Source organism: Atlantibacter sp. (assembly GCF_032062175.1).
Taxonomy (GTDB): Bacteria; Pseudomonadota; Gammaproteobacteria; order Enterobacterales; family Enterobacteriaceae; genus Atlantibacter.
Window position 1 is genome coordinate 1 of sequence record NZ_DAMBQK010000001.1, and the last position, 55,448, is coordinate 55,448.

The window sequence follows — 55,448 nt, forward strand, 5'->3', positions numbered from 1 at the left end:
AACCGCCGACCCCCTCCGTGTAAAGGAGATGCTCTACCAACTGAGCTAATCACCCCCGCTGTGTGGAGTCGCATTATAGGGAGAGTTAAAAATGAGTCAACGCATTTTCTTAAGTTTTTAATCGCTCGTCTTAAATTTAGCCAATGCGATCGTTTCTTCCCCGTTGACGCTTGATTTGTCGTCAGTTTATCGCATTAACGCTTAACAACAGGGTTCAACATTGAGGAATCGGTTGACGGTGGTAGAATATTGCCCACTTAGCATTCCCAGGCATTTGCCGTTTTCCGGCACCTTTACAAACGTAAGGCCAATTAATGAAAATCAAAACCCGCTTCGCACCGAGCCCAACCGGCTATCTGCACGTTGGTGGCGCTCGTACTGCTCTCTATTCCTGGCTTTTTGCTCGCAATCTCGGCGGTGAATTTGTCCTGCGCATTGAAGATACCGATCTGGAGCGTTCAACGCCGGAAGCCATCGAAGCTATTATGGACGGCATGAACTGGCTGAGCCTGCAGTGGGACGAAGGTCCGTACTACCAAACCAAACGCTTCGATCGCTATAACGCGGTGATTGATGAGATGCTGGAAGCGGGCACGGCGTATAAATGCTACTGCTCCAAAGAGCGTCTCGAGGCGCTGCGCGAAGAACAGATGGCGAAAGGCGAAAAGCCGCGCTACGACGGGCGTTGCCGTCACGGCCATGAACATCACGCCGCCGATGAGCCGTGCGTGGTGCGTTTTGCCAACCCGCAGGACGGTTCAGTAATTTTTGACGACCAGATCCGCGGCCCGATCGAATTCAGCAACCAGGAGCTGGACGATCTGATCATCCGCCGTACCGACGGTTCCCCGACCTACAATTTCTGCGTTGTGGTTGATGACTGGGACATGGAAATTACCCATGTGATCCGTGGCGAAGATCATATCAACAACACCCCGCGCCAGATCAACATTCTGAAAGCGCTGAACGCGCCGGTGCCGCTGTATGCCCACGTGTCGATGATCAACGGCGATGACGGTAAAAAACTCTCCAAACGCCACGGCGCGGTCAGCGTGATGCAATATCGTGATGACGGCTATCTGCCGGAAGCGCTGCTGAACTATCTGGTGCGCCTGGGCTGGTCTCACGGCGATCAGGAGATTTTCAGCCGCGAAGAGATGATCAAGCTTTTTGATCTGCATGCGGTCAGCAAATCCGCCAGCGCCTTCAACACGGAAAAACTGCAATGGTTGAACCATCACTACATTAATACCTTAGCGCCGGAATATGTGGCGACCCATCTACAGTGGCATATCGAGCAGGAAAATATCGATACCCGCAACGGCCCGGAACTGGCGGCGCTGGTAAAACTGCTGGGCGAGCGCTGCAAGACGCTGAAAGAGATGGCTGCGACCTGCCGCTATTTCTATGAAGACTTCGCAGAATTTGACGCCGACGCGGCGAAAAAACACCTGCGTCCGGTAGCACGCCAACCGCTGGAAGTGGTGCGCGATAAATTAGCGGCTATCACCAACTGGACGGCGGAAAATGTCCACGAAGCCATTCAGGCCACGGCGGATGAGCTGGAAGTCGGTATGGGTAAAGTGGGGATGCCGCTGCGCGTGGCGGTTACCGGGGCAGGGCAGTCGCCAGGCCTGGATGTGACCGTGCATGCTATCGGCAAGAGCCGTTCGGTAGAACGTATCAATAAAGCGCTGGCGTTTATCGCCGAGCGTGAAAGCCAGCAGTAATATTGCGGTTGACAAATAAAGCCGGTGAATACCGGCTTTATTTTTGGTCGCTATTCATCTTTAATGCCGAGCCGCTTTAACAGCCCGCTGATGCCTTCACGTAGAATCAAGGCAGAAAGCTGCTGGCGCTCATGGGGCGTCATGGCCTGGGCGACCTGCCGTAATTGATTTTCCAGTTGCGCGGCATCGTCACCGTAAGCAATTACGGGTTCTGCGGCGTGGTAGCCTTCCGTTCTGGATTGCATTTTCCGCGTGCCGGAGACATATTCACGCACCCGGTCATCCACAATAATCAGATGCGCTTTTCCTCCCTTAACGCCTTTTAAAGGAACGGTTTGCCATTGCTGATCGGTTACCCAACGATTAATGGTTTGCGCTTTATAGCCCGTTAATTCGGCCAGTTCTGCCGGGGTCATCCTTGGTTTGAAAATCATCATAGGCTAGTCATCATGACGAATACTGAGTCGTTGCAACATCCCGGAAATACCTTCTCGCAGTAAAAGAGAGGTCATCTGTTTTTGTTCGGACGGGGTCATCTCTTTCAATGAATTAATCAGCAAATTTTCGAGCGGCGTTTCGGCTTGCGGGGCGACATAAGATGCGTGAGGTTCAGAGGCGCGCTGTGCGCTGCGAATAAAATGTCGAACTTGTTCATTCACGTGGATCAATCTGGCTTTACCGCCCTGCACGCCGGGCTTGGGTGAGGTTTCCCATCCCTCTTTGCGCACCCATTTATTAATCGTTTGCCGGCTGTAACCCGTTAGCAATGCCAATTCTTCAGGCGTCATTCGTTCCTTGAGCATGAGTACTCCAGTGATTTATAAGGTTATTAGCTGTTCATCTTATAGCACTATTTTACTGGAAACTGTGACGTGAATAACTAGCGAGTTCAGGAAAGTGCGAGACAGATGCCATGTTGCTGGCTTTTTCAGCGGTTGAATCCAATCGGTGAATTTCGCGTTGACAGTCCAGGGTGGAATTCATATTATTCGGGCCGTCAACACGACAACGATTTTGCGTCGGGGCTATAGCTCAGCTGGGAGAGCGCTTGCATGGCATGCAAGAGGTCAGCGGTTCGATCCCGCTTAGCTCCACCAAACTTCATCCCACAAGTTTGGTGCAAACAAAAAATCGTGGGGCTATAGCTCAGCTGGGAGAGCGCTTGCATGGCATGCAAGAGGTCAGCGGTTCGATCCCGCTTAGCTCCACCACCTTTCAAACCCTCGCTTCGGCGGGGGTTTTTCGTTTCTGCGTCCTGCCTCTTTATGATTTCCCCGGTCAATGATTTAATTTTATTTATGTCAATTTGTAGTATTTCGTTAACGCCTTGTTTATTGAGGGGAGATTAATCTGGTCATCACTTGCGTCGGGTAAACATTAACCATATTATTGGTGTCGCTTATTTCACGTGCCAAATTAACAAGTAAAATATATATATCCATGTTAAATAGAATTAACGTAAAAAGATTTTTTGTAGCATTGGTGTTGTGTTTTTTACTGGTGCCGGTGGCACGTTATATATCCCCCAAAGCGATTATTGATGGGCAGGCGCTTTATCTCGCTTATTTACCGCTGAGCGTCATGGTGGCGATGTTCCTGTTATTTGGCCGTCATGCCATCGCCCCGCTGATAATTGTCTTAGCGATTTCCTATTCACATCGTTATCCCCTGAGCGTGTTTCAGCTTGGCGCCTTTCTTTTTTGCTTTATGGCACCGTTTATTCTGTGCGGCGCGATTTGCCAGGCCTTTCTTGGCCGCCGCTGGCGCTATAACCTGACGGGGAGAGGAGTAGGGCATCGGATTTTATGGATAGGGTTCGCCGCACCGCTGCTCAGTAAGATGATGCGCTATGTCCTTGGGCACTTTATGACGTTCCCTGCCGCCGTCGAGCCCTTTTTCGGCCACAGTTCGACAATGTTTAATATCGTTGATGGTCAGAATACGGTGGCGGCGGCGCTGGTCTTTAGCGGGATGTTTTATTATCCGTTGCGAATGCTGTTAAGCCCGGCCTTTGCGCGCGCATTTTTCCGGCGCTGTATTGTTCCGGTGTTTTCCCGCAGACGGCGCATATTTACTTTCTGCTGGTTGATGGTGGTGGTTGCCGTACTGGTTATTTGCTGCGGCCCCTATGAAACCGACTGGATATCGGGATACATCGTGCCCGTTGTCTTTGTGCTATTCACCATTGGCGTTTTCAAAATCGGCCCGCGACTGATTAGCCTGTTATGGTCCCTATCCGCCTGGATGTTACTGAGCTGGAACGAAAGTTTTTTGTACGGCAATTCCGCGTATTCTCTGGCCTTCGTGTTATCGGTATTTATTGCTTTTACGGTATCCGTGCTGTTTATGACGGTAATATTTCAGCGCAATGAGAGAATGAAACGGCAATATTTCTCATTATCACAAACCGATCCGTTAACCCGGATGCCTAATTTACGCGCGCTGGAAAAAGTCATTGAAAGAGAACGCGCCGGTTCACTGTGCTGCCTGCGCCTCAATAATATGGATTTCCTGAGCCGCCATTACGGGCTAATGATGCGCGTTCACGTAAAACAATTGATTTCCAGCATGCTTAAGCCCTGGCTTCAACAGGGCGAGATGGTATTCCAGTTGCCTGGCAGCGATCTCTTAATTTTCCTGAAAGGCCCGGAACCGGAGGCGCGCCTGCGCCATATGGTCGATCTGTTAAACAGTAAGCGGCTTCCGTGGAATAACGTGCAGCTGGATATCGATTATGGTGCCACCTGGTCGGCGATAAATTATCACGAAGATGAGCTTTATCGGGTGATCAGCCAGCTAAGTTATCTGGCGGAACAGGTGACGGCGGACGAACCGGTATTGCCGCTTAATCAGAACAGTAAGGTCACTATCTCTGGCGAAACTACCGAGCGTATCATGCTGCTTAAACAGGTCAAACAGGTGCTGGAAGAAGAACACATTGAGCTGTACGCACAGCCTATTGTCGATGCGAACGGTAAGGGATATCACGAGATTCTGGCGCGCATGCGCTGTGATGATGTCTTTCTCACGCCGGATAAATTTATACCAGTCGTGGCCCATTTCAACCTCAGCGTACGCTTTGATATGCAGGTATTGACCGGCTTGCTGAAGTTTCTGCGCCAGCATCCGGTCACGAGCCAGTGCCCGCGTTTCTCGGTCAATTTAATGCCGTTAACCCTGATGCAAAAAGGTGTCGCCCGGCAGATTATTGCGTTGTTTGAAGAGTATGCCGTGCCGGTAAGCTGGGTGATTATCGAAGTTACGGAAGAACAGGCGTTTTCCGACTCGGAAACCACTACTCAAAATATCACGCTGTTACGTGAAAGCGGTTTTCGTATCGCGATTGATGATTTTGGCACCGGGTATGCGAATTTTGAACGCCTGAAGCGCCTGCAGGCGGATATCATCAAAATCGATGGCTGCTTTATCCAGGATATCCTGACCGACTCGCTGGATAACATGATTGTGAAATCGATCTGCGAACTGGCGAAGGCCAAATCCTTTTCAGTGGTGGCGGAGTACGTCGAAACCGAAGCACAACGCGAACTGCTGCTGGAGTTGGGAGTGAATTATCTCCAGGGTTATCTCACCGGCAGACCGGTGCCCCTGCGCACGCTGGTTCAGGCATAAAAAAACCCGCTTCGTGAAGCGGGTTTTTTAATTCTGGTAAACCTTACGGCAGCATCAGCGCCGCGATGGACGCCGACAGCACGCTCACCAGCGTGGAGCCGTATACCAGTTTCAAACCAAAGCGGGATACCACGTTGCCTTGCTCTTCGTTCAGGCCTTTGATCGCACCGGCGATAATACCGATAGACGAGAAGTTAGCGAACGATACCAGGAAGATAGACAGGATGCCTTCCGCACGCGCAGACAGCGGGGAAGCGGACTGGGCAATTTTCTGCAGATCCAGCATCGCTACGAATTCGTTGGAAACCAGTTTGGTCGCCATGATACTGCCCACCTGCAACGCTTCGCTTGCCGGTACGCCCATCACCCAGGCAATCGGGTAGAACACGTAACCCAGAATGCCCTGGAAGGAGATGCCCAGTACCGCAGCGAACAGCGCGTTGAGGCCCGCGATCAGTGCGATAAAGCCAATCAGCATCGCCGCAACGATCACCGCCACTTTAAAACCGGCCAGGATGTATTCACCCAGCATCTCGAAGAAGCTTTGGCCTTCATGCAGACTGGACATCTGCAGGTTTTCGTCTTCTTGTTCAACGCGGTACGGGTTAATCAGCGACAGCACGATAAAGGTACTGAACATGTTGAGCACCAGCGCCGCCACCACGTATTGTGGCTTCAGCATGGTCATGTACGCGCCAACGATGGACATCGATACCGTCGACATTGCCGTAGCCGCCATGGTGTACATGCGGTTGCGGGACATCTTGCCGAGGATATCTTTGTAAGCGATGAAGTTTTCCGACTGGCCGAGGATCAGCGAGCTGACGGCGTTAAAGGATTCCAGTTTACCCATACCGTTCACTTTGGAGAGCACGGTACCGATAGCGCGGATCACAATCGGCAGAACGCGAATGTGCTGCAAAATACCGATCAGCGCGGAAATGAAGACGATAGGGCACAGAACCTGCAGGAAGAAGAATGCCAGGCCTTGATCGTTCATGCCGCCAAAGACGAAGTTTGTCCCTTCGCGCGCAAAGCCGAGCAGTTTGTCGAACATGCCTGCGAACGCCTTCACAAATCCGAGACCAATCTCAGAGTTAAGGAAGAACCAGGCAAGAAGCACTTCTATAACTAATAATTGAACAACAAAGCGAATACGAATTTCTTTGCGGTTACGACTGATCAGCAAAGCAAGCAGCGCAACAACGGCGAGCGCCAGAACAAAGTGCAGAACGCGGGACATATGTGCTCCGAATATGAGGCAGGTTTAATTTTCCTGCACATTCTATGCAACGAGGCGTAATAAAACGAGATCTACCGCTCACTATAGTAAGGTCTTGTGACGAACCGCAAAAATAGTGATCCACCAGACATTTCTGATATGTTACGTAAAGAACTGAAAGGTTACGTTCTCCGGCTATACTTTTAACACTTCGCCACGCTCCGTTGATAAACACGGCGCTACGCACGCGGCTCTTCCAACATCGTTTTTAGCTATCAAAGTAATCGTACGCTCCCCTTGTGAATGAACTTGATAATCATTCTCATTTTGTTAGCATGAAACATAGCAAAGGCTATATCTTGAGGCAAAAAATGACCAGCAGTCGCGTTGATAACAGTAATGGCCGTACGGCGCGTAAACTCAGGCTGGCGTTGATGGGGCCCGCGTTTATCGCGGCGATTGGCTATATCGATCCCGGTAACTTCGCCACCAATATCCAGGCAGGGGCCAGCTTCGGCTACCAGTTGTTGTGGGTCGTGGTGTGGGCCAACCTGATGGCGATGCTGATTCAGGTGCTGTCCGCCAAACTGGGCATCGCCACCGGCAAAAATCTCGCCGAACAAATTCGCGACCACTATCCACGCCCGCTGGTGTGGTTTTACTGGGTCCAGGCGGAAATTATCGCCATGGCGACCGATCTCGCGGAATTTATCGGCGCGGCCATCGGCTTCAAGCTGATCCTCGGCGTGTCGCTGTTACAGGGGGCGATACTCACCGGCGTGGCGACATTCCTGATCCTGATGCTGCAAAGCCGTGGCCAGAAGCCGCTGGAAAGGGTGATCGGCGGACTGCTGTTGTTTGTGGCGGTGGCGTATATCGTCGAACTGATTTTTTCTCAGCCGGAGTTTGCAGAACTGGGCAAAGGGATGATTATCCCCAGCCTGCCGACCTCGGAAGCGGTGTTTCTCGCCGCAGGCGTGCTGGGCGCGACCATTATGCCGCACGTTATCTATCTGCACTCGTCACTGACCCAGAACCTGCATGAAGGCTCGCGGGCCGAACGCTATTCCGCCACCAAATGGGATGTGGCGATTGCCATGACCATCGCCGGTTTCGTGAACCTGGCGATGATGGCGACGGCGGCGGCGGCATTTCACTTTTCTGGTCATACCGGGGTCGCCGATCTCGACCAGGCTTACTTAACTCTCGAGCCGTTATTAAGCCATGCGGCGGCGACCATTTTTGGCCTGAGCCTGGTGGCGGCGGGCCTGTCATCCACCGTAGTCGGTACTTTGGCGGGGCAGGTGGTCATGCAGGGCTTCGTGCGTTTTCATATCCCGCTGTGGGTGCGCCGCAGTATCACTATGGCGCCGTCGTTTATTGTGATCCTGATGGGCCTCGATCCGACGCGCATTCTGGTGATGAGCCAGGTCCTGCTGAGCTTTGGTATCGCTCTGGCGTTAGTGCCGCTGCTGCGTTTTACCAGCGATGCCAAACTGATGGGGTCACTGGTCAATACCCCTCGGGTACGGATTATCGGCTGGGGGATTGTGGGGCTGGTAGTGGCGCTCAACCTGTGGCTGCTGATCGGCACGCTTTTCGACCTGTAAGCCAGACCGTGACAGGCCATCTGTCACGGTTTTCTCAATCATTACCCGCTAAACTGGGTTACCTTCTTTCAACGCCCGTTGGTCCGTATTTTCCATGAATGGATTTGATCTGGTTTTCGTGAAATATGTCCAGGAACACTGCCCGGTTGCCATTGGCGACGTGACCCAGCGTTTCGGCAAAACGCTCTCAACGTTAAAGCGCACCATGAAAGAAATTAATGCGCTGCTGCCTGAGCAATTTCATCTGCATATTGATAATCAGTTGATTACCACCACCATGGGCTACGGCGAATATATCGAGCTGCTGGAGAAAATTAAGTTCAACCGCTATATCACCAGCCCGGAAGAGCGCACCCGCGATTTATTTGTCGCGCTGTGCCTGAACGACGTGGTGAATAAAAGCGAGTATTACGCCCGGTTTTTCGTTAGCGCCAGCACGTTAAAAAACGATGCGCCGGTTTTAAGCCAGTTCTTGCAGGATAATCAATTAGCCCTACAAAGTATTCACCGCAAAGGCTCGGCGCTGTCTGGTGACGAAATCGCGCTGCGTATCGCGGTGTGCTTAACCATTCTAAAGACCGTCGAAATTGGCGAAGACCACCGGTTAATTACCCATAAAGCCAACGATCCGGTAAACCGCTCGGTGGCGGCGCGTTTTCTCAGCCAGTGCCATGAGGAGATCGCTGCCGCCGCGCGGCTGTACACGCAACGTATCGAACCGACATTGCGCCTCGGTTATAACGGTAAAAAGTATTTTCTGGTTTACCTGAGCCTTGCCATGCATCGCCTGAAGCGTGGCCACGAAATTAACGATACATCAACGCTGGATTTTATTGCCACAGTCCCGTTCGGGTTGTTTGAATCGCAAAATGAAAACCGCTTTCTGGATCTGCTGGTATCGTCATTGAGCACCACCTGGCGCGCCTTCACGCTTTACGATCGGCCATTAGTCGAGGCGGTAGGGCGGTTTATTGAACGTATCGAACCAGCGCTGGTCAGTATCCTTTATAATCGCCAGGCGTGTTTTGCCGAGGTATATCAGTTTATCTGTTCGGCGATTATTCAGAATAAATTTCACCTGTGGTTTGAAGATAAAAAATTACAGGGGGTACGCGCCAGCTATCCGCAGCTCTGGGAAAGCGTAAAGCAGGCGCTGGCGTCAATGGAACAGCATTACGCGATCCAGTTTTCCGGCGTCCATCTGGCGACACTGCTGCTGATACTCAAAAAATATGAACTGCAAAACCGGCTGGTCAGTGAACCCCGCAAGCGGATTATTATCGTGACCAACTCGTCAGAAAGTAAAATTGGCTATTTTAAAGAGGTACTTCACGCCTGGTTTCATATCGATATTGTTGCCTGCGTGAATATTAATGAACTGCACCAGCTGAAAACCATTCCCTTTGATTTACTGATCACCTTCACCAATAAAATATCCAGCTATTTGAAGTATTATCAGCTCGATTATATCAAGGTGAATTTTCATCTTACCCAGGACGATATTACTCTGCTGCGCCAGCAGGGATTGTCGCGGGCGAAGAAAAAAATCCCGGCAGCGCAGTTTGCTCAACAGGCCGCCGGGATGAATGAACAGCAACTGCGCGCGTTTGTAGCGCAACACTACCCAGGAATTTTTATTTAACGCAGCCGAGCGGCTGCTTAACGCCGCGACACCATACGGCGTTGAGATCCAACGCCTCGTCCAGCACCAGAAAATCGGCGTCTTTACCCGCTTCAAGGCTACCTTTGCGGTCGGCGACGCCCGCCAGCTGCGCCGGATTCAAACAGGCGATGTGCGCGGCGGAGACCAGACCGTTTTCCAGCCGGTCCACCACTGCTTTTATTGAATCGAGAAAACTCATCTCCAGTTGGCGCACGCCATGCCAGTCATCCGGTGCAATGCTGCGCGTCGCTCCGTCCTTGCCGCTGATCTGTAATTTCCCGGCGGAAATGCGGAATGTTTCCTGGCGCAGATAGTGATGAAATTCGTAGCCTTCCGGGAAATCCACGTAGCCGAGGCAATCGCTCATCATCACCAGACGGCGGTCACCCTTGATGCGATAAAGAATATCGAACACCTCCGGGCGCAGGGTAATGCCGGTCTGCTTCGCCACTTCAGCATACAGATTGCGGTAATACATCACCGCGCCCACTACGCCGGGCTCCCGGTGATGCAAACCGCGCATGGCGCTAAACGCGTGGGTCACGTGCGTGAGTCCCGCTTCGATGGCGGCGGTCATCTGATCGAAGGTGGCGTCGGTATGCCCTGCGGAGGCGGTGATCCCCTGGCTGTGCAGATAGCGGAGCAGCGCCAATGCGCCGTCCAGTTCCGGTGCCAGGGTCATCAGACGAATATGCCCATTCGCCAGCCGGTTAAAATGCTGGAACCCGGCGACGGACGGTGGTTGCAGACTGTCTTTGCGCTGCATCCCCAAATACTTTTCATTGATGTAGGGGCCTTCCATATGGATGCCCACCGCTTCTGCGCCGTCGCCCGGCGCGGCGGTTTCGATATACTCCGCCGCCGCTTGCAATGAGCGTTCAAGGAAATCCTGCGGCATAGTCGCGCTGGTGGCGAGATACGCGGTGACGCCCGCCTGAACCAGATCCCGGCTCATGGCCTGCACAGATTCACGGGTGCCTTTCCAGGCAAATGAACCGCGCCCCCAGCCGTGAACGTGAATGTCCACAAAGCCGGGCATTAAATAGTTATCGCCGCAGTCCGTCGCCTCGCCGCGATAGTCGTCAGCCACTGCGGTGATTTTGCCGTTTTCCACCACCAGTACACCGCTCCGTAACCCTTCAGGGGTCACAATCTGCGTCGAGCGAAACGCGTTAATCGTCATCGATTTCGCTCCTTACCCGCTGCGCCATTTCCTGGGCGATTTGCGCGCACAGCCCGGTGTAGCAGGCCGGGTCGAGCAGGGTTTCAATCTCATTGTCATCAAAACTGGCGCGGATCACCGGCTGTTCGCGCAGCACCTGCCCATATTCGATGCCTTCATGGGTACTGCGCATCGCCATCTCGTAAACCAGCTCATGGGCCGGATCTTTGCCCAGTCGCGCCACCAGCGCCATCATGATTTTTTCACTGTTAATCAGCCCGTGGGTAATGCCGACGTTCTGCTTCATCCGCTCAGGATTAATCACCAGCGTGCGGCTTAACTCTTCGGCGCGCATCACGATTTCCGCCATCAGCTCCATGCTCTCCTGCAAATTGGCGTCGAAAATGAAATAGGCGGAGCTGTCGGCCTCGAACGGGCGCGGGCACACGTAGAGTGACGATGTCAGCACCGAGTAAAGTTTTTGCGCGTTAGCGATAATCCCTTTCGCCAGCTTTGGGTTCACCTTTTGCGGCATGGTGCTGCTGCCGACAGTGCCTTTCTTGAAGGCTTCCGAGACTTCGCCATACTCTTCGCCGGAGGTGAGATACACCTCTTCGGCCATTTTTTGCAGCGTGGTTGCCAGTAAACACAGGTTGCTGATGAACTCGGTGCGATACACCTGGGCGCTGCGCGACGGCACCCGCATCGAATGCATCCCCAGATGCTGCGCCACGCTCTCCTGTACCTGGCGTCCGGTTTCGCCAGTGGCGTGGAACGCCCCCACCGCGCCGCCCATCATCACGGTAAACACGCGGCTTTCCGCCTGTTTCATGCGTTCACGGCTGTGCAACAGCTCATCAATCCACACCGCGACCTTATAGCCCCAGGTAATCGGCAGGGCGTGTTTGCCGTGGGTGCGTCCGGCCATCAGCGTGTTTTTATGCTGTTCCGCCATGCGCGCCAGGTTGCGCAGCGTGTCATCTACAAACCCGTTGATGATTTGCTGGCATTGCCAGGCCAGGTGCAACTGCGCGGTTTGCTGAATATTCTGAGTGGTCACGCCGTAATGCACGTATTTGCCGCTTTCCGGGGAGCAGGCTTTCACCAGCACTTTAATCATCGGTACAAAGCCGTGGCCGATTTCCCGCAGCAGACGGTCCATTTCGTTCAGGTCGATGCGCGACAGCAGGCAGTTTTCGGCAATGTTTTGCGCCGCCGCCTGCGGGATCATCCCGGCTTGCGCCTGAGCCAACGCCAGCGCAGCCTCCACATCCAGCCAGGACTGGATACGCGCTTCCTGGCTGAACAGCGCTTTCATGCCGCGATCGTTAATGGTTTTACTTTTTGAATCGTACAGGGCTCGCATCATGCTTCCTCTTAGTGGTGACCGGCTAAGGCGTCGTCAACGGCGTTACGGACAAACTCGACGTGTGGCCCGAACACAACATGGATATGGTTGCTGGAGGGGATAAACGTCCCCATTGATCCGGCATCTTTGAGAATGCCCATATCAAGCTTTTTCTGATCGTTTAAATCAATACGCAGGCGCGACACGCAGTTTTCCACGCGTTTGATATTGGTTTTACCGCCCAGCCCTTCAATCACCAGTTCGGCGACTTTGTCGTACTCTTTGTTATTCAGCAGCGTACTGTCGGCAATATCTGCTTCACGGCCCGGCGTTTTAATATCGAATTTGCCGATGGCGTAGCGGAACACGAAATAGAACACCACGAAGTTGGCAATGCCTAACAGGATCAGGTTCAGCCAGCGGGTGTGTTCGTACATCAGGCCGAAAATACCGAAGTCAAAAATTGTGCCGCGAATATAACCAACGGAAATATCCAGCAGCTGTAACGGAATCGCCATCAGGCCGCACAGCAGGGCATAAACGATAAACAGCTTCGGCGCAATAAACAGGAACGAGAACTCCAGCGGCTCGGTAATGTTCCCCAGCACCGCCGTCAGCACCACCGTCAGGATCATCCCTTTGGCGAACTTTTTATTTTTGAAATAGGCCATGTGATACATCGCCAGGCCAATTGCCGGAACGCGGAACAGGGTGGTCAGCATTTGGGTGGAGGCCAGATAGCTGGTCAGCGTCGGCATATACTGATCCCACGCCGGATGGTTCGGCCCCAGCTCGAACAGGATTTTATTGATGGCGGGTAAAATGCCGACGTAGGTTTGGCCGTCAATGAAATAGGTGCCGCCTGCTTCGGTAAAACGCACCGTCGAACTCAACACGTGATGCAGACCAAAGGGGATCAGTAACCGGTTGAGGGTCATATAAATCCCGGCCCCGATATTCGGTGCCATCAAAATGGTCGAAATACTTTTCATCCCGGCGGTAAACAGATCCCAGATAAACGGAATAATTAACCCGATGGGAATTGCAAAGGCGATGGCCAATATCGCCACCGATTTTTTACCGCTGAAAAAAGCAAACGCCAGCGGCAGTTGTAGCCGGTAATAGCGGTCGGTGACTTTGGCGGCAAGCAACCCGGCTATTATCCCGCCGACGGCCTCAATTTTTAAGGTCTGCACCCCGAGCACCATGCCCTGGCCGACCAGCGCTAAATCGCCTTTTGCCAGCTGTCCGGTTAATTTCAAATGCACGTGCATAGAAATCAACAGCGTTAAATAGGCGATGACCGAGGCAAATACCGCGATGCCTTTCTCTTTTTTCGACATCCCATACGCCACGCCCATGGCGAACAGCAGCGGGATATTCTGGAATACCACGCTGCTGATTAATCCCAGGGATGAAAGCACCGCTTTGAAACCGGCATTCCCCAGGAAAGGCAATTTTTCAATCATGTAATTTTGGCCCAGCGCGCTGCTGATGCCCATTACCATCCCAACCGGTGCTAATACGGCGATGGGTAATAATAACGAGCGGCCGAACGTCTGTATTTCGTTTTTAAAATTCGCGTTCATGACAATATCCCCGATAAGACATCGTATTATCAAACACGTTTGAGGAAGGGGAGCTCAAGGTCAAATAATGTCTGAAGCAGGGCGCAAAAATTGCCCGTAAGAAATTGTCGGGGCGATCACATAATGAGGTTGACGAAAATAAACCAGCGATCAAAAAAGGAGCCCGGAGGCTCCTTTTGCAAATTCATTAATGGCGGTGGTGATGTTTACCGCGCCCGCGATGGTCGTCCCGGTCGCGCCAGCCTTCACGGTAGCCGCGTTCATAGGCGTTGCGATCTTTATACCAGCCGCGATGGTAGCCATTGTCGTGTTTACGCCAGTAGCCGCCGCGACGCTCATAATGGTTGTGCCAGTAATCACGATCGCGCCAGCGACCGCCGTCCCAGTAGTTACCGTAATTATCACGATCGCCAATTTGTAATTTTATTGAGGGTAACAGGGTGATTTCGCCTGCACTTGCCATCATTGGCGCTCCCGCCAACAGAAAGGCTGCAAGCAACAGTGACCTGAACATAGTCTTCTCCTTCACGATCGGGGCCGTGGCCGGCCTGTTACAGCAATATTACGGGGTGGTAAAGCCCCGTATCTTCGCCACAACTCCGAATTCATTTTGGATAGCACAAAATGCTAAAAAGACCCGTTACCCGTTGATTTGCCGTCAGGACAGGATGGCGTCAATTGCCGCGCACTCTTCAGCGCTAAACTGCCGGTTCGCCAGCATCCCTACCGCGTCTTCAATCTGGCTGGTCTTACTGGCACCGATTAACACCGATGTCACTTTATCGTCACGTAATACCCAGGCCAGCGCCATTTGCGACAGCTTCTGTCCACGCTGCTGCGCCAGCGCGTTAAGCTTACGCACTTTAGCCAGTTTCTCCTCGGTAAGCTGATCCGGGTTGAGGAAGCGGCTGCCGCTGGCGGCGCGCGAATCAGACGGAATGCCGTTCAGGTAGCGGTCGGTTAACTGCCCGCCTGCCAGCGGTGAAAACGCGATGCTGCCAACGCCTTTTTCCTGCAACACGTCCAACAGTTCTGCTTCCACCCAGCGCTCAAACATGGAATATTTCGGCTGGTGGATTAAACATGGCGTACCGAGATCATTCAGGATATCAATCGCCTCGCGCGCCTGCGCGGCAGGGTAGTTCGACAGGCCCACGTACAGCGCTTTCCCCTGGCGCACAAGATGATCCAGCGCGCGCATAGTTTCCTGTAACGGGGTTTCCGGGTCCGGACGGTGATGATAGAAAATATCCACGTATTCCAGCCCCATGCGCTTCAGGCTCTGGTCCAGGCTGGCGATCAGATATTTACGCGAACCCCAGTCGCCGTAAGGGCCGTCCCACATGGTGTAACCGGCTTTGCTGGAGATAATCAGCTCATCGCGATAAGGCAGGAAGTCTTCTTTAAAAATCCGCCCGAAATTGTGCTCGGCGGAACCCGGCGGCGGCCCGTAGTTATTAGCGAGATCGAAATGGGTGATGCCAAGATCAAACGCCCGGCGCAGCAGTTGGCGGCTGTTATCCACCAGCGTGGCGTCGCCAAAGTTATGCCAAAGCCCCAGAGAAACGGCGGGAAGTTTTAGCCCGCTTCGTCCGCAGCGGCGAAATTCCATCGTTTGATAGCGTGCGGGATCTGCCTGATACACCATGCGTGTTGCCTCATCAGTAAGGAGATTTTAACCGTGTATACGTTTACACAACGTTAGCGTCTTTGCACACTACACCGCATCAGGCTGTAAATCTCGCGTGCCACGCACTTTTCGATCGGATACCTGGACAGGGATCGCAGTTCCTTAATACTTCAATCAGGCTCCTGATAAAAAGGAATGCTCCATGGCTCAGCGTTATTGTGTGGCGGATTATCTACTGGACCGGCTGGCGCAAAGTGGAATCACCCATCTTTTTGGCGTACCGGGCGACTATAACCTACAGTTTCTCGATAACGTGATCGCGCACCTGGAAGTGGCCTGGGTAGGCTGCGCCAACGAACTCAATGCGGCCTATGCCGCCGACGGCTACGCTCGCTGTAAAGGTGCGGGAGCCTTATTAACCACGTTTGGCGTGGGCGAACTCAGCGCCCTTAACGGCGTGGCGGGCAGCTATGCCGAACACGTTCCGGTGTTGCACATCGTCGGCGCGCCCGCGTCAGGCGCGCAGCAGCGCGGCGAACTGATGCATCACACCGTCGGCGATGGTGATTTTCGCCATTTTGTGCGTATTGCCAGCGAGTTATGCGCCGCTCATGCGGTACTCACGGCGGAAAACGCCTGCAAAGAAATCGACCGGGTGATCCACGAGATGCAGTCCGCTTCGCGTCCCGGTTACCTGATGCTGCCTGCGGATGTGGCAAAAAAGCCTGCCATCCGCCCTGAAAGCGCTCTCACAAAGGCGGTGCAAAGCGCCGATCCCGCCCTGCTGGAGGCGTTTCGTCACGCTGTTAAGCAGCGGCTTTCCGGCGTTAAGCATGTCGCTCTACTGGCGGATTATCTGGCGGAGCGTTTTGGCCTGCGGCGCGCCCTGCAACAGTGGGTAAAAGCCATCCCGCTGGCACACAGCTCTCTGCTGATGGGCAAAGGGATTTTTAACGAAGGCGGCGCAGGATTTACGGGTACGTATAGCGGTGCCGCCACTGCCCAGGCGCAGCGCCAGGCGATTGAACAGAGCGATGTGGTGATTTGCGTCGGCGTGAAATTTACCGATACCACCACCGCCGGATTTAGCCAACATCTTACCCGTGAACAAACCATTGAGGTAATGCCCGATGGCGTACGCATTGGCGAGCGTTGGTTTAGCGGCCTGCCGATGGCCGAGGCGTTAACTATTCTGCATCGCGAAGTACGCCAGATTCAGCATCAACTGTCGTTGCCGGATATCAAACCCGCGCCGCTGCCGGAAAGCGACGGCGGGCTGGATCAGCATGCTTTCTGGCTGGCGATTCAGGACTGGCTGCGGCCGGGGGATGTTGTGGTGGTGGATCAGGGCACCGCTGCGTTTGGCGCGGCAACCCTGACGCTGCCGGATGACGTGACCTTTATCGTCCAGCCGCTGTGGGGGTCGATAGGCTACGCGCTGGCGGCGGCGTTCGGCGCGCAAACCGCCTGCCCAGCGCGGCGGCTGGTGCTGATCACCGGCGACGGCGCGGCGCAGTTAACCATTCAGGAGCTGGGATCGATGCTGCGGGACGATTTGCGCCCGGTGGTTATCGTGCTGAATAACGACGGCTACACGGTGGAGCGGGCCATACATGGCGCGGAGCAGCGCTACAACGACATCGCCCCCTGGGACTGGACGGCGCTGCCCCATGCGCTGGATGTCCATCATAAAGCCGAATGCTGGCAGGTCAGCGAAACCGTGCAGCTTAAGGAAGTGCTGGCGCGGCTGGCGCATCCGGCGCGGCTGTCATTACTGGAAGTGATGTTGCCAAAGCAGGATCTTCCGGAACTGCTGACCGCCGTCACCCGGTCACTGGGCGCGCGTAACGGCGGACAGGCTTAGTCTTTAGGCCCGGCGACCATTAACGGCTTCCCGGCCAGCAGCAGCCAGGCCGGGAGCATTACAATGCACAGTAGCGGCAGCAACTGGGTATCCGGTACGATCACCGCCGCCATAAACAGGCTCATCCACCCGTCGCGTGTCACCACCAGCACCATGCCCAACACCGCGCAGGAAACCGTGACCGCTGCCGGGACGGCGTCAACATGCTCATGCAGCATCAGCCCCAGCGCCACGCCGACGAATACTGCCGGGAAAATACGCCCGCCGCGAAAACCGCAGGCGGCGGCAATCACCAGCGCCGCGAGTTTAATAACCGCAAACAGGAAATAGTCGTATACCGTCCAGGTCTGGCCGAACGCCAGTTGCTGCATCTCGTCGACGCCTTTGAACAGGGTTTGCGGCCCGCCGATGGCCCCCAGCAGGCCGAGAATAAATCCACCCGCGCCCAGCATCAGCACCGGGCTTTTAATCCTGCGCATCAGCGCGTGCAGGCGCGGCAAACACCACACCGCCACCATGCCCAGCGCAATGGCGATGGCCGCCACCACCGCGCCGCTGAACACATCCGTCAGGTGCAGTTGCGAATAGTGGGCGATGGGCAGCGAAAAGTTAGGGTGAACAAACAGGCTGGTCGTCACCCCGCCTGCCGCCGCCGCCATCAGCGGAGCGAACAGCTTGTCCCACAGCGGCACGTCATGAGTGCTGTTCAGCGTTTGGGAGAAAATCAGCGCTGCCGCCACGGGCGTGCCAAACAGCGCGCCGATGGTGCCTGCCGCTGCCAGAATCGTCCAGTCGAGCGAGTGAACGCGGGGAAACAGCTTACCGCCTAATACCACCGCCAGTGCGACGTTGATTGCCATAATCGGGTGCTCCGGCCCAAGGCTGACCCCACCCGCCAGGCCGAGGATCATCGCCAGCGCCAGGCCGGGCAGGGCACGGCTTTCCACCGGGTTACCGATCAGCGGCTCACTGGCTGGGTCTGGCCCGCCGTGGCCGGGAAAGAAGCGGATCACCAGGCCGACCGCGATGCCGGTGAGCGTCAGAATAGTGATAATCCAGCCGGGGGCAAACAGGGAAACCCCAAACGTCGCAGGCAGCGTTTGCCACAGAAAGGTCTGTAAAATCCCCGCGACCCGCATCATAAACAGTAAGATTAAACTGCTGGCAATGCCGATCAGCAATGCCGGCAACGCGAGCATCAACATGGTTCTGGCGCGGGGATGAAGCATTGGATAATCCTTATGAATGAAAAGGCTGGCGCTTTACTGACCACCAGATTACTGTGCTGATTGCAAAGGTGCTGAAACGGTAAACGTAATCTGTGACACGCCTCAATAATCATGGGTCGTCAGCATAAAGGACATTGTGGTGATGATGCCTTGTATTTAGAGTGTGCCGAAGACCTATTTTGACTTTAGCGGAGCTGTTAAATAATGACCAAATTTGCATTGGTGGGAGATGTAGGCGGCACCAACGCACGCTTAGCGCTCTGTAACCTTGAAACCGGCGCAATCGAGCGCGCGAAAACGTATTCCGGGCTGGATTATCCCACCCTTGAGGCAGTGGTACGGGTTTATCTGACCGAGCATGACGCGACCGTCACCGAAGGCTGCATCGCCATCGCCTGCCCAATCACCGGCGACTGGGTGGCAATGACCAACCACACCTGGGCGTTTTCCACCGAAGAAATGCGCAAAAACCTCGGCTTCGACCATCTGGAAATCATCAACGATTTCACCGCTGTTTCTATGGCGATCCCGATGCTGAAAAAAGAACACCTGATCCAGTTTGGCGGCGGCGAGCCGGTAGAAGGCAAACCCATCGCGGTTTACGGCGCGGGTACCGGTCTTGGCGTGGCGCACCTGGTGCATGTGGACAAGCGCTGGATCAGCTTGCCGGGCGAGGGCGGTCATGTGGATTTCGCACCCAACAGTGAAGAAGAGGGCATTATCCTTGAGGAGCTGCGTGCGGAAATCGGCCACGTATCTGCCGAGCGCGTGCTGTCCGGGCCGGGACTGGTCAATCTCTATCGCGCCATTGTCAAATCTGATGGACGCTTGCCGGAAAACCTGATGCCGAAAGACGTGACCGAACGCGCGCTGGACGATGCCTGCATCGACTGCCGTCGCGCGCTGTCGCTGTTTTGCGTGATCATGGGGCGTTTTGGCGGCAACCTGGCGCTGAACCTGGCGACCTTTGGCGGCGTCTATATCGCCGGTGGGATTGTGCCGCGCTTCCTGGATTTCTTCCGCGCGTCGGGCTTCCGCGGTGGTTTTGAAGACAAGGGCCGTTTTAAAGCCTACGTGCAGGATATTCCGGTGTACCTGATCGTCCACGATCAGCCTGGGCTACTCGGCGCGGGCGCGCATTTGCGCCAGATTCTGGGACAAATTCTCTGATAAAAAGCGCCGCGAGGCGCTTTTTTTACAATCGCATTAACTGGCGAAACTCTTTTACCCGGCTGCGGCTCACCGGCACCTGGAAATCCAGATCCCGTAAACGCAGGATGTAGGTATTGTTGAACCACGGTTCTATCTCGCGGATTTTATGCAGATTCACGCAGTACGAGCGGTGGCAGCGGAAAAAATGCCCTTCCGGTAGCCGGTTGAAAAACTCGGTGATATTCATCGGCATCACATAGGCTTCGCGTTTGGTGTACACGAAGGTCATTTTTTCGTGGGCTTCGGCGTAATAGATATCGTTGATATCGGTAACGATGATCCGCTCGTCTTTAATCAGGTTGATGGTGGCGTTTTCCCGGCTAGCCGGGGCGGCGCTCTGCGGGCTGGCCTGCTGCTGCCCGGCGGCCTCCAGCTTTTGCAGCATGCTGATAATCCGCGACTCCTGCCAGGGTTTGAGAATGTAATCAAACGCCTCCAGTTCGAACGCCTCTACGGCATGCTCTTTCCACGCGGTGATAAACACGATAAACGGCTTACTGGCGAACTTACTGATGTTTTGCGCCAGCAGCACGCCGTCCAGCGACGGGATATTGATGTCGAGAAAAATGGCGTCCACGGTGTGGTGCTGGAGATACTTCAGCACGTCCAGCCCGTCGTCAAAGGTGCCGACAATCTCGATGTGACTGTGGTTATTAATCAGCCAGCTCAGTTCCTGTTGGGCCAGAATTTCATCTTCAACGATGATCGCTTTCATCGTTCCTCCTCAGGAAAATTGCGCGGCGGCAACGGCGCGCGCCAGCGGCTGGTTGGGCACATAGAAGGCAATTTCAGTACCGGGGTTAAGCTGGCGGATTTGCAGCCCTTCGCCGTACAGTAATTTCACCCGGTGATGCACGTTCAGCAGGCCGATTTTGTTGCCCGGCATCTCGTCTGCCTCGACGCGCGCCACCACATCGGGGTCGATACCGTGCCCGGTATCACGCACAGCAATGCGCACCCGGCTGCCGGATTCGGTCACGCTAATCGTCACCACGCCTTTGCCTTTACAGGGCTGGATGCCGTGCACAATGGCGTTTTCCACCAGCGGCTGGATCAGCAGGCTCGGTACCACGCAGTTTACGTCCTCGTCGATGTCATAAATCACCGTGAGCTTGTCGCCGAAGCGCGCCTGCTCAATGGCGATGTAATCTTTAATCTGGTACAGCTCTTTTTTGATATCAATCTGCTCGTCATCGTTTAATTCAATGTTGTAGCGCAGGTAGCGCGAGAGATTAAAAATCAGTTGGCGGGCAGTGTCCGGATTCAACCGGATGGAAGACGAAATCGCGTTCAGGGCGTTAAACAGGAAATGGGGATTAATTTTGCTTTGCAGCGCGCGCAGTTCCGCTTTATCCGCCATCTCGCGCAACTGCTCGGCGCGAGAAACTTCCAGTTGAGTGGAGATAATCTGTGACAGGCCCACCGCCATTTCCTGTAGCGATGAGGTGATTTGGTGCGCGTGGCAGTAATAGATTTTCAGGGTGCCGGTGACGATACCTTTCTCCCACAACGGGATCACCAGCATGGAGTGGATTTCCGGGGTGCGATGGGCTTCATCATTGTTTTTAATGATGATCTTGCCGTCGTTGATGGCCTGGCGGGTCGTTGGGCTGATGCCGTCATCATTTTGCTGGTAGTTATGCTCGCCCACGCCCACATACGCCAGCACATTGTCAGTATTGGTGATGGCGACTGCGTCGGCATGAATATCGCGACGAATAATCTGGCACACCTGGCGTAACGCATCGGTGTTGACGTGGCGAAAAAGCGGCAGGGTTTTGTTGGCGATATCCAGCGCCAGCTTGGCCTGACGCGCGGCGCTGGCCTCTTTTTCCCCTTCCACGCTCTGCACCAGCAGGACGATAAAGCCAATCGATACGGTACCTAAAATCATTGGAATGCCGATTTTCGAGACGATATCCAGCCCCAGTTCAGTGGAAGGTGCCCACGCCACCACCAGGGTCATGGTCAGGGTTTCGCACACCATGCCGCCGATAATCCCGGCGCGCCAGCGCTGCGCCTTAGGCACCCGCACGTGGATCCACCCGGAAAGAAAACCGGCGATGATGCTGGTGATTAAACAGGGGATCGACGTGATCCCGCCGATATCGATCAGATAACGGTGAACGCCGGCGATCGCGCCGGTAATGATACCGACCCACGGGCCGAACAGAATGCCGCCCGCCATCACCGCGATGATACGCACGTTAACCAGCGATCCTTCCACCGGCACGCCGGACCAGGTGCTGAATAGCGCGAACATCGAGAAGATTGCGGTGACCGCCAGCAATTCGCGCGGCGTGTGGGCGCTTTTATGCAGCAGTTCGCGGAACAGACGGATGCGGATCAGGAAGAACAGGCAGATCAGCATCAGCGCGGCGCGGTCAAATACCGCCAGGAGCATGTTAAAAATTTCGTGCACAGGGGGAACTCAGATGGCAAGCAGAGGGGCTATGATAGGAAACCTGGCGCCTGATGAACAGACGCCAGTGTGAATCAGTGGTTAGCCGTGAAGCTGTTCCTTACCGGCCGGCGTGAGATCGGCTTCGGTGGCGCGGCCCTCGAAATCGACTTCGAAATCGTCGGCGGCAAAGTCTGGCGGCGATCTACCTTCAACAAACGCAGGCCACTGGCGCTTCACATACCCGGCGTTTTTCTCGCACCACGGCGCGGCGGCGATGTACATGACGTTGCTGTCGAACTCGCCGTTATGCTCATTTTCCACCGCATGGATCACATCGCAGTGCCAGAAAACCGTGTCGCCCGGTTCCATATCGGGAATTGAGGATATCCCGGTTAATAAAAGGGGATGCCAGGTTTGATTAATGGAAAGCGCCCGGCCAGGTTTGGCTTCGCACAGCGAATCGTCCGGCACGTCGTCCTGCAAGGCACGCAGTAAAATATACGCCATCGCATTGGCCACCGGCAGCAGGGTTAACGTACCTGCGTGTTTGCGCTGTTCGGAAAGCGCGGTCCAGCCCTGGAAGGTGCGGAACATTGAGCACACCGCAGGGGAGGGGATTTCACGCGCTTCGGTACGGCCTTCAGCATCAAACGGGCTGTAGCGCTGCCACTCGCCGCTGAATACGTGACGGTAAACGTGACGGAAATTCTCATCCAGCCAACGTTCCACTGAGCCGCCATCCACGTGCGGGGACAGGCCTAACGAGCCGGAACGAGGCGGACGCCGGCGGGTGCGATCCGCGTAGCTTACCACCCGGTTCGGGTCGAAATGCTGCTTGCCGTGGCTTTCGGTTTGCCAGAGATTATTGAGAAACACCTGTGCCGCTTTCATACGCGCATCCTGGCGGGCTTCAACCTGCGGCTTCGACCAGTAAATGCCGTAAATTTGCGGTTTACTGTCGGCAAGAGTGCCGAAATAGTTGTCTTCCGCCGCGTTCTTCAGCTTCTCAATAAAATTATTACGCTCCAGATAGTTACCGACTTCCTCATTCCAGGCGCGGGCGGTTTGTTCCGGAAAAACGCCTTTAATTACGCAGCAACCGCGCTGGCGGATGAGGGCTTTTTGCTGTTCGGAAATGCGGCCATTAACAATATCATCGGCATGGATCTGCGGAACCGGGTTTTCACCGCGCGCCTGTTCAGCGCGGATCGCGTCGATCTGACGGGAGATATCCGCTTCCAGTTCTTTAAACACCTGCTGATACTGAGGCAGTTCGCGGCGAAGCTGCTGTTTTATTTCACGAATAGCGGTGGGCAGATCGTCAATGTGTAAGGGCATGATGATAACTCCGGCTGAAGAGAACAAGAGGTTATTGTTTTGTTGCGACAGAGTTAATATAGAACCATTCAATCGAATAAAACAGGGATAAGTTTCAAATGAAGGTTCCCGTTTTTGGCGGCAATGATTTTTTAAAATACCGCTCGACAGAACAAAATTTTTCAGGCTATTTTCTCTACAGGCCACATCAGTGGCAGCGTCGCTCGGACGGTCCGGGCGCTTACGTAACTTCGAGGAATCTATGGCTGACTTCAGTCCTAAACGCCGTTTTTCGCGTATCGATCGTCTTCCCCCGTACGTTTTTAACATCACCGCTGAACTGAAAATGGCTGCGCGTCGGCGCGGCGAAGATATTATCGATTTCAGTATGGGCAACCCGGACGGCGCGACCCCGCCGCATATCGTCGAGAAGCTCTGCACCGTGGCCCAGCGCCCGGATACGCACGGTTATTCCACATCGCGCGGTATCCCGCGTTTGCGGCGGGCGATTTCCCGTTGGTATCAGGACCGCTATCAGGTGGATATCGATCCGGAAACCGAAGCCATCGTGACCATCGGTTCCAAAGAGGGGCTGGCGCATTTGATGCTGGCGACGCTGGATCACGGCGATACGGTGCTGGTGCCTAACCCAAGCTATCCGATTCATATCTACGGCGCGGTGATTGCCGGGGCGCAGGTGCGCTCGGTGCCGCTGGTGGAAGGGGTCGATTTCTTTAACGAACTGGAACGCGCCATTCGTGAAAGCTACCCGAAACCGAAAATGATGATTCTGGGCTTTCCATCTAACCCGACGTCACAATGCGTGGAGCTGGAGTTCTTCGAGAAAGTGGTGGCGCTGGCGAAACGCTACGATGTGCTGGTGGTGCACGATCTGGCCTATGCGGATATCGTCTACGATGGCTGGAAAGCGCCGTCTATTATGCAGGTGCCTGGCGCGCGTGATGTGGCGGTGGAGTTTTTCACCCTGTCGAAAAGCTACAACATGGCGGGATGGCGCATCGGTTTTATGGTGGGCAATCAGGAACTGGTTAACGCCCTGGCGCGGATTAAAAGCTATCACGATTACGGCACCTTTACCCCCTTGCAGGTGGCGGCCATCGCCGCGCTGGAAGGCGATCAGCAGTGCGTACGTGATATCGCCGAACAGTATAAACGCCGCCGCGATGTGCTGGTGAAAGGGCTGCATGAAGCGGGCTGGATGGTGGAAATGCCGAAGGCTTCGATGTACGTTTGGGCCAAAATCCCTGAGCCTTACGCGGCAATGGGTTCGCTGGAGTTCGCCAAAAAATTATTGCAGGACGCCAAAGTGTGCGTGTCGCCGGGCATTGGCTTTGGCGATTACGGTGATACTCATGTGCGTTTCGCGCTGATTGAGAACCGCGACCGTATCCGTCAGGCGGTGAGAGGCATTAAAGCGATGTTCCGCGCCGACGGGCTGCTGCCGGTATCAGGCAAAACGACGCTGGAAAATCAGGAATAAAAACGACAACAGGAGCCAAATGGCTCCTGTTTTTTTGACCGGCTCAGGCTTCAACTAAATCATCAGCGCAAAAGTACCGGCCCAGAGAACGACCATTACCGAAACGCCCATAAATAAATATTTCACGTCACTCACTCCGCGCATCGCACGACACGCCAAAATTAACGTCAGGTCTCATTATAGAAAGCTAAAACCGCACGCATTTCACTTTGGGACAAATCCCTGTGTGCCTGCCGTTTCGCCATTGTTGGGGGATGTAGATCACATCCGGGCGCTAATCTACGCTTAATTTTGAGGGTTCACAAGCGGGTGGAAGCGGAAAAACGTCTTTTTTTCGAGCAGGGTTTGACGTGATGTAACCTTATGTTAAATCAGTAGATATGTTTGTGCCTTAACCAAAATTGAAAGGTAAAAGCTGAAGGGGTGAAATGAATGACCGCTTTCTGTAATCGGCGGCTCTGGCATAGTGCTACGGCAAAAAATGGTGATGTTTTATCAATTTCTTTGTGCAGTTTGAATCCGTTGTGCTGCCGGGCCCCCATGAGCTTGCCAGTGTTAGAACATGTCACCTGGTACATGCTGTACCCGCTATTCATAACCTCAATTGCGCCTTCTCGGCCTGACAACTGCCTGAATCGCCGTGGATAATCCAGACACTTCTGAGCCGTTGTGGACTGACCCCGCCCCGGTAGACGATTCTGCCCTATAGTTGGTGCTTATCTTCTGCCTCTGGTCCAGATCATCTTCGCGGGCTCCTGCGCAGCAGTTCTCATTCGGCGTAGCGATCGCGCAGGGTTCTGAGCGCCTCATCGAGCTGATTGCGCTGCTCTTTGTCCCCGAAACATTCGTCGGGGAGCAACTGGCTCAGTTTGCACAGGGTGTGCAATAGCCGATAGTGCTCCATCGGCGACTGGGGGGGCAGCATCTCCTCAAGGGAATCGGCGTTGACCCAGATCTGTTCGATAAGCTGCACCATCATGGCCATCAGCCCCTCTCCGCTGATGGCTGACATGCCGAGCGCGGTGGCGGCCTGATCGCAGTAGGCCTCCAGCCCGAGCAGGCGAAGCAGCTGTCTGAGATCGCCGATCACGGAGGCCAGATGGCTACCGACTATGGGTTGGCCGCTGGCCGAGAGCTCATAGGAGATCAGACGCAGCAGGGTGCGGATCTTGCGTTGCCGGTGCCCCCGCTCTCCCAGTTGCGCCAGCCATTGGGAGAGTTTCTGACGCGGGGCGTTGGCTCTTTGATAGAGGCGCACCAGCTCCTGGCGCAGGCCGGGCGTCACGACCCCAAACTCGAGGGCACCAAACAGCGAGAGAGTCGTCTCCTCCTCTCCCATCAGGGAGGTCAGTGCCCGCTCCATGCGAGTGCGCAGCCGACCGTCGAGCTTGCCGTGGGCGAGCCAGAGTGCCAGTTGCAGCGCCGCCGCGCCGGGCTCGGGATGTTCGGCCTGAAGGGCCGCAAGGAGCTGAGGTGACTGCTGCCAGGCGCCGTCATCGAGCTGATGTTCCAGCTCGCCCGGCTCGACCAGGGCAACCTCGGCTACCAGTTTGTGCATCAGCACGCGGCTGCGCCCACTCACCTCTTCCTCCTTGCTGCGGCGCATATCCTTGAGGCGTCCCCCCAGGGCAAAGCCGAGATCTTCCTGGGTCTCCTCCAGGGCGTCGCTCTGTAATTCTGAAAGCTCGGCCTGGGCCAGGGCCAGCACCGAGGGGGCATTGCTCTCGTGAGGCGTCAGGGGTTGGGCCTGGCTCTGGCTCTCGGTAGGGACCCGACCAATCAGATTGATGTTGAGCATATGGGCTCCTTGCGGTGGGGCCGTCAGGCCTGTTGTCGGGTGGCGGGGGCGTCAGTGAAGCGCTCGAGCACGCTCGCCTGTTGTACCAGATTGTCCAGATGGATGCGAACCAGTCCGTTGTCCAGGATGGCTTGTCCCTCGCTTAAGTCGGGATCGGCCTGGAGCGTGACCTCGTTAACCTCGCCCCAACTTGCGCTTGCGGCCGCCATGGCGGTAGGGGGCAGTAGCAGCGTGACTCTGCCACCTGGCAGCAGCTCGGTGACTCGGCGCTCGATGCGGCGCAGCAGCAGCGCATTCTGATCCTGCTGCCCGAGCAGCTCCTCCAGGGCCTGGGCGGTGAGGCGCCGCCACCGTTGGCTCACTTCACGGGCGATGAGCAGCTCCATCTCCTGCTCGCCACAGAGCCACTGTACCGCCTCTTCGGCGGCGCTGGCCCGGGCTGCCAGGGCTAACTCTTTGGCTTCACTCCTGGCGGCTTCAAGTAGGCGAGCCGCCTCTTCTCTGGCCTGGGCCAGGCAGACTTCCCCCTCGGCGCGCAGGGCCGCCGCCGCTTCATGGCCCTGAGCCAGGATCTCGGCCAGACGCTGGCGGGTCTGTTCCCGTTCGGCCAGCAGATCGCGCGTCAGTCGCTCCCGGGGGCAGGGCCCAGGCAGGGTCCCGATGACGAGATTCAGCGGATTGTTCATAGCCACCTCACGAGTTTTTGCAGCACAGGGATCGGGCATTCCCCGGGGGACGGTTGCTCGCCGGGGGGAAGGAGCAATCGGCAGGCACGCAGGGCCGGATCCTGGGTGTTGGCGAGCCAGGCCGCCCCCAGGCTCATGGCCGTCTCTGGCAGCGCCTCGGGGTCGAGTTTGGGCAGGGGGCAACTGGGGAGCAGCACCTGCAACTGACCCAGACTCAGGCCGTTGAGCCGCCTGGCCAGGCTCTCCCGATAAGGGCGCAGCAAGAGCAAGGCCCCTCCCTGCATGGCCCAAAGGCCGAGGGCCACCAACAGGGTCTCGCGGCGTTCTTCCTGCAGCAGTTCGTCGGCGAGGGGGGTCAGCACAGGGGGCTTGCCCTCCAGCGCCAGCTGCTGGCGCAGCAGGCGCTCGAGATCCGGCCGGGTCAGGGGATAGCGCTCATAGGTGAAGCGCCACCTGTCGAGCTCCGCATGGGCCCACCAGGCGGGATCCATTACCTGACCCGGGCAGTGCCACAGGCGGTAGAAGGCTGGCAGGGAGGGGCTCATACCTCCCTCCCGGTTCGGCGATGCCACCAGATGGCCAGGGTCGCCATCATCCCCAGCAGGGCGGTGGCTGCGGCGGCTCCCAAGGCCTGCAAGGGGATCGTCTGCCCGTAGAGAGTGAGGCTATGGGGCCTCGGCTCAGGTGCGGCCGGGGGCTGATAGCGGTATTCGGCCCGCTGCAGGGTGAGGCTGATGCGATCCGGGGTGAGGCCGGGTATGCCATTGTGGATCAGGGCGCGGATCTCGGCCTCCCGAGCCGGCAGGTTGACCTCGGGGCTGTATTTGATGAAGACGGCGGCCGAGGAGGGGGCGGGGGGCTCACCCTCCTGGGATCTGGGCTCGGCCACCGACACCTCGGCGGTGATGACCCCGTCCATGCTACCCAGCATTTTCTCGAGTTGCTGGCTCTTGAGGTAGTTGAGTTTGGCCTCCTCCTGCTCGGGAGAGGAGACCAGTTGGCCGCTTGGGAAGAGGTCCTGCATGGTCATGGTACGCCGGCGTGGCAGGCCGTTTTGCCGAAGCACTTCGACGGCATCCACAAAACGATCCTGATCCACCCTCAGGGTGACCCCCTCCTTCTCGACGCTCTTGTCAGCCGGGATCCGGTTGTAGATGAGCAGAGCCAGCATCTGGTTGGCCTCGGCCTCATCGAGTCGGGTATAGAGCTCGCTCTTGCAGCCTACCAGCAGCGGCAGCACGCAGAGCATCAGCAGCACGGTTCTCATGACAGGTTCACCAGTTTGTTGATGGTCTGACCGAGGGAGCCGGCTACCTTGGCGGTGAGGTCGACTCCGACGGCCAACTCGGTCAGTGCGCTCTGGGCGCCCATCAGCCCATTCGGCGAGTCGCTGGTCTGGGGGCTGTTGAGCAGGGCGGCGAAGCGCTGTTGGGTGGGCAAGTCGACCTCGGCAGGGTTGGGCTGGGCGAGCGGGGTGACCGGCGCCAGGGCTTGGGCGATGGCGTGAATGGCATCGATGGTCATGATCTTTTCTCCTCTGAGGGGGGGGCGAGCAGGGCTCGCAGGGGCAGACACTCCTCGGCCGGCAGGCATGCGAGGCGAGCGCTGGCGGCCCGGTGACGGCCCAAACCAAAGAGCAGGATGGCCTCGCATTGGGCCAGTTGACTGGGGTCATCCAGCCAGTCGGGCAGGGCGGCCAGGATGTCGTGCAACTCGGCGCGCAGGCCGTGGTTGACGGCGGCAAAGCCAGCTTCGACGATGAGACGGGGAAGGGGGTAGTTCATCGTGTCACCCTATCTTGCTGATGATGCTCATCATCATGTCTTTGACGGCCTTCATGACCGAGCTCTGGTAGCCGATCATGACCGAGTACTGCTGCATGGCGTACTGGGACCGCAACATGGCCTGGGGATCGTTATTGATGTCGCTGGACGCCATGGCGGTCTGGGCATCGTTGGCGGTGCGCGAGGCCTGGCTGTCCAGTTGGGCGACGATGGCATCGATGTTCATGGGCTCTCCTTAGGATTGTCTGGCCAGCGACTCGCTGGCATCACCGCGCCGTACTTCGCTCGGGGTCTGGCTGAAGTGGCGCCGAAAGCTGTCTGAGAAGTGGGCGGCATTACAAAAGCCCGACTCCAGCGCCACGTCGATCACCTTCTTGGGGGTAGTTTCGAGCAGCGCCCTTGCGTGCTCCAGTCGCTGCTGTTGCAACCACTGTTTGGCGGACATGCCGAACTTCTCCCGAAACAGCTGGTTGAATTTGCGCTGGGAGAGGCCGAAGAGATCCGCATAGCGGGCCACCGGCCAGGGCTCCAGGCGATAGCGGTGCAGCATCTCGAAGAGGTCTGCATCGGCGGCGACCAGAGGGCGTAGCAGCGCCGAGCAGCGGCGGCGCTCCACCGTCAGGGCATAAGCCAGCACCAGGCGCAGCATTACCTCGCCATCGGCCTGACCCAGTCGGATCAGGGTTTGCAGCAGGGCAGGCTCCATCGGGACTGGCAGGGCGGGTTGAGTGGAGAGGTGATCGCAGCCGCCCTCCATCAGATGCTGTAGCTCCCGACAGATGGGTTGCAGCCGCTGGCAGCGGTAGCTAAAGAGGTGTCCCTCCTCGGGCACGGGGCCCGAGGTCAGCAACACGCCGGGTTCTTTGAGAGCGCTGCGGCTCTGCAAAGAGGGTACGAGCAGTAGGTGCAGAATTGGCATGGTGTGCTCCTGTCTGGGATCCTGGATTCATCATGGGGTCTTCAGGGCATTCCCCCCATCAGGTCATCACCTGAATTGGCGTGGCTGACCCCGCATCATCGACCCCGGGAAGCGCTGTGTTGGGCGCGCAGCCAGAGGATCTCGATCACCGCGCGTGCCGCCAGGCAAGATTGGCGCTGGCGCTCGAGGCGGGCGTACTCCTCCGGGGGCTGGGGTTGGCGCAGGGCCTGGGTCAGTTGGTAAGCACCGGCATCAAGCTGGTCGATCAACTGGTGTCTGAGCAGTCCCTGGGGGTCGTGGGCGAGGCGCTCTTCGAGGTGGGTCAGGGTATCCATGGAATCCTCTCAACTGTGTAAGGGAAGAAAAACGAGGCGTTGGCGGCCAGCCAGAGAGACGCCGTCTGGCGCCACTGCGACCACCCGCATCCCCTGCTTGACCGGAGTGCCGGGCAGCAGGCGCATGCCGTTGGTCAACTGCAAATAGGGAGCGCTGTCGTTGCCACCGATCCCCGCCATGGGGGCGGGCAGGTAGTCGAGCTCGGTCACGCTGCCAGCGGCACCGATAAAGCGCAGAGGGTGTTCGGTTCGGCCCAGGTTGAGCCGCTCAAGCAGAGCCTCGAGCCGAACCTGCTGCTCGGGGGCAAGCTGTCCCGAGAGCAGCCAGGCATGCTCGGTGCGTCGGGCGCTGAGGCCATCGAGCAGGTTGCCCTGTGCCAGCGCCGTGATGAGGCTCTCCAACTGCTGGGCTCCGTGATCCGATAGCTGCCAGCCGCGCAGCCCGGGTAGGTGATCCAGAGCCCGGGCCAGACCGCTGGTATCCCCCTGAAAGGCGCCGTCGATTTGTGCCTCTCCCTGGGGGGCAAGTGTCACTGTCATATCCGGATAGCCGTAGCTGGCCAGCAGGGCCTTGACCGAGCGCTGCAGATCGTCATCGCAAATAACCTCCTGCTGGAGGCGAACACCGGCCGCCTGCAGCCGTGCGGTGAGCGCCATCAGGGGGCGGCTGGCGCGGCAGCGGCCACTCAATACCAGGGAGCCGTCACCCTGCCAGCTCGCCTGTAGGCCAGGCTCGGTGGCTAGCGCCGCAGGCAGCCAGTCGTGGGGCGAGGGGGTCGGTATCGGTTGAGCGGGCCACAGCAGGGTGGCTGCCCCGGCCGAGAGCGCCAGGGTGGTCAGCAGAGCCCACAGAGGGAAGGTCTGCTTGCTGCGACGGCGTGCGATAAGGGGCACAGGGGGCTCCTCATCGGAGTGGGCCAGCACGAAGTGGACGCCGGCCAGGTCGATCCCTGCGTGGATCGGGAGTACCCCCTCACCCTGGCGGCGACCCGCGACCCAGCAGGGGGTATCGGAGCAGAGGGCGACGCCGCTCGGGGTCACCTCCAGCCTGGCCTGTTTGCCCCGCTCGAGGGGAAGCAGCAGGTCGCTCTCTCCGGCCCCCAGGGTAAAGGGGCCGGGGGGAAGGCGGAGCTCCTGACCCTGCAGGGGGCCGTTGAGCAGCTTGAGTTTGAAGCTGGTTTTCATGGCGACCTCACATCTGACGCGGTTCAGCCTTGATCAGGAAGAGACGGACCACGCTGTGCTCTTTCTGGGTGGTGCTGCGAAACAGGCCGCCGATGAGCGGCAGATCACCGAGCAGGGGGATCTTGCGTACACCCTGGGTGTGCTCATCCTGTACGAAGCCACCCAACAGCAGGGCCTGACCGAGATTGAGGGTGGCCTGGGTGGCGATCTCCGCATTCTGGATCTGGGGCAGTGATTCGGTGCGGCTGATGGGCTCCCCCTGACGACCATCTTCGATGTTGAGGGTGAGCAGCACCTTGTTACCGCTCGCCTCATGGATGAGGCGAGGAGTGACCCGCATCAGGGCACCGGCGGTGACTGACTCGAGCTTGGGGTTCTTCTCGCTCTCAAGCTTGGTATAAAAAGTGATGCTGCGATCGAGCACCGCCTGCACATTGTCCAGAGTCACCACTGAGGGGCGCGAGACGATGCGCGCCTTGGATTGCTGCTCCAGGGCGGAGAGACGAACCATGAAATTGCCCGAGTTGGAGATGAGGGAGGAGAAGCTGTCGGAGCTCAGGCCACCGTTGTTGAAGCTGACGCTACCGCCACCGATACGGGCCGAGGCGGACCAGTCTATCCCCAGCTCGTTGATGTCACCGGCATCCACATCGATGATGGCTACCGAGATCTCCACCAGGGTCGGACGCTGGTCGAGCTGGGGGATCAGGCTCTTGTAGAGCCCCATGTTCTGCTGGCGATCCCGCACCAGCACGGCGTTTTGACGCAGGTCGGCCGAGAAGGTGGGCAGGCCGCCGCCATCGGTGGGGACCGGGCTCTTGTTGTCGGGCAGGGGGAGGGCGCGCCCCTGGGCCATCTCCCGCAAGGCCGACACCACCCCGGGCACCACCACACTCTGATTGCGATAGCTGTAGCTGGTGTCGCTGGCACTGGCGTATTTGAGGGGGAAGACGGCCACCGTCTCCTTGTTCTGCTCCTGATTAAGGTCTTGCTCGTCGAGCTGTTTTGCGAGGGTATTGACCTGGTTCAGGCAGGCCGGTACCCCATTTACCTGTAGGCTGTTGGAGCTACCCACCTGGCGTACCTGGCAGGCGGCCCCGTCGAGCAGGCCACTATGGCGCAGCAGGCGAGCCATGGTGCCACCGCTCAGGTAGGCCGGAGAGAGTACCGCCTGCTCCATCTCCTGAGCCTTGTAGACGTAGAGGGTGTTGCCATCGTAGTAGGGGAGGAGCTGGTAGAGACGGGCCAGCTCGCTTAATACCCGGCCCCGGGGTTGGTCTTGCAGATTACCGGCATAGGCCTCGGTGATGCGCGGGCTGACCACCACAGGTAGCCCGGAGTTGGCCCCCAAATCCCGCAACACAGAGGCGAGCGGGGTATTCTGGCTGGAGACGAAGTAGGGGGCGCCCCGCCAGGGGATCGGCTGGGCCAGGGTCTGGGCGCAGAAAAGCCCGGTCCAGAGCAGGTGTAGGGCCTTGTGTTTCATGCAAACCTCCCGATGAAGGGGCGTGGTGGGGGTGTGGTGCGGGCCGCAGGGACCATCAGTGCCGCCATGGCCAGTTGTTGCTTCAGAAGCAGCTCCAGCTCCACCTCGGTCAAGGTCGCCGGATAGCGCCGCAGCAGCCACAGCTCCCCCTGCTCCATATAGAGGGCGTCGTCACACGCCTCTGGCGTCGCCGCCAGCAACAGGCAGGCCTGCCGGGCTTGCTCGGCAGGCCAGGTCAGCGTCATGGCGATGCAGGGACCGGTGGCAAAGTCGCGCCCCTTAAGGTGCCGTCCTTGCAGGGTGCCGGTGAGAGTCCGGTTACCCTGACTCCAGACGGGATGCGCTATCATCCTGGCCAGCCGCTGCAGGGCTTGTGGGGGAGTGAGGTCTCTGTTCATGGGATCATGATGGGAGGCAGGGGCCCCTTTTTGTATCGGGTGCACACCTGAATTGAGGCGAGAAAAAGGCCGCGCATGGCGCGGCCTCGGGATCAGGCAAAGCTAAAACTGTGTCGCCGCTCCAGCGGGACCTGCTGATTGGGCAGGCCGTTTCTCAGGGCCTGCTCCAACAGTCCCCGCAAATTGGTGACCTGCTGGGCAAACTGGGCGGACTCCTGGGTTGCCGCCGCCAGGTTATTGTTGACTTGTTGGAGTTGTTGCCGAGTCTCTGTAAGCGCCTTGTCTTGCTGATTGATAGTTTTTTTGGTCTTGTCGAGTTGATCTTGCAGGCCAAATTTTTGCCGCAGCTGTTCACTCCGCTGGGTGCGCACCTGATCCAGCGTGAGCTGCAGTTGATCGACGGCTTTTTTCTGTCCCTCAAGCTCACGCCCCGTGAGGGCCTGGGCATGCTGCTGGGCTCCCTTTCGGGTAGCGGCGGCACTGACCACACCCGCAACCGTCTCGACGCTCACCTTGCCCACGGTGATGGCCGGTATGGTATGGGCGAGAGCTGCCGGGGTGGTGACAGGCAGGAAACCACCGATGGCGACCGTGCCGACGGCCAGGGCTCCGCGGGTCAGCAAAGAGAGCACATTGGCAATCTGCTTGGCTTTTTCGTCCGAGGCGTCACAGCGTTTGCACAGCCAGTGGATGGCGTTGCCCAGGGCATCTCCCCCCATGGCGAACCCTTCTCCCCCCTGTTTCTTGCTCTGCCAATCCTTGTAGGCACAGGCCACATCGCTCACCGCCATAGCAAAACCGACGCCGGCCAGCGCCAGCAAGGGGACGCCGGCGCCGCCGGTGAACCCGGTTACCAGGGCGGCCGCTACCACTACGGCGCTGGCGGCGACCAGGGTCAGCACCTTGGCGACAAAGCTGCGTTTGGCCATATCGACCCCGCACTGCTTGGCTGCGCTATCGGCAACCTTGGCTTTTTCTTCCAGGGTCGATGCCTTGAGCTCGTCACCCGACGGGCCGGTATGCCTGAGGGCGATACCCATATCGTCGGCCGGCAGGCGGCGATTGGCCGGCTCCTGGGGGAGAGGGTTGTTTTGATCGACATGGGAGAGGGATAGGGAATGACTAATGTGTTCCATCGTTGGCTCCTGTTAGTGATTAAGGCTGGCCAGCAGGGTTTCTGCCCGCTTGCGCAGCGTGTCGTAGCGCGGGTCTTGCTCTGCCTGGCCGAAGCAGAGGGCGATGACCGCATCGAGGGCATCGCGGGCCGCATCGGTTTCGCCGAGTGCCAGCAGGCACTCGGCGATATGGAAAGGGGCGAAGGGATCATTGGCCTGCATCGCCAGGGTCTGGGAGAATAGACTCAGGGCATGGCGATACTCCCCCTGCTCCTTGAGGGCGCAGGCGAAGGCAAAGGGAAAGCGGCGATCCAGAGGTTGTTGCAGGGCGAGAAAGGCGAAGAGCTCGGTCGCTTCATCACACTCACCCCGGTTCCAGGCGTGATAGGCGCGCTCGTAGAGGCGCTCCAGCTCATCAGGAGGCGTCTGGCTGAGGGTCGCCAGGGTGGTGTTACCCTCCAACAGTGCGAGGCAGTGCTGGAGTATAGTGTCGGTCTGTTCCTGCCGATCTGACGGGTTCATGGTAAGCTTCTCCTCAGGATGGTGGTGCCCATCCTAATCACTTTGGCTGGGCACCCTTTTGGCAAAATGGCGTTTTCTTTCTGGTTTACGCCTTTGGCCGCGTTATTTCAGGAGCGTCTGATAGACGCTGTTAATGGCGTCATAACCGGCACTGTGGTAGGCCGCGTGTACACCAAACACGGAGGCAATCTCGTCGGCTGACAGGATGGACGTGCGAAGATCTCGCGTCCGGTAGAGGGTCAGGGTCTCGACCCCACTCTGTTCGAAGCGGGTGTGGATCCGCTTGTTTGCGAGCTGCTGATCAATATCGGTATTCATCGATGGCTCCTTGGGTCAGTAACCCGTGTTCGCCTGGCGCTCTCTGAGTCGGGTCATCGCACAAGAGGCCATAGGCACAGATGTCATGGTGACCTTGCTCATTACGAAACAGCCCGCGCAAGGTACCCTCATGGCGAAAACCGAGCCGCTCGAGCAGGCGTCGTGAGCGGTGGTTGTCGGCCTGAACCCAGCTTTGGACCCGGTGCAGGGGATGGCCCAGAGCACCGGCAAACAGGGATGGCAACAGGCCAGAGAGGCAGTTCTGCATCAGCCCCTCTCCCCACAGGCGAGGGGAGAGGGCATAGCTCAGCGTGATGATGCCAGCCCCTTGCTCCCAGTCGGTCAGACGCACGACACCGCACAGGGCTCTCTCCCCCTCCTGGCGCAGGGCACTGATCCGGCCCTGCCCAGCGGGAAGGGCCAGGGCGCTGTCGAACCAGCGCCGGGCCGCGTTCTCCTCTATCCGGGCGGGGAGCCCGGTGAGGAGGGCGACCCTGGGGTCGGCGTAGAGCGCCCGATAGGCCGGGTAGTCCGCTTCCACCAGGGTGTCCGGGTAGAGGGGGCGGCGGCTCAATGACAGCAGTAGCGCAGCCATAGCTCGTCATCCAGCCGCACCGGTTGTGCCCCCTCGGCCAGCATCAGTTCACTCAGGCGTCGCCGGGCCAGATCGCGCTGCCGATCGTGGAAGGCCGGCAGGATCATGGCGTCGATATAGCGCAGGAGTGGAACCGAACGAGTCAGGCGGCGCAGCAGGGCCATCAGGGCCAGCACGGCCTGGCCGTCGCTCTCGCGGGCGGCAAAGTCGCACAGGATGAGACGCTCACCTTCCTGGCGGTAGACCAGTTGGAAGCGGGGCGTCTCGATCCGTTGCCCGGCCAGAAAGTCGCTGCCGAGGAAGCGCTCCGGGGCCGGGTGCAGCCCCTGGGTCAGCATAAAGCGGGTGACATCATCCATCTTCTTCTCTCCTTAGGACATGCGCACGCTGCTGGAGAGGCGCTCATGGGCCTGGGTCAGGGTCGTCAGGATCTCGCGCAGGTCGCTGGAGACCTTGAGCGCCTTGTCCAGTGTCTCGTCGGCGCGCTTGAGTTGCTGCTCGGCCAGACCATGCTGGTAGTCGGCCTGGGCCTGCCCCTCCTGGGCTTCACGGCTGGCCTGATTACCAAAGCTAACACCGGCAATCCCTTGGGCGATGCTGTCGATCCCGTGACCGACCCCACCGATGCCACTCAACCCCTCGGACTTGGCACTCAGAGCCCCAAAAAGCCCCTGGGCAACACCGCCGACAATCTGGGCGATGGCCTGGGATTGCTTGGCATCAAAGTCTTTCTCGATGGCATCGAGACGGGTATTGAACGAGGTCTTCTGCATCTGGAAGGCGTTGTTTTGTTGGGTCTGCTGGTACTGGCGCAAGACGTCGCGCAGCTTGCCAAAGAGTTGCCCCAACTGAACCATCAGCTCGTTGAGCTGGCCGATGGCGTCCCCCCCCTGATCCCCGGGAGTAGAGGTAAGGGTGCTCAGAGAGCCGACGGCGCTGGTGCTGGTGCTGTTATCAATGGTGTTCATGTTAATCTCCTTTATCTCAGGCGATATTGGCGGCGATGCTGCTGAGCATGGCGCCGGTCTTGAGCTGGGCATCGGATCCGGCGGAGAGGGCTTTGCTTGCCCCGTCCATCAGGTTGCCGATATCCTCTTTGGCCCGTTTCTTGATTTTTTCGAACTCGTCGAGCATGAATTGCATGAAACTGCTCTCGTTGATCAGCTCCTGCACTATCTTCTGCAGCTCGGCCCGCTCCCTGGCGATCTCGCCCTGGAATACCTCATTGGCACCTTGCAAACTGGCGCGGGTGACCGCTTTGGCGATATTGGGGGCACTCTTGAGGCTGGCGGAGACGGCGGCGTGGATCACGGCCCGCTGCACCTCCTTGACCACCTGCCTGGTGAGCTCCTCGGCCGTGGCTCTGGCGCCCGAGTCCATCGCCTTCCTGGCGGCGGTCTCGACGGCCCTGGTGACCATCTGTTCGATGGCCTGTTTGCTAAAGGCCTCCAGCAGGTGTCCCTGTCCCAGAAAGCGGGTGGTCTGCTCGGCGATATTCCTTGCCACCTGCTCGGAGACCTGCTCTGCCACCTGCTTGCCCACTTCGGCGGCAGCGGTCTTGATGGCGGCCTCGCTGCCCTGGGTGACGGCCGTGTGGACTGCTTGTCCCGCGGCGCCCTCCATCACAGTCTCCGAAGTCCTGGCGATCGACTTGGCGGCCATGACCCCACGACCGACGCTCACCAGATCCACCATCATGCCGGCGATCTCGAAGGCGAGTTGAACCTTGCCGGCCACATCGGCGATCGCCTTGTACTTGTCGGCGTTGGCAGTATCGATGAGGGCCAGGGTCTCGCACATCGCCTTGACCAGACCGGCGCAGCCGGCTGCCAGATCCATGGCCCCCCCGGCGTAATCGCCGACAACCAGCTTGGCGACACCGCTGATCACCTCGGCGACCGAGACAATCCAGTCGACAATGGCGGAGAAGATGCCAGCCTTTTGCGCCTTCTGTTGATCCTCTACCGCCTTGTCGACCTGCTTGCGCAGATCCTCGTTTTGGCGCAGGCGCAGATTCTCGGCCCCCTGGGTGCGGATCTCCAGCGCCAGGGACTTGAGGTTGGCGTTGTCACCGAGGGATTTCACCCCCAGCAGTGCCGCCGCCAGGCCCATCGCCTCCATCGGCGTGCGCTCGATATCGGCCAGGGTGATGGGCTTGCCATCGACCCGGGGACCAAAGGCTTCCAGGATGCGGTTCAGTGCCCCTTCGGCCAGGCGCAGGGGCACCGGTTGGCGGGGAGGTGGTGGCGCATTGAGGGGGTCAACACGGCCCTGCTCCCGCCTGGGAAGCGGTGGCGTCAGGGGATCGAGAGCGCCGGCACCGACCGGTGGCTGGCTTGCTGTCGGTTGTTCCAGCCCCTGCGGGTTGACCCCGAGCTGGGTGCTGCTATAGCGGGTCTCGGTGATGTTGTTCATGGTTGAACCTCCTGTACCAGCGCCGAGAGTTGGCACTGGATCTCGCCCTTGATAACGAGGTGTTGCGGCTTGTCGGCACACCACTTGAGCGCCGCCTGGAAGGCCTTAGCCGCCTGCTCCGGTTGGGCACTCTGGCGATAACTGAGGCCGGCCAGATAGGGAGGCTTGGGATCGTCGAGCCTGAGCAGTCCCGCCTGACCGAAGCAGAAGAGGGCCTGATCGTGCTCCTCAAGGCGTTGACAGCAGAGCCCCAGTGCCAACCAGTATTCGTATTGCCAGTGCGAGAGGCGCGAGAGCAGCATATAAAAGCGCTTGGCCCCGGCGTAATCTCCCGCCTCAAACAGCTGGCAGGCATAGGCATAGACATGGTCCAGGTCGACCGGATCCAGATTGATCAGGGCCTGCAACGTACCCCCCTGATGGAGGAAATCGCGCACCGTGGCCAGATCGTCTTGTTCTGTCATCTCATCCTCCTTAGCGGATGTTCTGGGCGATGGACTTGTTCATCTCGGCCAGCAGGGTCTGCATGCTGTTCACCAGGCTGACGCAGACGTTGTAGGACTGCATGGTCTTCTGGATCTGGAGCTGGGCCTGGGTGACAAAATCGGAGCAGCGACCGGAGTCGGTTTCGAGCGCGCCCTTGATCACGTCCAGTTGACCCTTGTCGAGCCCCTTGCCATCCGGGTGGCCGATGCTCTTGAGATAGCTGTCGATATCGCTGGTGGAGTTCTTGCCATCGTTTTGCACCGTGATGGCGATATGGTGATCGCGCAGGTATTGGATCACCTCGGGGGAAAGGTCTCCCTTGTCATCGGCCTTGGCCAGTCTGGAGATAATGGAGTCGACCTGATTGGCGGCCTGCTGGGAGTCCCGGGCACGGTCGGCCTTGGCGCTCATCTGGTCATATTTACCCTGGGCCAGGTCCGAGAACAGGGTCATGAATTTATAAAGGACGCTGATCCCCTCGGACATCAGGTTGTCACCCTGGCCGGACTTGCGGTCCAGGTAGGCGTCATAGTCGGGAGAGGAAGTAACAGCAGAGGCGGTAGAGAAGTTAGTGGCGAAGCTCATGATGATCTCCTCGATCAGGGGTTAGATAAAACGGCGCCCAAGGGAAGGGGCCGCTTTGGCTGTGGTGCCTACAGGCGATCCACTGCCGGGTTGCTTGAGGGAAGCCTCAAGCGAGGTGAAATGGGTCTGCAGTCGTCCCATGCACTCTCCCAGCTGTTCGCGCAGGGGACGCAACTCCTGCTGCATGGCACGGGAGAGACGCTCGAGACGCTGCTGCGCCTCAAGGTCATGGGGAGCCCTGGCCTTGAGGTCGGCGATCTCTTGTTGCAGGGCCTGGAAGGCGGCCATCTGCTCACCGAGCTTGTGCTGGCGAAGCTGCAGATCCTGCATCAGGTGTTGCAGGGGATGGGTGGATTGCTGGCTCATGGATATGACTCCTTTTGGTTGCCGATGGAGGGAATGCTAGGCTCCTCCAGGGGGGGCGACTTTCGAGAAACTGCAGCGTCTTTGCTGTTTGGACGCATGTGTTCCCGGTCTGTCTAATGACCTCATTTTTGGCGCTTTGCAGCAGGGGCGGCATAGGGTGAAGACCTGAACCGGCCCTCAGGCAAGAGAAACGAGACGAGCCGCCCGAGAGGCGGCCCGTTGCGGTGGAGGGGGGCTTAAGGTTGAGTGGTCAGACGCACGGCCCAACCGTCGTCCATACGCAGCAGCTCACCTTCGGCCCACCGTTCGGCGCCTCGCAACAGAAGCAGTGTCGGATAGGCGTGAGGAGTGACGGCGCACTCGAGATCCGGTGCCCAGTTCGCCAGGGTGGCCGCATCCAGGCTGATCTTGCCCACCTCGACCATCAGTCGGGCTGTACCGGGAGGCGGGGCACAGAATGGTTTGCCGGGCAGCGCCCGCCCCAACTGCCCATTGATAAGTTGCAGCTGGGTGCCCCCCAGGGGATGGAGCCAGAAGCGATCCGGCGCCTCACCCATGCCGAGCAGAGGCAGGACTTCTCCCGCTCTGGTAGCGGTGAGCTCCTCCTCGGGCAACTGACACCAACCCAGTTGCAGGCCAAGCTCGTGGACGCGATCCGGGTTAGGGGTGAGGGCGCCGAGCCAGCGGTGGAGCAGTGCCGGCGGTACCGACTCCAGACAGAGGGGGAGTCGCCAGCCCTCGCTGCCGAGGGTGAAGCGCCAGCACAGGGCGGGGGTATCGGCACGGCTCAGGGTGGCCGGTGCCAGGGACGGTAGTCCCTGGGCCTGTAGCCATTCATCGAGGGGTGCCAGTGTCCAACTGGCCAGCAGAGGGTAGAGTCTCTCCTCTATCTGCGCCAGTGAGGGGGTCACCAACTTGGGATCCAGCCAGGCGCACCAGGCAGCCTCGCTGATCCAGAGGTGCAGTTCACTCCCGTCACAATGGGTGGTCAGGCGCAGACCTTGGCCGGTGGGACGTGACATATCCGCCTCCAGCTCGATCGCACCCAGGCGCGAAGTGGCGCCAATCCGGCTGAGGCGAAACAGGGGGGCCTCGCTGTCCCTGCGGCTAGTCATCATGCTCTACCTCCACGGTGACCGGTATCTCCAGCAGGGTCGAGAGCGCCTCTTCCAGCCCCTTGCCTCGCCCGCAGAGGCGCTGCGCCACACTGGCTGACGGTGCCGTCAGGCGCATCACTAGCCGCCCCCCTTGCCAGCTGGCATTGATCATCAGGCCTGCGAGGGGACCGCTGACAGCCCTCAGTTGCAGTGTCTCGGGCAGGGGGGGCACCGAACGCACCGGCTCCTGTTCCCGAGACGCCGGCGCCGGCATAGTGCGGGCCCCCCGATAGGGGTCATGAGGGGGGCCGGCGCGCAGGGGCGGCAGCGATATATCCCCGAGCAGGACCTGAAAGCGCTCTACGCACTCTTCCCGAGGGCGTTGCTCCTCGTCTCTTTGCTGCTGACGACGGGCGGACAGGCAATGGGTGGTTGTGATCATGGAGCCTCCTCCAGCAGTTGTAATTTTTCCTGTTCGCGCAGGTTGAGCCTGAGTCGGGTCTCCTGCTCTGCGCGCAGTTGGTTCAGTCGTCCCAGCTCGGCGATCAGTGCATCCTGCTCGTGGGCCAGCCGCTCGACCTCGCTCTCCAGAGTACAGAGGGCGGCGCGCAGACGACTCAGGGTCGCCTGGTTCATACACCCGGCCTGCTGGGTCAGTTGGCGCCACTGCTGGTGCAGGTCCGCCTGGCGGCTGGTCAGTTGTTGTTGGCGCAGCCGCAGGCTTTGCAGCTCTTCGCCCAGACGCGCCAGTATGGTGCGCAGTCCTCGCTCCCGTCGTCGCTTGATATCGAGTACCTGTTTCAGCATGGGAGCCCCACGGCGTCAGAGAGGGTCACCAGGGTCTGGGGCAGGGCAGTCGGTTCGTCGACCCGCTGACAAAGTAGTGCCGTGATGGCCGGTCGCCGGGCGATGGCATCGTCCGCATCCTGATCCTGTCCCTCCTTGTACTCTCCTACCCTGACCAATAGCTCCACCTCTTGCCAGGCAGCGAGCAGGTGGCGCAGACGGCCGGCTGCATCCTGATGGGCGCGCGCGGTGATCTGATTCATCACCCGGCTGATGCTGGCCAGCACGTCGATGGCGGGATAGTGGTTCGCCTCGGCCAGGCGACGGGAGAGCACTATGTGTCCGTCGAGCAGGGAGCGAACCTCTTCGGCCAGGGGATCCCCCTTCTCCTCCATCAGCACGGTATAGAAGGCGGTGATGCTGCCGCGCGCAGCCGGACCGGCTCGCTCCAGAAGGCGCGGCAGGCGAGCGTAGAGACTGGGGGGATAGCCCGAGCCCACCATGGGTTCGCCGGCGGCCAGCGCAATCTCGCGAATGGCCCGGGCGTAGCGGGTCAGAGAGTCCACCAACAGCAGTACCCGGCGACCCTGGTCACGGAAGAACTCGGCGATGGTGGTGGCGGTTGCCGCCGCCTTGAGGCGCTCCAGCGCGGGGCGATCCGAGGTGGCGAGTACCACCACGCTGCGCTCGCGCAGGGCCGGCGTCATCACCTGCTCGAGAAACTCCCGCACCTCGCGTCCCCGCTCGCCGATGAGTGCCAGCACTACCACCTCGGCATCGCTGTTGGCGGCCAGCATGCCAAGCAGTGTGCTCTTGCCGCAGCCGGCCGCAGCGAAGATGCCGAGGCGCTGACCCACCCCGACGGTCAGGGTGGCGTCGATGGCGCGCACGCCCATGGGCAGGGGGGTGTCGATAAGGGTGCGGGCCAGCGGCTCGGGCGGCTCGGCCTCGAGAGGCTGCCACCCCTCGATGTCGGGGGCGGGGAGCCGATCGGCGGGGCGTCCCAGGGCATCGACGACCCGTCCTAGCAGTGCCGGACCAACACCGATCCGGGCTTGTTCTCCGGTAGGGGAGACCAGCATACCGCAGGCCAGCCCCAAGGGCTCCCGATAGGGGGAGAGCAGGGCCTGTTCCCCCTCCAGAGCCACCACCTCGGCCGGGCTACCGTCAGGCAGGGTGCAAAGCTCCCCCAGGCCGACGCCGGGCAGGTGGGCCCGCAGCAGTGTGGTGCCCACCGTGAGGATGCGCCCCTCAAGGCGTTCATGGGACGCAGAGGCGAGGGCGGGTTGGGGCAGTGCCCCCAGGATCTGGTGATAATCAGGCAACCGCATGGGTTTCTCCTATCAGCTCTATGTGTCCCAGCACCTTGAGTTCGGCTTCGTCATCGATCTCCTGAAACGAGAGGACCGGTGTGGTGAAGAGATCCTTTTCGATGAGCTTGCGGATAAAGCGACGCACGTCGATGGCGGTCACCAGGGCGGTACCCGGACCGCCAGTACGAGCGAGTGCGCTACGGATCTCGCCGAGGATGGCCTGATTCTCCTCCGGGCTCAGGGCCGAGTAGGAGCCGGCCGACGTCTGGCGAATCGACTCGCGCATCAGTTGCTCGATATGGCCGCCGACCAGCCAGGCTCGTACCCAGGGCTGGCCCCGGCGCTGGCACCCGACGATATGGCGACGCAGGGCCAGGCGGGCATATTCCGTCAACATGACCGGGTCTTTCTCCCGGGGGGCCCACTCCACCAGGGCTTCGAAGATGGCCCGCAGATCGCGCACCGAGACCCCTTCCGCCACCAGACGCTGCAGCACGTCGGCGACCCGGGCCACCGGCAGCTGGCGCTGCAGCTCCTTGACCAGCTCCCCGTAGCGTTGCTCCATCTGATCCATCAGGTAGCGCGCCTCTTGCACCCCGATAAGCTCGGCCCCGTAGCGGTCGAGGGCGACCGATACCAGGTGGACGATCCGCGCCTGCCCCTGATGGCACTGCAGCCCCATGCCGGAGAGGGTGGCGGCCTGCTCCGGGCTGACCCACTGCAGAGTGAGGCCACCGAAGGGGAGGGGATCGCGTTGGCTCACCTGTTTTATCTCCGGGCTGGTGAGATCGAGCAGTTGCAGGGGCGGCAGGGCCAGGGAGAGGATGGGTTCCTGATAGAGCAGCAGCGAGAAGTGACCGGATGCCAAAGAGGGATCCCCTTGCAGTTGGATATCGGGCAGCGGCAGCCCCAGTTGCTCGAGCTTGTCCAGCCGCAGGACGGAGAGTGCCTGGCGCAGATGACCATCGCGCGCCTCATCGGGGGAAAGGCGCAGCAGCAAGGGGGTGGCACCTATGTTCAGGGAGGCACTGTCGGCACTCGCCTCATCCCGGTGTAACTGGGCTGCGGTGGGGGTGCTGCCCCCTTCGCGGCTGAGCCAGTAGGTGATGCCGGCGACCAGGGCGGCCAGGGAGAAGAAGACCAGGGTGGGGAAACCGGGCAGGCAGGCAAAAAGCACCAGCACGGCCGAGACGATCCAGAGTGCCTGGCGCTGGCGCAGGATCTGCTCGGAGAGCTCGCTGGCCAGATTGCGTTTCTGCTCCCCGGGCACACGGGTGACGATGATACCGGCTGCGATAGAGATGAGCAGGGCCGGGATCTGGGCGATCAACCCGTCCCCCACCGAGAGGATAGTGTAGGTTGAGGCGGCCTCGCCAGCGCTCATGTCATGCATGAAGACACCGACCCCGATCCCCCCGAAGATATTGACCAGGATGACGATAATAGAGGCGATGGCGTCCCCTTTGACGAACTTCATCGCCCCGTCCATGGCCCCGTAGAGTTGGCTCTCCTTCTGGATCATGGCCCGCTGGCGGCGAGCCTCGTTGGCATCAATGATGCCGGCTCGCATGTCGCCGTCGATACTCATCTGCTTACCGGGCATGCCATCAAGGGAGAAGCGGGCACTGACTTCGGCCACCCGCTCCGACCCCTTGGTGATGACGATAAACTGTACGACCGTGATGATGGCAAAGACGATGAGGCCCACCGCCAGGTTTCCCCCCACGGCAAAGTTGCCGAAGGTGTAGACGATCTCCCCGGCATCGTGTTGCAGCAAGATGAGACGACTGGTGCTGATGGTGAGGGCCAGTCGGTAGAGGGTAGTGATGAGCAGCACGGCAGGAAAGGCAGAAAACTCCATCGGCTCGCGGATATAGACCGCCATCATCAACAGGGTGATCGAGAGAGTGAGGTTGATGGCGATCAGCACATCCACCAGCAGGGTGGGCAGAGGCACTATCATCATAAAGATGGCCAGCAGCAGCATGGCGGCCAGGATCACATCCTGCCGTGCGGCGATCCCCTGTAACCAGCGATTGAGCGTTTTCATCGGTGTGCTCCACAACGTGATCTTGTCAGGGTTAATCTTGCGTGCGGAGGCGGGGAGTCGGTATAGGGTCAAGACCTGAATAGGTGATTGGCTCATTGTAATCAGGGACCCTCGTCATGCCTGATTTCCATGGTTTGGTGTGCAGATCCCTGCGTTCCACTTCCCTCCCGTCAAAACTGGCGGGGTGTCCAACCTCCTGGAGGGCGTTCACTTCAGACCAGGTTGCCATGAGGCATGGCAGTAGTAGGGGCATTTTTCGAACTGTTCAGACGTGCTTGCCAGTGCTTCATCAGATCCAGAAATTGTGAGAAGTGCTCACAGAAATCTTACAGGCTTGTTTTGTCATAACGAAGGGCGATCTCTTCCTTTTCATCTATGGTCATATGGTCAATTGGCATAGGCCTGCCGAGTCGAAGCGTGCGCCGGGGATGCCTGTGTGTTTGGCAAAATGGGCGAGCATATGTTGAGTTTGCATTCTATTTCCTCTCAGATTATTTCCACTGCCGATGATGGACTTCCAATTGCGATCCCGGCTTTGGTAATTGGTGACTCTCTTTAGAAAAGCATCCTGATGTTGAATGCATGGGACATGTGCTTTGGTATGTCGTCCGCTTTCCGTTGAGTGATTACCGCGTTGTTGTTGGATCTGTGATTGACACCCGATCGAGCAGCAGACGTTGGCGGCGCACCAGTTCGGCCCACTGCTCGGCGCCGCTGTCGGGGGGGGCCAGGGCCGAGAGCCAAAGGGAGGCACCGCTAAGCCAGGCCCGCAGCGGGATGCCGGCACCCGCATCCGGTTGCAGTAACGAGAGCAGGCGCAGCAGGGTCTCTTGCCGATCCTGCCGGGCGAGGGGGCGGCAGAGGCTGACTCTGGCCCGCCCCTGGCTCTGCTCCAGATAGAGGGTCTCGCCGGCCCGCGGCAGAGCGAGGCGCAGGGTAGCCCCCTGGCCCTTGGCCCCCATCAGCCTTAGCCAGAGCTCGGTCTGACGTTGCCATTGCAGATCCATCAGGACGCCTCCCCCGGTACACACTTTCGAGCGTGTCGATAGCGGGTCACTTCGCTCTCATAGGCTGGGGTCAGGCGGGCTTGCAAGTCACGCAGTCGCGCCAACATCGGCTCTCCCCGGGGTGCCCGTCTGGTCAGTTGTTCGAACTCCTGATGCAGAGTGAGGGGAGAGGAAGGGGTGGGAACTCTGCCATGGGCATCTTGATGGTTCATAGAGACTCCGCAGATCGGCTATTGAGCCACAGTATGGGGAGGAGTCTGTCTTGCGAGGATAGGGTGAAGACCTGAAGTGAGTGGACGCTGTAGTTCAGGTCTTCACCCTATGGGGGAGAGGGGGCGCGGGGATCACAATGGGCTCATACCCTGGCGGAGAACCCATCATGTCCCTGACAGAACAACCTGCCGAGCTGATTGCCCTGCTGGCAACCCTCTCCCTGCTGCCCCTGCTGGTGGTGATGGGAACCTCGTTTCTCAAACTCTCTGTGGTGTTTGCCCTGCTGCGCAACGCCCTCGGGATCCAGCAAATCCCCCCCAATATCGCCCTCTACGGTCTGGCACTGATCCTGACCCTCTTTGTCATGACGCCGGTGGGGACGGCGGTGCAGGAGCGGGTGGAGGCCTCGCCGGCCGAGCCCGGGGCCGGGTTGCTGACCCGCCTCTCCGACAACACGCTGGATCCCTATCGCCACTTTCTGCGCCAGCATACGGCCCCGGCCCAGTTGCGTTTCTTTCGCGATGCGGCTCGCAAGAGCTGGCCTGACAGCATACGGGAGAAGGTCAGTGATGACTCACTGCTGCTTCTGATGCCAGCCTTCGCCGTGAGCCAGCTTATCGAGGCATTCAAGATTGGCCTGCTGCTCTTTCTCCCCTTCATCGCCATCGATCTCATCGTCTCCAACGTGCTGCTCGCCATGGGCATGATGATGGTCTCGCCCATGACCATCTCCATGCCTTTCAAGCTGTTGGTGTTCGTGCTGGTGGGAGGGTGGGACCGACTGCTTGGTCAACTGCTGCTCTCATACCACTGAGGAGGTCATCATGGGTGAGGCGCAAATCGTTCAACTGGCCGGCGAGCTGCTCTGGCTGGTGCTGGTGTTGTCACTGCCTGTGGTGCTGGTGGCCTCCCTGGTCGGCATTCTGGTTGGGCTGGTGCAGGCGCTGACTCAGATCCAGGATCAGACAGTCGCCTTCGTCATCAAATTGGTGTGTGCCTGTATAACCCTGGCTCTGACCCACCACTGGATGGGGGAGACCCTGCTCGGGTATGCGGCAAGAACCCTGGATCTGATTGGCCAGATGGGGAGCTAGCATGGAAGAGCTCAATCACTGGTGGCCGCTGCTTGGGGTGGCCATGATGCGCCCGCTCGGGGCCATGCTTATTCTCCCCCTGTTTGGCCCTGCCATGCTGGGAGGAACCCTGATCCGCAACGTCCTGGCCCTGATGGCGACCCTGCCGGTGCTGCCCCTGCTCTCGACCCTGGTGCTGCCCAATCCGTTGCAGGCCCCCTTGCACTATGCACTGGTGTTGGCGGCAGAGCTCGGCATCGGCGTGATGCTGGGGTTCTCTGCGGCCATCCCGCTCTGGGCACTGGATATGGCCGGCTTTGTCATCGACACCATGCGCGGGGCCTCCATGGCCGGCGTTTTCAACCCTCTGATGGGGGGGCAGTCGTCCCCCATGGGCTCTCTTTTCTCCCAGTTGGCGGGGGTGCTCTTCATGGTACTGGGGGGCTTTCATGCCCTGCTCAGCGCCCTGTTTACTTCTTATACGTGTCTGCAACCGGGGCAGGGGTGGCACTGGAGCAGCGGTTTCTTGCCCCTGCTCGAGCAGTTGTGGCACCAGCTCTACACCCTGGCACTGGGCTTTGCCATGCCGGCCATAGTGATGATGGTACTCATCGATCTGGCCTTGGGTCTTATCAACCGCTCGGTTCAGCAGCTCAACGTTTTCACCCTTTCCATGCCTATCAAGAGTGCCATGGTATTGCTGATGCTGATCATGGCGCTTCCTTTCGCCCTCTCGGAGGTACTGGATCACTTCATACAGTTTGACGGTGGCCTGGTCTTGCAACTGGGGGCGCGGCCATGAGTGAAAAGACCGAACAGCCCACAGCCAAGCGGATCCGCGATGCCCGTAAGGAGGGGCAGGTCGCCAGGAGCCAAGAGATCAATGCCCTGGTCCAGCTCGCGGCCATCCTGCTCTGGATGGTGGCCGAGGGGCCCATGCTCTATCAGGCGCTCGGGGAGCTCATCGTCTCGACGGTGGGGGTGGTTAATCTCTCTCTCTCCTCGGCCATGAGCGTGTTGGTGGGCAAGCTGGCCACGCTGGTGGTGCGCTTCGTCTTTGGGCTGGCCGAGCTGCTGGCGGTGCTGTTGATCATGACCGGTCTTGTTCAGAGTGGTTTTCTGTTTGCTCCCAAGGCGATTCAGCCCTCCGGGCAGCGCATCAATCCCCTGGCCAATGCCAGGCAGATGGTGTCGCTTATCAAACTCTTCGAACTCGGCAAGATGCTGCTGAAGGTGGGGATCCTGGCACTGACCTTCAGCTACCTGATTGAGCGTTACGCCGCCTCCTTTACCCATCTTTCCCAGGCTGGCGTGGTGGCCGGAATCCTGGTCTGTAGCAAGATGGCGCAGTGGATGTGGGCCATCTTGCTGATCCTGACCGCGTTCTTTGCCGTTGCCGACTACGCCATGCAGCACCATCAACTGCGCAAACAACTGATGATGTCGAAAGAGGATATCAAGCAGGAGTTCAAAAATGCCGAGGGGAGCCCCGAGATCAAGCAGCGGCGTCGTGAGCTCCATCGCGAGGTGCAAAGTGGCAGCCTGGCCGAGAAGGTGGCCGATGCCTCCGTGGTGGTGCGCAACCCTACCCATATCGCCGTCTGCCTGCGTTATTGCGAAGGGGAGACGCCGCTCCCCATAGTCCTCGAATATGGGCGTGACCAGCGGGCCCTGCACATAGTAGCGCTGGCCGAGGCGCGTGGCATTCCCGTGGTGGAAAACATTCCGCTCGCAAGGGCGCTGGTGGCCTCCACCCAACCGGGAGATTTCATTCCCGAGGCGCTGTTTGTGGCGGTGGCCCAGGTGTTGCGGTTGTTGCGGGAAGAGAGTGAGGAGGCAGACGATGAAGAATAAGGTGTGTTGGTTGCTGCTCTGCCTGCTGGCAGGCTCTCTCTGCGCCGAGCCCTTGCGCTGGGTCAGGGTTCCTGCCGATGGTCGCATCCCTGTGGTCACGAAGGAGATGCCAGGGGGCTCAGTGCCGGCCGGGGATCCTGCCCGTTACAAGGCGCTGATCGCCGAAGTGGCTGGTCAGCACCGGCTCGATCCGCTGTTGGTGCAGGCGGTGGTCGCCGTGGAGTCGGCCTACCGCCACGATGCGGTATCGGAGAAGGGGGCCATCGGATTAATGCAATTGATGCCGGCCACGGCCGCTCGCTATGGCAAATATGCCCTGACGGTGCCGCGAGACAATCTGGAGGCCGGCGTCACCTATCTGGGGACACTGCTGCAGCGATTCGGTCGACTCGATCTTGCCCTGGCCGGTTACAATGCCGGTGAAGGGGCCGTCGATCGCTATGGGGGGCGCATTCCTCCCTACCCGGAGACCCAACGTTATGTCGAGAAGGTGCTCGATTACTACCAGAGCCTGAAACAGGACTCTTCCAACGAGAAGTCGGCAGCCTCGACTCCTGATCCTGGTCTCGGCGATATGGGACAATTATGGCACCTCCTTACCGGAGGCTCGTCGAATGCAGCCAACCGTTGAAAGAACTACCATGATCAGCCTGCCCTGGCGCACTTCACTCTCACTGCGCCTCGCCCTGACCCTCAGCGGCGTTATCGCTCTGTTTTGGTTGCTCAGTACCAGCGTCGTCCTGTTGCTCGACTTCGAGCAGACCAAGGGAGCTTTGCAGCGGCAGCTCATCTCCCGGGTCGAGGAGAATGTCTGTGAGCTGAGCGTGGAGCTGCTCAATGTGGAGCGTGATGTGGCGACCCTGCTGCGCAGATGGCAGGGGTTGGGCGATCAGGATCCCCGGCCCGAGCACTATCTGGCTGCTCACTATATTGCCGATGGGGAGGGGGTGGTCAATGAGCGGGTCCAGATCCAGCGAGCCCTGGCTTTCGTCGAGGCTTATGGCAGTGGGGGGGTGGGTGGCTTTGTCGATACGTTTGTGCTACTCGACGGCGGTGTAGTGCTCTCTAGTGCCAGTGGAGGGCCAACTGATTCCCCCCGCCATCTGGCTCAGTTAAGGGCGTTGCGTCAACAGGCTCACAAGGGAACCATCTGGAGTGCCCCCTATCACAGCCGGGATGGGGATTGGCATGTGATTGCCGCACAGCGTGATCCGGCGAGCGGAGCCCTGATAGGGGTCACCGTTCATCTTCCCTCCTTCTTTGGTGCCAGGGTGCAGCGGGCGGATGAGGAGATCGTCTGGCTAGGGAGCGACGGCGTCGCCATCACCTCTTATACCACCCACAATCGGGTGTCGCCTCAAGGGTGTCTCGGCCAGGATGGGGTCGACAGGAATGGCCGCTTCGCCATCTGTCGTGAGGTGATACCGGTGGGTTGGCAGATGCAGCTCTTTACCCCCAGCAGTCAGATCAGGGAGGCGGCCTCTGCCGCCCTGCATCGCCATCTGCCGGTCGCCTTGTTGCTGTTGGTTACCCTGGTGGGGCTGCTCTATGTGGTGCTGCAACGAACCCTGGGACGCAGCCTGGATGGCGTGATGCGAAAGCTCAACCCCCATGTACCTGTCTCCCTGCTCCCCCCCCTGGAGGTCGAGGGAGAAGATGAGTTGGGGCACATCGCCCAGACCTATAACCGCTTGCTGGAGGCGGTCAAGGCACAGTATGCGGTGCTTGAGGATAGGGTGGCGGAGCGCACGGCCGAACTGGAGCTGGCACGGCGTCAGGCCGAGCAGGCCAATGCCAACAAGAGTGAGCATCTCAACAGCATCAGCCATGAGATCCGAACGCCCCTCAATGGCATCATTGGTGCTCTGACCCTGCTCGGTCAGGGTGAGACGAGCGGCGAGCAGCAGGATCTGCTCGATACCGGCCTCAAGTGCTCCAGGCATTTGCTGGAGATCATCAACAACCTGCTCGACTTCTCCCGCATCGAATCCGGCCAGATGGTGGTGATGGCCGAGCCGCTCGATCCGCTGCCGCTTATCGATCAGGCCATGCTGACGATCCAATTGCCGGCCATGGAGAAGGGGCTGAGTCTGCACTGCCTGCTGGAGGAGAGTTTCCCCCGCCGGCTCAACACGGATGGACTGCGCCTGCGCCAGATCCTCATCAACCTGCTGGGCAACGGGGTCAAGTTCACCAGCGGGGGAGAGGTGCGTCTGCGCGGCTGGAGCGGGGGGGGCAAGGTCTGTTTTCGTGTCACCGACAGTGGCCCCGGGATCCCGACAGCCCGCAGTGACGATGTCTTTATCCCCTTCCACCAGGTCGATAGCCACAAGGTGGGGAGTGGACTGGGACTGCCCATCGCCCGCAGTCTGGCTCGCCTGCTCGGCGGGGATCTCTTTCTCGAGTCGGTACCCCGTGGAGCCAGTTTCTGCCTCGAGTTACCCTTGGGGGAGGGGGGGCTGGCCGAGCGGGAAGCCCGGGGCCCCATCATAGCCCCAGCCGCCCTGCATGCTCAGCTGCTTGCCTGGGGCTATGAGCCCGAGACGGGGGAGAATCCCGAGCTGGAGGGGAGGGAGCTGTGCTACCTGCCGGAGCGGTTGCACCACTGTCTGGAGGGGCGACCCCTCGACAATCTGCTCGAAGAGCAGATGCCCACCTCTCCCTGGTCACTGCAGATCCTGCTGGTCGACGACGTGGAGACTAACCGGGACATAGTGGGGCGCATGCTGCGTCAACCAGGTCACCAGGTCTATCTGGCGGCCAGCGGTGCTGATGCCCTGCTGCTGGGACGTGAACATGTGTTCGATCTGGTGCTGATGGATATGCGTATGCCCGGCCTCTCGGGTGAGGAGACACTGTTCCTGTGGCGGGATGAGGGGAGCGGCATGCTGGATCCCGATTGTCCCGTCATGGCCCTGACGGCCAATGCCCAACCGGGGGAGCGTCAGCGACTTCAGCAGGTGGGCTTTAACGAATATCTGACCAAACCCGTCACCCGTCTGATGCTGTCACAGGCGTTGGAGTTTGCCGCCGATTTGCAGCTGGAGCGGGGGATTGAGCTCGCCTTAAACCAGGGGGGGGCGGTACTGGGTGAGGATCCGCAACTGCGCAAGCGTCTGGCGGCGGCTCTCGAGACGCATTTAGTCTCGCTGGAGGAGGCCCTGGCGGGAGGAGAGGAGCAGGCGGTACGCCATCTGCTGCATACCCTCCAGGGATTGGCCGGACAAGGGGGGCTAATCCTGGTGCACGAGGCATGCCGCCATTGGGGGATGTGCCTCGAGGAGGGACTTGAGGTCTCCCCCCTTGCCTTGAGCGATCTGCGCCGTCTGGTGCTGGGGGAGTTGGGTTAGAACTCCAGCAACCCCAGCCGCCGAGCCCAGTTACTCAGCTCGGCGGCGTTGTGGGCATCGAGCTTGCGCATCAGATTGAGGCGATGGGTCTCAACCGTCTTGAGACTGATGGAGAGTAGCTCGGCAATATCGCGGTTGCGTTTTCCTTCAGACACCAACTTGAGGATCTGTCGCTCCCGCAGAGTCAGGGGCATTTCTGCTCCGCTGCTCTTTGAGCTCTCCAGGGGGGCCAGCTTGAGGGTGGGATCGACGAAACGCTTGCCAACGGCGGCGTGTTGCAATGCGGCGAGCAGGGTCTGTTGCGAGCTCTGCTTCAACACGTACGCCAGAGCACCCGCGGCGAGTGCGTCACGTCCACGGCGTTCCTCGCTAGAGGCGGTGACAACCACGATCCGTAGAGCTTCCCAGCGGCGTCTGAGTTGATGGATCACGTCGATCCCGTCCATGCCGGGCAGGCCGAGATCCAGCAGCACCATATCTGGTGTGAGTTTTTGGCAGGCTTCATAGACCGCCAGCCCGTCGCTGACGGCACCGACGACATCGTAGCGGGGCTGGTTGGTCAACAGGTTACGGATGCCATCGATTAACAGTGCATGGTCTTCGACGATGAGGACTCTCAGGGGAGAGGTGGAAAGGCTCATGCTGACTCCAAATAATTAAACAGTTTATAATTATATTCATTCGACCTGTATAAGGCTTAAACGAACGCTCTCTCTCCGAGCGGGTATTGTGCCACCAGGCTTTTTCTGTCCACGGAAGTATTGAGCCAGGGCGCATGGTGTCCTGCCCAAATCTGCTCCATAAGTAAATAGTTACAGTGAGTTATAATGTTTGGCGTAACTTTAACGATATTTATTATATAAATTGAAATCATAGCTTTAGATGATGACTATATAATCACCAGAGAGAGATAGTAACGGTTACTTCATTTCACAAGCAGTAACTATCACCTCCCTTATCATTAGCAGCTATATGAAACCTCAGTTAAATTACCGTTCCGTGGTTTTCACCGGATCCGAATTTCCCTGATATGTGCAGTAACCGGAAGCGTACCGCGGCATCGGGATAAGCAAAGCGCTGTTTTCCGCCGCTGCGGGCAGGGTCACGCGGTGGGATGAATACACAATATGTAGGGTAATAAGCAGATGGTTGCGACGCTACATCTTGTATTGCCGAGCCGCTGCGCGCCAGCGACATGAAAGCAGTTCCGGAACGAACCAAAGTTGGATCTGTGAAGGCAGGCTCTCTTTGAAATGGAAGAAAGACCGGAGACTTCAGTTTAGCCCGGCACTGTTTTCAGGGAGGAGATCACCGTTAGAATTGGCCATGAGATAGAGCCCTCCGCTGTCAGCGAGTTTATAGGCTTTGTCTCTGGGCTTTGCAGTCTCGACCTGACGCGCATTTAAGGGCATTTGGGGGCCTCATTTTACATTGAACAGGATAAGCCCCACTAAGACCCCAAACGTTTATTGATTTACGTTGAAATGGGTAGATATCAGTTGACATCACATAGCCAGAGCAGAGGGTTTGTCACTGATTCTAAGGGGATTTTATTGCAGTCGGTAGATGTCAGGAAAGTTGTATATGGTGTCCCCTGCAGGAATCGAACCTGCAACTAGCCCTTAGGAGGGGCTCGTTATATCCATTTAACTAAGGGGACAAGGCGGCGCTAGTATACCCGTTTTTGGTGCTGCGTTAAGGGCTTAGCCGCCTGATTGCTCATTCCATCGCCATCACTGCCCAGAAGCCTGGTGTTTTTGCTGCTGGCGCTCCTGCTCTTTTTGGCGCGCTTTGGCCTCGGCTTTCTTCTTGTTGCTCATATCATTACGGATTTGCGCATGGCTCATCAGCGCGAAGATAAAGGTGCCGCCGCAAATATTCCCGGCCAGCGTCGGCAGGGCGAAAGGCCAGACAAATTCGGTCCAGTGGATATCGCCGTTAAACACCAGATACAGGATCTCCACGGTGCCTACCACGATATGGGTGGTGTCGCACAGGGCAATAAGCCAGGTCATGATGATAATCACCACGATTTTCGCCGGTCCCGCCGACGGGAACATCCACACCATAGTGGCGATAAGCCAGCCGGAGACAATGGCATTAGCGAACATCTCGCCCGGCGTATTTTCCATCACTTTTAGGCCGATATTGACGAAGGCTTCACGCGTCGTCTCATCAAAAATGGGCATAAATTCAAAGGCCAGCGCCGCCAGCCCGGTGCCGATCAGGTTACCTAACAGCACCACGCTCCACAGCCGCAGCAGCAGTAAAAAATTGCTGCCGGTGGGATTTTGCATCACCGGTAAAACGGCGGTGACGGTGTTCTCGGTAAACAGCTGCTGGCGCGCCATAATCACGATAATAAACCCAAGGGTATAACCGAAATTTTCCAGTAAAAATCCGCCCGGCACGCCTTCCAGATGGACGTGAAAAATCCCTTTACCGAGCAATGACGCACCCATTGATAACCCGGCGGCAATCGCTGACCACAGCAGCGCCATGGCATCGCGCTCCATCTCCTTTTCCCCGTCCTGGCGAATATGCTCGTGGATGGCCATTGCCCTTGAGGGCAGCCGTTCTTCATCCACTTCGATATCTTTA

General features: G+C 58.6%; 57 protein-coding genes, 3 tRNA genes and 1 pseudogene (1 of these 61 running past the window's edge). 15 read left to right on the forward strand and 46 right to left on the reverse strand.

Annotation, left to right across the window (positions count from 1 at the left end; genetic code table 11):
- Positions 1-314: 314 nt before the first annotated feature.
- Positions 315-1,730, forward strand: a complete 1,416-nt coding sequence (gltX, locus tag RT120_RS00005; protein ID WP_312978069.1) for a glutamate--tRNA ligase — start codon at positions 315-317, stop codon at positions 1,728-1,730.
- Between the two features lie 50 nt (positions 1,731-1,780).
- On the opposite strand, the gene RT120_RS00010 is transcribed toward gltX, so the two are convergent.
- Complete coding sequence (locus RT120_RS00010; protein ID WP_312978071.1) at positions 1,781-2,167, reverse strand: YfeC-like transcriptional regulator; 387 nt, start codon at positions 2,165-2,167, stop codon at positions 1,781-1,783.
- A gap of 3 nt (positions 2,168-2,170) precedes the next feature.
- On the reverse strand, positions 2,171-2,533 hold the full coding sequence (locus tag RT120_RS00015; RefSeq protein WP_312978073.1) for a YfeC-like transcriptional regulator: 363 nt from the start codon (positions 2,531-2,533) through the stop codon (positions 2,171-2,173).
- Positions 2,534-2,751: 218 nt separating this feature from the next.
- On the opposite strand from RT120_RS00015, the gene RT120_RS00020 reads away from it, so the two are divergent.
- The 3 genes from RT120_RS00020 to RT120_RS00030 all read left to right on the forward strand — a co-directional run bounded on the left by RT120_RS00020 (position 2,752) and on the right by RT120_RS00030 (position 5,360).
- Positions 2,752-2,827: transfer RNA gene (locus RT120_RS00020), tRNA-Ala, on the forward strand.
- A 38-nt stretch (positions 2,828-2,865) separates the two neighbouring features.
- A tRNA-Ala gene (locus RT120_RS00025) sits at positions 2,866-2,941 on the forward strand.
- Between the two features lie 229 nt (positions 2,942-3,170).
- Positions 3,171-5,360: an EAL domain-containing protein gene (locus RT120_RS00030; protein ID WP_312978075.1), complete on the forward strand. Its 2,190-nt coding sequence runs from the start codon at positions 3,171-3,173 to the stop codon at positions 5,358-5,360.
- Between the two features lie 43 nt (positions 5,361-5,403).
- Here the strand turns inward: RT120_RS00030 and RT120_RS00035 are convergent, their stop codons facing one another.
- Positions 5,404-6,603, reverse strand: a complete 1,200-nt coding sequence (locus RT120_RS00035; RefSeq protein WP_312978077.1) for a NupC/NupG family nucleoside CNT transporter — start codon at positions 6,601-6,603, stop codon at positions 5,404-5,406.
- 350 nt (positions 6,604-6,953) lie between these two features.
- On the opposite strand from RT120_RS00035, the gene RT120_RS00040 reads away from it, so the two are divergent.
- Together RT120_RS00040 and RT120_RS00045 are read left to right on the forward strand one after the other, a co-directional pair.
- Positions 6,954-8,192 carry an Nramp family divalent metal transporter gene (locus RT120_RS00040; protein ID WP_312978079.1) on the forward strand — a complete coding sequence of 413 codons (1,239 nt, stop codon included), beginning with the start codon at positions 6,954-6,956 and terminating at the stop codon, positions 8,190-8,192.
- A 94-nt stretch (positions 8,193-8,286) separates the two neighbouring features.
- The gene (locus tag RT120_RS00045) at positions 8,287-9,834 is read left to right on the forward strand and encodes a hypothetical protein (RefSeq protein ID WP_312978080.1); all 1,548 of its coding nucleotides are present in this window, start codon (positions 8,287-8,289) and stop codon (positions 9,832-9,834) included.
- Here the strand turns inward: RT120_RS00045 and nagA are convergent.
- The 5 genes from nagA to mgrA all read right to left on the reverse strand — a co-directional run bounded on the left by nagA (position 9,827) and on the right by mgrA (position 15,602).
- Positions 9,827-11,038, reverse strand: a complete 1,212-nt coding sequence (gene nagA / locus RT120_RS00050; protein ID WP_312978082.1) for an N-acetylglucosamine-6-phosphate deacetylase — start codon at positions 11,036-11,038, stop codon at positions 9,827-9,829. The genes RT120_RS00045 and nagA overlap by 8 nt on opposite strands.
- Positions 11,028-12,383 carry an adenylosuccinate lyase family protein gene (locus tag RT120_RS00055; protein WP_312978798.1) on the reverse strand — a complete coding sequence of 452 codons (1,356 nt, stop codon included), beginning with the start codon at positions 12,381-12,383 and terminating at the stop codon, positions 11,028-11,030. Before RT120_RS00055 ends, nagA begins: the two co-directional genes overlap by 11 nt.
- 11 nt (positions 12,384-12,394) lie before the next feature.
- The gene (locus RT120_RS00060; protein WP_312978084.1) at positions 12,395-13,954 is read right to left on the reverse strand and encodes a PTS transporter subunit EIIC; all 1,560 of its coding nucleotides are present in this window, start codon (positions 13,952-13,954) and stop codon (positions 12,395-12,397) included.
- Positions 13,955-14,141: 187 nt separating this feature from the next.
- Positions 14,142-14,468 (reverse strand): DUF2502 domain-containing protein, encoded by a 327-nt coding sequence (locus RT120_RS00065; RefSeq protein WP_312978086.1) that lies wholly within the window; start codon positions 14,466-14,468, stop codon positions 14,142-14,144.
- Between the two features lie 144 nt (positions 14,469-14,612).
- Entirely contained in the window at positions 14,613-15,602 is a 990-nt protein-coding gene (mgrA, locus tag RT120_RS00070) for an L-glyceraldehyde 3-phosphate reductase (protein WP_312978087.1), read from the reverse strand.
- Positions 15,603-15,786: 184 nt separating this feature from the next.
- Here mgrA and RT120_RS00075 point away from each other — a divergent pair, with 184 nt between their 5' ends.
- The gene (locus tag RT120_RS00075; protein ID WP_312978089.1) at positions 15,787-17,448 is read left to right on the forward strand and encodes an alpha-keto acid decarboxylase family protein; all 1,662 of its coding nucleotides are present in this window, start codon (positions 15,787-15,789) and stop codon (positions 17,446-17,448) included.
- Here RT120_RS00075 and RT120_RS00080 read toward each other — a convergent pair.
- Positions 17,445-18,677, reverse strand: a complete 1,233-nt coding sequence (locus RT120_RS00080; RefSeq protein ID WP_312978091.1) for an ion channel protein — start codon at positions 18,675-18,677, stop codon at positions 17,445-17,447. The genes RT120_RS00075 and RT120_RS00080 overlap by 4 nt on opposite strands.
- 204 nt (positions 18,678-18,881) lie before the next feature.
- Here RT120_RS00080 and glk point away from each other — a divergent pair, with 204 nt between their 5' ends.
- Entirely contained in the window at positions 18,882-19,847 is a 966-nt protein-coding gene (gene glk / locus RT120_RS00085) for a glucokinase (RefSeq protein ID WP_312978093.1), read from the forward strand.
- Positions 19,848-19,872: 25 nt separating this feature from the next.
- On the opposite strand, the gene RT120_RS00090 is transcribed toward glk, so the two are convergent.
- From RT120_RS00090 to RT120_RS00100, 3 genes are all read right to left on the reverse strand, one after another.
- Positions 19,873-20,604: a LytTR family DNA-binding domain-containing protein gene (locus RT120_RS00090; protein WP_312978095.1), complete on the reverse strand. Its 732-nt coding sequence runs from the start codon at positions 20,602-20,604 to the stop codon at positions 19,873-19,875.
- Positions 20,605-20,613: 9 nt separating this feature from the next.
- Positions 20,614-22,311: a sensor histidine kinase gene (locus tag RT120_RS00095; protein ID WP_312978097.1), complete on the reverse strand. Its 1,698-nt coding sequence runs from the start codon at positions 22,309-22,311 to the stop codon at positions 20,614-20,616.
- Between the two features lie 81 nt (positions 22,312-22,392).
- Entirely contained in the window at positions 22,393-23,631 is a 1,239-nt protein-coding gene (locus RT120_RS00100) for a DUF1479 domain-containing protein (RefSeq protein WP_312978099.1), read from the reverse strand.
- A 241-nt stretch (positions 23,632-23,872) separates the two neighbouring features.
- Here RT120_RS00100 and alaC point away from each other — a divergent pair, with 241 nt between their 5' ends.
- The gene (gene alaC / locus RT120_RS00105) at positions 23,873-25,111 is read left to right on the forward strand and encodes an alanine transaminase (RefSeq protein ID WP_312978101.1); all 1,239 of its coding nucleotides are present in this window, start codon (positions 23,873-23,875) and stop codon (positions 25,109-25,111) included.
- A gap of 54 nt (positions 25,112-25,165) precedes the next feature.
- Here alaC and ypdK read toward each other — a convergent pair whose 3' ends face one another.
- The 30 genes from ypdK to RT120_RS00250 form a co-directional block, all read right to left on the reverse strand.
- Complete coding sequence (gene ypdK / locus RT120_RS21730) at positions 25,166-25,255, reverse strand: membrane protein YpdK (RefSeq protein WP_203122160.1); 90 nt, start codon at positions 25,253-25,255, stop codon at positions 25,166-25,168.
- A gap of 227 nt (positions 25,256-25,482) precedes the next feature.
- Positions 25,483-25,737, reverse strand: coding sequence for a type VI secretion system tube protein Hcp (locus RT120_RS00110; RefSeq protein ID WP_312978102.1), 255 nt, complete (start codon positions 25,735-25,737; stop codon positions 25,483-25,485).
- Positions 25,738-25,880: 143 nt separating this feature from the next.
- Positions 25,881-26,909 (reverse strand): TyeA family type III secretion system gatekeeper subunit, encoded by a 1,029-nt coding sequence (locus RT120_RS00115; RefSeq protein ID WP_312978104.1) that lies wholly within the window; start codon positions 26,907-26,909, stop codon positions 25,881-25,883.
- Between the two features lie 23 nt (positions 26,910-26,932).
- Positions 26,933-27,595, reverse strand: coding sequence for a type III secretion protein (locus tag RT120_RS00120; RefSeq protein WP_312978106.1), 663 nt, complete (start codon positions 27,593-27,595; stop codon positions 26,933-26,935).
- Positions 27,592-28,140 carry a type III secretion system domain-containing protein gene (locus tag RT120_RS00125; protein ID WP_312978108.1) on the reverse strand — a complete coding sequence of 183 codons (549 nt, stop codon included), beginning with the start codon at positions 28,138-28,140 and terminating at the stop codon, positions 27,592-27,594. Before RT120_RS00125 ends, RT120_RS00120 begins: the two co-directional genes overlap by 4 nt.
- Positions 28,137-28,862 (reverse strand): type III secretion system inner membrane ring lipoprotein SctJ, encoded by a 726-nt coding sequence (sctJ, locus tag RT120_RS00130; RefSeq protein WP_312978109.1) that lies wholly within the window; start codon positions 28,860-28,862, stop codon positions 28,137-28,139. The genes RT120_RS00125 and sctJ overlap by 4 nt, the downstream gene beginning before the upstream one ends.
- Positions 28,859-29,119, reverse strand: coding sequence for a type III secretion system inner rod subunit SctI (gene sctI, locus RT120_RS00135; protein WP_019840891.1), 261 nt, complete (start codon positions 29,117-29,119; stop codon positions 28,859-28,861). The genes sctJ and sctI overlap by 4 nt, the downstream gene beginning before the upstream one ends.
- Positions 29,116-29,379 (reverse strand): EscG/YscG/SsaH family type III secretion system needle protein co-chaperone, encoded by a 264-nt coding sequence (locus tag RT120_RS00140; protein ID WP_312978113.1) that lies wholly within the window; start codon positions 29,377-29,379, stop codon positions 29,116-29,118. The genes sctI and RT120_RS00140 overlap by 4 nt, the downstream gene beginning before the upstream one ends.
- Before the next feature lie 4 nt (positions 29,380-29,383).
- Positions 29,384-29,605: a type III secretion system needle filament subunit SctF gene (gene sctF, locus RT120_RS00145; protein WP_312978115.1), complete on the reverse strand. Its 222-nt coding sequence runs from the start codon at positions 29,603-29,605 to the stop codon at positions 29,384-29,386.
- Positions 29,606-29,614: 9 nt separating this feature from the next.
- The gene (locus tag RT120_RS00150) at positions 29,615-30,298 is read right to left on the reverse strand and encodes a helix-turn-helix transcriptional regulator (RefSeq protein ID WP_312978117.1); all 684 of its coding nucleotides are present in this window, start codon (positions 30,296-30,298) and stop codon (positions 29,615-29,617) included.
- A gap of 95 nt (positions 30,299-30,393) precedes the next feature.
- Positions 30,394-30,633, reverse strand: a complete 240-nt coding sequence (locus RT120_RS00155; RefSeq protein ID WP_312978119.1) for an EscE/YscE/SsaE family type III secretion system needle protein co-chaperone — start codon at positions 30,631-30,633, stop codon at positions 30,394-30,396.
- 9 nt (positions 30,634-30,642) lie between these two features.
- Positions 30,643-31,818 (reverse strand): type III secretion system inner membrane ring subunit SctD, encoded by a 1,176-nt coding sequence (gene sctD, locus RT120_RS00160; protein ID WP_312978120.1) that lies wholly within the window; start codon positions 31,816-31,818, stop codon positions 30,643-30,645.
- A 7-nt stretch (positions 31,819-31,825) separates the two neighbouring features.
- Positions 31,826-33,304 (reverse strand): EscC/YscC/HrcC family type III secretion system outer membrane ring protein, encoded by a 1,479-nt coding sequence (locus RT120_RS00165; protein ID WP_312978122.1) that lies wholly within the window; start codon positions 33,302-33,304, stop codon positions 31,826-31,828.
- The gene (locus tag RT120_RS00170; RefSeq protein ID WP_312978124.1) at positions 33,301-33,549 is read right to left on the reverse strand and encodes a hypothetical protein; all 249 of its coding nucleotides are present in this window, start codon (positions 33,547-33,549) and stop codon (positions 33,301-33,303) included. Before RT120_RS00170 ends, RT120_RS00165 begins: the two co-directional genes overlap by 4 nt.
- A gap of 245 nt (positions 33,550-33,794) precedes the next feature.
- Positions 33,795-34,838 (reverse strand): protein EseG, encoded by a 1,044-nt coding sequence (locus RT120_RS00175; RefSeq protein ID WP_312978126.1) that lies wholly within the window; start codon positions 34,836-34,838, stop codon positions 33,795-33,797.
- 12 nt (positions 34,839-34,850) lie between these two features.
- Positions 34,851-35,339, reverse strand: coding sequence for a SycD/LcrH family type III secretion system chaperone (locus RT120_RS00180; RefSeq protein ID WP_312978128.1), 489 nt, complete (start codon positions 35,337-35,339; stop codon positions 34,851-34,853).
- Positions 35,340-35,441: 102 nt separating this feature from the next.
- Entirely contained in the window at positions 35,442-35,657 is a 216-nt protein-coding gene (locus RT120_RS00185; protein ID WP_312978130.1) for a hypothetical protein, read from the reverse strand.
- A complete protein-coding gene (locus RT120_RS00190; protein WP_312978132.1) occupies positions 35,641-36,252 on the reverse strand; it encodes a GNAT family protein in 612 nt (203 codons plus the stop codon). Before RT120_RS00190 ends, RT120_RS00185 begins: the two co-directional genes overlap by 17 nt.
- On the reverse strand, positions 36,228-36,611 hold the full coding sequence (locus tag RT120_RS00195) for a type III secretion protein (RefSeq protein WP_312978134.1): 384 nt from the start codon (positions 36,609-36,611) through the stop codon (positions 36,228-36,230). Before RT120_RS00195 ends, RT120_RS00190 begins: the two co-directional genes overlap by 25 nt.
- Before the next feature lie 12 nt (positions 36,612-36,623).
- Positions 36,624-37,220 carry a type III secretion protein gene (locus RT120_RS00200; protein WP_312978136.1) on the reverse strand — a complete coding sequence of 199 codons (597 nt, stop codon included), beginning with the start codon at positions 37,218-37,220 and terminating at the stop codon, positions 36,624-36,626.
- A 16-nt stretch (positions 37,221-37,236) separates the two neighbouring features.
- Complete coding sequence (locus RT120_RS00205) at positions 37,237-38,667, reverse strand: type III secretion system translocon protein (RefSeq protein ID WP_312978138.1); 1,431 nt, start codon at positions 38,665-38,667, stop codon at positions 37,237-37,239.
- Positions 38,664-39,131 carry a SycD/LcrH family type III secretion system chaperone gene (locus tag RT120_RS00210; protein ID WP_312978139.1) on the reverse strand — a complete coding sequence of 156 codons (468 nt, stop codon included), beginning with the start codon at positions 39,129-39,131 and terminating at the stop codon, positions 38,664-38,666. The genes RT120_RS00205 and RT120_RS00210 overlap by 4 nt, the downstream gene beginning before the upstream one ends.
- 10 nt (positions 39,132-39,141) lie before the next feature.
- Positions 39,142-39,738: a secretion protein EspA gene (locus RT120_RS00215; protein WP_312978141.1), complete on the reverse strand. Its 597-nt coding sequence runs from the start codon at positions 39,736-39,738 to the stop codon at positions 39,142-39,144.
- 21 nt (positions 39,739-39,759) lie between these two features.
- Positions 39,760-40,104 (reverse strand): hypothetical protein, encoded by a 345-nt coding sequence (locus RT120_RS00220; RefSeq protein ID WP_312978143.1) that lies wholly within the window; start codon positions 40,102-40,104, stop codon positions 39,760-39,762.
- Positions 40,105-40,340: 236 nt separating this feature from the next.
- Positions 40,341-41,222, reverse strand: a complete 882-nt coding sequence (locus RT120_RS00225) for a translocation protein in type III secretion (protein WP_312978145.1) — start codon at positions 41,220-41,222, stop codon at positions 40,341-40,343.
- On the reverse strand, positions 41,212-41,643 hold the full coding sequence (locus RT120_RS00230; RefSeq protein WP_312978147.1) for an MFS transporter: 432 nt from the start codon (positions 41,641-41,643) through the stop codon (positions 41,212-41,214). Before RT120_RS00230 ends, RT120_RS00225 begins: the two co-directional genes overlap by 11 nt.
- A complete protein-coding gene (locus RT120_RS00235; protein ID WP_312978149.1) occupies positions 41,640-42,008 on the reverse strand; it encodes a type III secretion protein in 369 nt (122 codons plus the stop codon). The genes RT120_RS00230 and RT120_RS00235 overlap by 4 nt, the downstream gene beginning before the upstream one ends.
- On the reverse strand, positions 42,002-43,318 hold the full coding sequence (locus RT120_RS00240) for a FliI/YscN family ATPase (RefSeq protein ID WP_312978151.1): 1,317 nt from the start codon (positions 43,316-43,318) through the stop codon (positions 42,002-42,004). The genes RT120_RS00235 and RT120_RS00240 overlap by 7 nt, the downstream gene beginning before the upstream one ends.
- Positions 43,305-45,350 (reverse strand): EscV/YscV/HrcV family type III secretion system export apparatus protein, encoded by a 2,046-nt coding sequence (locus RT120_RS00245; protein WP_312978153.1) that lies wholly within the window; start codon positions 45,348-45,350, stop codon positions 43,305-43,307. The genes RT120_RS00240 and RT120_RS00245 overlap by 14 nt, the downstream gene beginning before the upstream one ends.
- Before the next feature lie 626 nt (positions 45,351-45,976).
- The gene (locus RT120_RS00250) at positions 45,977-46,357 is read right to left on the reverse strand and encodes a type III secretion protein (protein WP_312978155.1); all 381 of its coding nucleotides are present in this window, start codon (positions 46,355-46,357) and stop codon (positions 45,977-45,979) included.
- A 379-nt stretch (positions 46,358-46,736) separates the two neighbouring features.
- Here RT120_RS00250 and sctR point away from each other — a divergent pair, with 379 nt between their 5' ends.
- The 6 genes from sctR to RT120_RS00280 are packed head-to-tail and all read left to right on the forward strand — an operon-like array spanning position 46,737 to position 52,847.
- The gene (gene sctR / locus RT120_RS00255) at positions 46,737-47,384 is read left to right on the forward strand and encodes a type III secretion system export apparatus subunit SctR (RefSeq protein ID WP_312978157.1); all 648 of its coding nucleotides are present in this window, start codon (positions 46,737-46,739) and stop codon (positions 47,382-47,384) included.
- Positions 47,385-47,394: 10 nt separating this feature from the next.
- A complete protein-coding gene (gene sctS / locus RT120_RS00260) occupies positions 47,395-47,664 on the forward strand; it encodes a type III secretion system export apparatus subunit SctS (protein ID WP_312978159.1) in 270 nt (89 codons plus the stop codon).
- A 1-nt stretch (position 47,665) separates the two neighbouring features.
- Complete coding sequence (sctT, locus tag RT120_RS00265) at positions 47,666-48,445, forward strand: type III secretion system export apparatus subunit SctT (protein WP_312978161.1); 780 nt, start codon at positions 47,666-47,668, stop codon at positions 48,443-48,445.
- Entirely contained in the window at positions 48,442-49,497 is a 1,056-nt protein-coding gene (locus RT120_RS00270) for an EscU/YscU/HrcU family type III secretion system export apparatus switch protein (RefSeq protein WP_312978163.1), read from the forward strand. Before sctT ends, RT120_RS00270 begins: the two co-directional genes overlap by 4 nt.
- Positions 49,487-50,128, forward strand: coding sequence for a lytic transglycosylase domain-containing protein (locus RT120_RS00275; protein WP_312978165.1), 642 nt, complete (start codon positions 49,487-49,489; stop codon positions 50,126-50,128). Before RT120_RS00270 ends, RT120_RS00275 begins: the two co-directional genes overlap by 11 nt.
- Positions 50,112-52,847 (forward strand): two component system sensor kinase, encoded by a 2,736-nt coding sequence (locus RT120_RS00280; RefSeq protein WP_312978167.1) that lies wholly within the window; start codon positions 50,112-50,114, stop codon positions 52,845-52,847. The genes RT120_RS00275 and RT120_RS00280 overlap by 17 nt, the downstream gene beginning before the upstream one ends.
- Here RT120_RS00280 and RT120_RS00285 read toward each other — a convergent pair.
- From RT120_RS00285 to RT120_RS00300, 4 genes and pseudogenes are all read right to left on the reverse strand, one after another.
- Positions 52,844-53,488 (reverse strand): two component system response regulator, encoded by a 645-nt coding sequence (locus RT120_RS00285; RefSeq protein ID WP_312978169.1) that lies wholly within the window; start codon positions 53,486-53,488, stop codon positions 52,844-52,846. The genes RT120_RS00280 and RT120_RS00285 overlap by 4 nt on opposite strands.
- A gap of 669 nt (positions 53,489-54,157) precedes the next feature.
- Positions 54,158-54,259 (reverse strand): annotated as a pseudogene (locus RT120_RS00290) (integrase); the annotation flags it as partial.
- A gap of 173 nt (positions 54,260-54,432) precedes the next feature.
- Positions 54,433-54,507, reverse strand: a tRNA-Arg gene (locus tag RT120_RS00295).
- 73 nt (positions 54,508-54,580) lie between these two features.
- Positions 54,581-55,448 carry the 3' portion of a formate/nitrite transporter family protein gene (locus RT120_RS00300; protein WP_312978171.1) on the reverse strand. It continues 92 nt past the right edge of the window, so 868 of the gene's 960 nt are visible here — the last part of the coding sequence; its start codon lies beyond the right edge, outside the window; it ends in the stop codon at positions 54,581-54,583.

Bases quoted from the DNA above. Each gene is read 5' to 3' on its own strand.
- sctS (WP_312978159.1), top strand. From the start codon at position 47,395: ATGGGTGAGGCGCAAATCGTTCAACTGGCCGGCGAGCTGCTCTGGCTG.
- RT120_RS00245 (WP_312978153.1), bottom strand. From the start codon at position 45,350: ATGAAAACGCTCAATCGCTGGTTACAGGGGATCGCCGCACGGCAGGAT.
- RT120_RS00200 (WP_312978136.1), bottom strand. From the start codon at position 37,220: ATGAACACCATTGATAACAGCACCAGCACCAGCGCCGTCGGCTCTCTG.
- RT120_RS00100 (WP_312978099.1), bottom strand. From the start codon at position 23,631: ATGCCCTTACACATTGACGATCTGCCCACCGCTATTCGTGAAATAAAA.
- RT120_RS00205 (WP_312978138.1), bottom strand. From the start codon at position 38,667: ATGAACAACATCACCGAGACCCGCTATAGCAGCACCCAGCTCGGGGTC.
- RT120_RS00055 (WP_312978798.1), bottom strand. From the start codon at position 12,383: ATGCGAGCCCTGTACGATTCAAAAAGTAAAACCATTAACGATCGCGGC.
- RT120_RS00165 (WP_312978122.1), bottom strand. From the start codon at position 33,304: ATGAAACACAAGGCCCTACACCTGCTCTGGACCGGGCTTTTCTGCGCC.
- nagA (WP_312978082.1), bottom strand. From the start codon at position 11,038: ATGACGATTAACGCGTTTCGCTCGACGCAGATTGTGACCCCTGAAGGG.
- RT120_RS00220 (WP_312978143.1), bottom strand. From the start codon at position 40,104: ATGAGCCAGCAATCCACCCATCCCCTGCAACACCTGATGCAGGATCTG.
- sctD (WP_312978120.1), bottom strand. From the start codon at position 31,818: ATGAAAACCAGCTTCAAACTCAAGCTGCTCAACGGCCCCCTGCAGGGT.
- RT120_RS00150 (WP_312978117.1), bottom strand. From the start codon at position 30,298: ATGCCAATTCTGCACCTACTGCTCGTACCCTCTTTGCAGAGCCGCAGC.
- RT120_RS00180 (WP_312978128.1), bottom strand. From the start codon at position 35,339: ATGAACCCGTCAGATCGGCAGGAACAGACCGACACTATACTCCAGCAC.
- RT120_RS00080 (WP_312978091.1), bottom strand. From the start codon at position 18,677: ATGCTTCATCCCCGCGCCAGAACCATGTTGATGCTCGCGTTGCCGGCA.
- RT120_RS00060 (WP_312978084.1), bottom strand. From the start codon at position 13,954: ATGAACGCGAATTTTAAAAACGAAATACAGACGTTCGGCCGCTCGTTA.
- alaC (WP_312978101.1), top strand. From the start codon at position 23,873: ATGGCTGACTTCAGTCCTAAACGCCGTTTTTCGCGTATCGATCGTCTT.
- glk (WP_312978093.1), top strand. From the start codon at position 18,882: ATGACCAAATTTGCATTGGTGGGAGATGTAGGCGGCACCAACGCACGC.
- RT120_RS00155 (WP_312978119.1), bottom strand. From the start codon at position 30,633: ATGGATACCCTGACCCACCTCGAAGAGCGCCTCGCCCACGACCCCCAG.
- RT120_RS00010 (WP_312978071.1), bottom strand. From the start codon at position 2,167: ATGATGATTTTCAAACCAAGGATGACCCCGGCAGAACTGGCCGAATTA.
- RT120_RS00235 (WP_312978149.1), bottom strand. From the start codon at position 42,008: ATGCTGAAACAGGTACTCGATATCAAGCGACGACGGGAGCGAGGACTG.
- RT120_RS00275 (WP_312978165.1), top strand. From the start codon at position 49,487: ATGAAGAATAAGGTGTGTTGGTTGCTGCTCTGCCTGCTGGCAGGCTCT.
- RT120_RS00090 (WP_312978095.1), bottom strand. From the start codon at position 20,604: ATGAAAGCGATCATCGTTGAAGATGAAATTCTGGCCCAACAGGAACTG.
- sctJ (WP_312978109.1), bottom strand. From the start codon at position 28,862: ATGAGAACCGTGCTGCTGATGCTCTGCGTGCTGCCGCTGCTGGTAGGC.
- RT120_RS00250 (WP_312978155.1), bottom strand. From the start codon at position 46,357: ATGGATCTGCAATGGCAACGTCAGACCGAGCTCTGGCTAAGGCTGATG.
- RT120_RS00075 (WP_312978089.1), top strand. From the start codon at position 15,787: ATGGCTCAGCGTTATTGTGTGGCGGATTATCTACTGGACCGGCTGGCG.
- RT120_RS00040 (WP_312978079.1), top strand. From the start codon at position 6,954: ATGACCAGCAGTCGCGTTGATAACAGTAATGGCCGTACGGCGCGTAAA.
- RT120_RS00230 (WP_312978147.1), bottom strand. From the start codon at position 41,643: ATGATCACAACCACCCATTGCCTGTCCGCCCGTCGTCAGCAGCAAAGA.
- ypdK (WP_203122160.1), bottom strand. From the start codon at position 25,255: ATGCGCGGAGTGAGTGACGTGAAATATTTATTTATGGGCGTTTCGGTA.
- RT120_RS00120 (WP_312978106.1), bottom strand. From the start codon at position 27,595: ATGAACAATCCGCTGAATCTCGTCATCGGGACCCTGCCTGGGCCCTGC.
- RT120_RS00045 (WP_312978080.1), top strand. From the start codon at position 8,287: ATGAATGGATTTGATCTGGTTTTCGTGAAATATGTCCAGGAACACTGC.
- RT120_RS00240 (WP_312978151.1), bottom strand. From the start codon at position 43,318: ATGCGGTTGCCTGATTATCACCAGATCCTGGGGGCACTGCCCCAACCC.
- sctF (WP_312978115.1), bottom strand. From the start codon at position 29,605: ATGAACATCGATGCCATCGTCGCCCAACTGGACAGCCAGGCCTCGCGC.
- RT120_RS00210 (WP_312978139.1), bottom strand. From the start codon at position 39,131: ATGACAGAACAAGACGATCTGGCCACGGTGCGCGATTTCCTCCATCAG.
- sctR (WP_312978157.1), top strand. From the start codon at position 46,737: ATGTCCCTGACAGAACAACCTGCCGAGCTGATTGCCCTGCTGGCAACC.
- RT120_RS00280 (WP_312978167.1), top strand. From the start codon at position 50,112: ATGCAGCCAACCGTTGAAAGAACTACCATGATCAGCCTGCCCTGGCGC.
- RT120_RS00225 (WP_312978145.1), bottom strand. From the start codon at position 41,222: ATGATGACTAGCCGCAGGGACAGCGAGGCCCCCCTGTTTCGCCTCAGC.
- RT120_RS00015 (WP_312978073.1), bottom strand. From the start codon at position 2,533: ATGCTCAAGGAACGAATGACGCCTGAAGAATTGGCATTGCTAACGGGT.
- RT120_RS00185 (WP_312978130.1), bottom strand. From the start codon at position 35,657: ATGAATACCGATATTGATCAGCAGCTCGCAAACAAGCGGATCCACACC.
- sctI (WP_019840891.1), bottom strand. From the start codon at position 29,119: ATGACCATCGATGCCATTCACGCCATCGCCCAAGCCCTGGCGCCGGTC.
- RT120_RS00065 (WP_312978086.1), bottom strand. From the start codon at position 14,468: ATGTTCAGGTCACTGTTGCTTGCAGCCTTTCTGTTGGCGGGAGCGCCA.
- RT120_RS00285 (WP_312978169.1), bottom strand. From the start codon at position 53,488: ATGAGCCTTTCCACCTCTCCCCTGAGAGTCCTCATCGTCGAAGACCAT.
- RT120_RS00140 (WP_312978113.1), bottom strand. From the start codon at position 29,379: ATGAACTACCCCCTTCCCCGTCTCATCGTCGAAGCTGGCTTTGCCGCC.
- RT120_RS00215 (WP_312978141.1), bottom strand. From the start codon at position 39,738: ATGAGCTTCGCCACTAACTTCTCTACCGCCTCTGCTGTTACTTCCTCT.
- RT120_RS00170 (WP_312978124.1), bottom strand. From the start codon at position 33,549: ATGACGCTGACCTGGCCTGCCGAGCAAGCCCGGCAGGCCTGCCTGTTG.
- RT120_RS00270 (WP_312978163.1), top strand. From the start codon at position 48,442: ATGAGTGAAAAGACCGAACAGCCCACAGCCAAGCGGATCCGCGATGCC.
- RT120_RS00115 (WP_312978104.1), bottom strand. From the start codon at position 26,909: ATGCTCAACATCAATCTGATTGGTCGGGTCCCTACCGAGAGCCAGAGC.
- mgrA (WP_312978087.1), bottom strand. From the start codon at position 15,602: ATGGTGTATCAGGCAGATCCCGCACGCTATCAAACGATGGAATTTCGC.
- RT120_RS00125 (WP_312978108.1), bottom strand. From the start codon at position 28,140: ATGAGCCCCTCCCTGCCAGCCTTCTACCGCCTGTGGCACTGCCCGGGT.
- sctT (WP_312978161.1), top strand. From the start codon at position 47,666: ATGGAAGAGCTCAATCACTGGTGGCCGCTGCTTGGGGTGGCCATGATG.
- RT120_RS00030 (WP_312978075.1), top strand. From the start codon at position 3,171: ATGTTAAATAGAATTAACGTAAAAAGATTTTTTGTAGCATTGGTGTTG.
- RT120_RS00175 (WP_312978126.1), bottom strand. From the start codon at position 34,838: ATGGAACACATTAGTCATTCCCTATCCCTCTCCCATGTCGATCAAAAC.
- gltX (WP_312978069.1), top strand. From the start codon at position 315: ATGAAAATCAAAACCCGCTTCGCACCGAGCCCAACCGGCTATCTGCAC.
- RT120_RS00195 (WP_312978134.1), bottom strand. From the start codon at position 36,611: ATGGATGATGTCACCCGCTTTATGCTGACCCAGGGGCTGCACCCGGCC.
- RT120_RS00190 (WP_312978132.1), bottom strand. From the start codon at position 36,252: ATGGCTGCGCTACTGCTGTCATTGAGCCGCCGCCCCCTCTACCCGGAC.
- RT120_RS00035 (WP_312978077.1), bottom strand. From the start codon at position 6,603: ATGTCCCGCGTTCTGCACTTTGTTCTGGCGCTCGCCGTTGTTGCGCTG.